The sequence below is a fragment of the Sphingobacterium sp. GW821-FHT03E03 genome, assembly GCF_059420745.1.
The window spans coordinates 1-57,671 of record NZ_JBWKUH010000023.1 but is presented as its reverse complement, the minus strand read 5'-3'; the positions used below and the strand labels follow the sequence as shown (position 1 = coordinate 57,671).

The following is a 57,671-nucleotide window of genomic DNA, read 5'->3' as shown; positions in this document are numbered from 1 at the left end:
GGGTTGCAAAAATTCACAAACGGACGGAAAATATACATTACATGGACAAATCAAAGGCATTACCTCAGGGACAATCAAATTACAACGTCTCGATGATGCTACCAGACAGTCGATTACTATAGATAGCACCACGCTACAAAACGGTACATTCCAGCTAACAGGCCCCATTGATCGGCCAGAGATGATGTCTATCAAGATCGAACCTGGCAACTGGTCGGCCACCCTGTTTATCGAATCGGGTGAACTTCAATTCCAGGCAGATACGAGTGGATCTACCCATTATGATTATACCGCTTATGGTGATAGTAAAGGCGCCATCTTACGCAATTTCAGTTTGAGCGGTTCCGAAAACCAGGACATGTTTGATGCATTTGAAAACCATCCCAAAAGCCTTGCCGCCAAAAAGATGTTTGAACAGCTCAACAAGAAATACGAGGCCGCAGGCAAAACTGAAGAAAAAGAGGCCATCCGTGCAGAAATGGAAGCTTTTGGAGATAAACACAAAATCTGGGAACTTCACTGGATCGATAGCATCACTCAGCAGCATCCATCACTCGTAGCAGGAGCCTACCTCTTGCAGCGCTATCAGCTCTTTAATGAATCCATGCCGGTTACGGAACTCGACAAACGTCTTCAAGTGTTTCAATCTCCCGCAAAAGAATCCAAATACATCAAAGATCTTCAAAGCAAAGTGGCCGTAAAAAAAGCGCTGTTGCCCGGTAATCAAGCGCCAGATTTCAAAGCTTTAAAACGTGACAGTAGCAATTTCCAGCTTTCCTCACTACGTGGCAAGTATGTCCTTCTCGATTTCTGGGCCAGTTGGTGCGTACCGTGTCGCCAAGCCATCCCCCATTGGAAGGAAGCCTACAAAACATACCATGATAAGGGCTTAGAAATCGTTGGCGTCACCAATGACAGCCGCTGGCCAGACTGGTTCAAAGCACTCGATCAGGAAAAAATGCCATGAATCCAAGTAGCCGATGATTTCCCTATCAAGAATAGTCCGGCGAGGATCGCAACCCTGTACGACATTCCGAGCTTGCCGACGTATGTTTTATTGGACAAAGAAGGAAAAATTATTATTCATACCACCTCTAAAGAAGAAATGGATGCCCAATTAAAAGCAGCATTCAGCACCTTATAGCTCATACGAGCATATAGACAACAGCAATATGAAAAAGAGCACATTATCATTCCTGTTTTTAGCCCTGGCCAGTCAGGCTTTTGCGCAAAAAACAAATACCGTACTGACAGGCAAGCTAGACAATCTGCCTAAGGACCAATGGATTTATCTTTCCGGATTCGGAAACGGACAGAAGGACTCAGTGCAACAGACTGAAAAAGGCTTTCGGTTTGATCTGGATATCCCTGAAGGTGAAGGTGATTTTTACATTTTTCAGGTAGGCAAAATGAAAGCTTCGGGAGAGATGAACGGCGCCTTTATATTCTTAGAAAAAGGCAAGCTTAATATTAGCAGCAAAACCCCAATGCTCAAAGATGCAAAATATAGTGGCGGCAAACTCGCAGATTATTACAACCTATTCGAGCAACGCTCCAAAGTAACGGGGTTGGATGCCTTATATGATCAGTTTGGTGAAGCCCGCAAGAACAAGGACCAAGATAAAATCGCCACATTACGAAAAGAGATAGACCACAAAAATGCTGAGCAGGCCACGCTGGACAAGAGCTTTGTATTAAAACATAAAAACAGTCCCGCAATCGTATATCCGATGTTTTTTACTCTGCGCAATGGTGACGATCTTGCTTCACTGGATGAGCTGTTACAACAGGCTAGTCCACAAGCTAGAAATAATGCCCCGATCAAAGCTATCGAACATAGCATCAAAACCGATAAACTGACTGGTATTGGCCGCACAGCACTGCCTTTCACACAAGCCGATACCTTAGGAAACAAAGTTTCTCTAGCTGATTTCAAGGGTAAATATGTCCTAGTTGATTTCTGGGCCAGCTGGTGTGTACCCTGCCGTATGGAAAATCCCAATGTAGTCAGTGCCTTCCAGCAATACAAAAACAAAAACTTCACCGTATTGGGTATTTCATTCGACTACCCCGGACAGCAAAAACGTTGGTTGGATGCAATTCATAGTGATCATCTAAACTGGCCCCAACTTTCTGACCTCAAAGGCTGGAAAAATGAAGTCGGCGTGCTTTATGATATCAAATCCATCCCCTCTAACCTTCTGATTGATCCGAATGGTGTGATCATCGCCAAAAATCTTCGCGGAGAGCATTTGGACAAGAAATTAGCAGAGCTCCTGGGGGCGCCCGCCATGGACAAAAATACCCTCGTCATTAAGGGAGAAATCGAAAATCCAGCAAAAGCATCTTGGTTCCATATACATTATACCGATGCTACAGGGAAGAAAGTTGTTGACAGTACCCAGATTTTCAATGGTGTATTCAGTTATCTTGGCAAAATACAAGGCCCCACACACGCCACAGGCTATTTTAGCGATGGAAAAAGCGGCGCGCCACAGTCCTACGAACAATACCTGCAGTTTTATATTGAACCAGGTGTTTTACAGATCAGCGGTGATGCTAGTTCTCCACAGGAGATAGTCCTATCTGGTTTAAAAACTCAGGATGAATTCAATAGCTACAACAGCTTGATTAAAGCCGAAATCGTTGCCTTAAAACCACTCAACGCGTCGTACAATAATAAAAACAACGAATACATCGCCTTGAAAAAACAAGGAGCTTCGGAGGAAGTTCTCAACGCTAAACTTGATGAACTTGAAAAAATCAAAGAAGACATGTCCCCTATGCAGCAAGCAATACGCGACAAACAGTTTTCCTATATCAAACAGCATCCTAATTCAGTTATTTCCGCGGCACAACTTCGCTTTTTCGTTAGCAGTATAGACCTAGCAGAACTTCAAAGCATTTACGAGCAGATGGGACCTGAAATCAGAAACTCAGCCAATGGTCAGGAACTGGCGGAGGAAATTACGAAATTAAAATCAGGTTCACCGGGAAGCACAGCCACGGATTTCGCAGGAATAGATATCAACGGTAAGCCACTTAAACTTTCCGAATACCGTGGTAAGTATGTGTTACTGGATTTTTGGGCGAGCTGGTGTGTGCCTTGTCGTAAGGGCAACCCGCACCTCTTGCAACTCTACAGCAAATACAAAAAGAAAGGCTTTGAAATTATCGGTGTCTCAGATGACGATTCTAATCCCAAAGCTTGGAAAAAAGCGGTCGATCAAGACAAGATTGGTGTATGGAAGCATGTCTTACGTGGCTTAAAGACAAGTCCTCAAGGTGATTTTGATAAATCAGAAGACCGCTCAGAAGCCTATGGCATCCATACATTGCCAACCAAGATCCTCATTGATCCGAATGGTGTTATCGTGGGTCGTTACGGTGGCGGTGGTGGTAGTGATGACGATCTAGACGCTAAACTGAAGACTGTCTTCAAATTTTAAGAAAAAGAGCCGTATCGGATAGTTAAGGCTTGATACGGCTCCTTTTTGAGTTTAAATTTCCAAAACACAATTAATGCCCTTCGACATCAAATAACAATACCAAAATCTAGTTCTCATGGATTCGATAATTGTAGGACAGTTTTAGTCTTCCCAATCTGCATATAAATAGGCCAACTATCACTTTTCGAATGCGTGTTCTACACTAGTCAAATACAGTAATACATCATTTTTGATCTCATTCTCATCTTCGCTTTCGTCACTGTGAGTATGCCGTTCGTCAAATGAACAGAAAAGCAAATCCGTTGGATGGTTTTATCATATCTTGAAGCCCAAAACCATCGTGACCAGAACTATTAATGATCTAGCCTATTTCTCCTTAAATGATGGCTATCAAATCTCCTGTTTTTTTATTATTTTTACCACTATCGAAACCCAATTTACTAGTATGAAAAGGAGGTATGCATTATTATACATTTCGTTGATTATTTTGTGCTGCCTTAAGCCATTGCCAAAATCCATTGCCGCTACGGTACAAAGCGCAGCTGTGCCAGCTGATTCAGTGAAAGACAATTATGTATCGCGGATGCAGGATTTTTTCAGCAAGTCCGCCAAGCAGAGTGTCATCGACTTCGAACAGGATCGTGCATCAGTAAGGCGAAATCAGGTTTTCGAACAGATAAAAACGATATCACGACATGCCGGATCTTTTCTAAAAAAAGGATTTGATACCGCAGCAGTCCGTACAGAATTAAAGGAAATTATTCGGTGGCATCAGCTGTCAAAAGATGGCGTATTCAACAACCAGGGATCTGCCCATTCTTCCAGAAATTTAACAACCACTTTTAATATTCTAAATACCCTCACAACCGAAGTATCAACCTACAAAAAACGAGTAGACAATTATCAGGACCAATTGATCAATTACCGTTTACAAATAGACTCAATCACAACAGATAAATCCCTCTTTGTCGTTTCGGAAGATTCCGTACAACTGAGTCAATACTTGGGCAGGTTACACGTTTTATCAAAAGAGATATCGCCAGTGAGCAAGCAGCTTACAAAAAATATCAGTATTATCCAGACACTCCAGAATGAACTGAATCTCGAACTGATGGCTTTGGAAAATGATACGGAGGAAATACGCTACTATCAACAACAGATTGCCGAAAAAACCTTTGATAAGGAGTTTGCACCACTCTGGGAAGAGAGCGTTTACAATAGGCCGATACAAGAGATTCTCCATTTGTCTGTTATCAAGGCGAAGCTTGCACTCATCTACTATTTAAAGGGCAACTGGGCGAGGCTTCTGTTTTTAATCGCTGCAGTGATAATGGTTGTTTATTATCTATTTTCATTGAAAAATAGTTTAAAAAATCAGGGACAGATGCTAGCGGAATCAGCCATGCTCTTAGCGCAACCTCTCATTTCAGGAACGGTCATTGCGCTGAGTGTTGTACAGTTTCTGTTTGTCAATCCACCTTTTGTATTTTCAACAATCTTTATCATTACCCAGGCGATACTCATTAGCATTATACTTCGTAAACATATTTCCAGTTACTGGATGACAATCTGGCTCGGCTTATTGGGTTTATATATTTTAGCTGTCCTAGATAATATGGTTCTACAAGCCTCACGATCGGAACGATGGTGTATGATACTTATTGCATTATCGACTCTTTTACTCGGTTTGTTTTCGTTAATAAACAGATCTCGTCATGCGGAACTCCGGGAGCGCTGGATCCTGTTTCCGATCGGATTGATGACAGTAATGGAACTGTTATCACTTGGACTTAACCTCGCCGGTAGTTTTAATATTGCCAAAGTACTACTGATTGCGGGCCTATTGAATGTAGTGGTGACAATTATCTTTCTATGGGTCTTACGTCTGGTTAATGAGGGACTTACTTATGCCTCCTCAATCTATAAAAAGCAAGAGAGAAAGCTCTTTTATATCAACTACGACCGTGTTGGCAAACGGGCACCTTTATTTTTCTACCTGATCCTTATTTTAGGCTGGTTTGTGCTATTTGGGCGCAATTTTTACGAATTCAGGTTGTTGTCAGAACCTATACACGATTTCTTTTACAACACGCACAAGTTGGGCAGCTACAGTTTCACGGTCATCAACATTGTGGTTTTTGTCCTGATCATGGCTTGTGCAACCATACTTTCCAAGATTGTCTCTTTTTTTGCTTCCGGTCCACAGCCTCACCACAACGAACGTGAGGGATCACAATTTCATATTGGAAGCTGGTTACTGCTGATTCGTATTACAATTATTTTCACGGGCTTTTTTCTTGCTTTTGCTGCCGCAGGTATTCCTATTCAGCAGATTACCCTGATCATTGGAGCATTAGGTGTAGGTATAGGTTTTGGTCTACAGACACTTGTCAATAATCTGGTCAGTGGTTTAATTATCGCCTTTGAAAAACCCGTCAATGTAGATGATATGATAGAGGTTGGTGGGCAATCCGGTCGTGTCAAATCCATCGGATTTCGGAGTAGTGTTATCATGACCACAGAGGGGGCAAACCTAATTATACCCAATGGAGACCTACTTGGTTCGCGCGTCACCAACTGGAGCCAGGGAACAGCCCGCAAACGCCTGAGCAGCCATATAGAAGTCAAATATGGGACCGATTTAGAAAAAGTAAAAAGTTTGCTATTAGCAATTACAGAAAAGAATGAGCAGATTCTTAGCTTCCCAACACCTATTGTACAGTTCGCATCTGTCTCCGCACAATCTGTTGCACTAGACCTTTTTTTCTGGGTCAAGACAAACAAAGATACAGGTCAGATTAAAAGTGATGTCATGGTAACCATCAACAATATATTTCGACAAGAAAATATTGCACTGGCTTTGCCGGCCCAAGAGCTGATCGTAAACAAGCAACAGCCAAACGACCAGATTGATTAATTTCAACAGGCGATGTGTATGTACGCTTCCGTACAAAAAACGTCCGACATCGAACAGTTTAGAACCTTAAATAAAAAATAAAACACTACATATCAGTAAATTAAAAAATTGGCAGACGAATTGGTGGAAATAACTTAAACTGATCAATATGCTTAAAAATTATCTCAAAATAGCCTTTCGTAATCTTCAGAAGAATAAAGGGTTTACAGCAATCAATATTGTGGGTTTAGCTATCGGAATGGCGGCAGCAATCTTGATCATGCTTTGGGTAAGAAGTGAATTTACCTATGATAGATTTTATTCAAAAACTGATCAGATATATGCTGTAGGAATAAAAGATGTTTTGGGTGGTGAGATCGTAAAACATTTTTATACCCCAAAACCAATGGCTGCTGCATTAAAAACTGATTTTCCGGAAATAAACAATGTAGCCAGGGTCAATAAGGGGACCGGTTTTTTATTAACACGAGGAGAAATTAAATTATCAAAAGAACAGGGCGTTTTTGTTGACAGTACTTTCCTGAAAATATTTGACTATAAAGTCCTAGCTGGAAATCCGGTTGAAGCGCTGAAAAAACCTAATCAGATTGTTCTGACCAAATCAATCGCAGATCGATTATTTGGTCAGAAGGACCCGCTGAACCAAACCATCAAATTGGACAGTACACAGATTTCCACTGTATCTGCAATCATTGAAGACATACCCGACAATTCCTTTATGAAGGGGACGACTTATCTTGTTCCATGGACATTGATGGAAAAAATAGGGTATTCAGATGATTACTGGGGAAATAATTCCATTCAGACCTATATTGAATTGGATCAAAATGTTAACATTGATCAGTTTCAGAAAAATATAAAAGGTTTCTTACAAAAACATACTGAAAATAAAGCCGAGAATTTTATTGAGCCTATTGCGGATAAATGGCTTTACAGTAATTACACCGAAATGGGTAAGCCGACATCCGGTAGAATCGGAATGGTGCGATCCTTTATCGCTATTGCCTGCTTTATATTGATAATCGCCTGTATCAATTTTATGAATTTAAGTACAGCACAAAGTGAAAAAAGAGCGAAAGAAGTTGGCGTAAGAAAAGTAGTGGGTGCAAATAAAGGTCTATTGATTTATCAGTTCTTAATCGAATCCATTCTCATTGCCTGTATCGCGGGTATATTAGCGCTGCTGATAACGATGCTGGCACTGCCCTACTTTGGTCATTTAATTTCAAGAACATTGGCTATGCCCTATACAGATATCCCTTTTTGGTCTGTTTTTATAGTCTTTATCCTCTTTACTGGCATTCTTTCAGGCAGTTATCCTGCCTTTTATCTATCCTCTTTTATACCGGTAAAAGTATTAAAAGGCAAGTTGTTGCACGCCCAGCGGAATTTCAATCCTAGGAAAGTACTGGTCATTGTCCAGTTTTGTATTGCCATTATCCTCATCGTTACAACAATAGCCATTCAAAAACAAATAAAACATGCTCAGAATAGAGAAATTGGCTATAACAAAGATAAATTGATCAATATTATAGATCAGGGAAAGATCGGTAAAAACAAATTGCTGATAAAAAATGCTTTAATTTCCTCCGGTATTGCTTCAAATGTTTCACGAACGTCTTCCCCTTTAACAGAAAACTGGAGCAACAACTCCATGAACTGGGATGGTAAACCAAAAGATAACAACACCATGTTTACACGAATTGGGGTAGACGACAATTTAGTCAATACTGCTGGATTGAAATTGATCGCCGGGCGCGACTTTGACCTGACCACATTTCCTACGGATTCTTCCGCCATGATAATTAACGAATCGGCTGCCAAGGTATTTAATTTTGATGATCCGATCGGAAAGACAATAGTTGATGGAAGGGATTGGCATATCATCGGTGTCATCAAAGATTTTGTTCAAGAATCACCATTTAATCCCGTCACACCGCTGGTTATCCAAGGAGCTTTTGCAGGCACTACAATAACCAATATTCGACTCAATGACCATATTGAAACACAGGATGCATTGGCTCGAATTGAGAAAATATTTAAGGAATATAACCCCGAATACCCCTTCGAGTACGCTTTTGTTGATGCGAATTATACAAAAAAATTTAAAGATTTCAATCAATTAGGTAAACTTTCCAGCCTTTTTGCACTACTGACAATTTTTATCTCATGCCTGGGATTATACGGTTTGACAGCATATATGGCGGAGACCAGAACCAAAGAGATCGGAGTCCGGAAAGTTCTTGGCGCGTCTATCATTTCGATCACAAAGATGCTGTCGCAAGAATTTCTTCTCATGGTGTTGTTATCATGCCTTATAGCATTTCCGATCGCCTATTATATTTCCGACGACATGCTCAGTTCTTATACCTATCGCATTCAGATTACCTGGGACATTTTTCTGATTGCAGGATCAGGTACCTTCGTACTCACCCTGTTAACTGTCAGCTATCAATCGATCAAAGCTGCCATGGTCAATCCAGTGAAGAGCCTGAAGGACGAATAGCAGAGTTGACATCACCGTTTTTACTTTCGTCACCGCGAGTATACCGTTCGTCAAAGACTTTTCTGTATCGCCGCTGGCCTTCGTTTTTTTGTACATATCAAAACAATAAAAATGAACAGAAAAGCAATTTTATCATGCGTTGTACTCTTCGCGATGATGTTAAGTAAAATGGTATTTGCCCAAGAGCAACCTCTTATTCAGATTGGTATCAAAGGTGGAAGCAGTATCAACAAGCTCAACACCGAGCTTGCAGACCTGGACGACAAATATGCAATGGGTCTCCACGTCGGTGGTATGGCACGTGTCAACCTCGGAAGAGCATACATTCAGGGCGAGGCACTTTTCAGCAAACGTAAAGCAGCGCTCAAACCACAGGGACAGACTACATCCAAGCTCAAATGGAATGCAATCGATATTCCCGTGATGGTTGGTTATAAAATCTACCAGCAGCAGGATATGAACTTTCGTCTATTTGCCGGTGCAGTATATAACTATACCCTGAATGACAATTTATCCCCCTTGAAGGCTATCAAAGAAGGCGTCAAACATTTTGATAAGTCCAATGTACAGTTTACAGGCGGTCTTGGGGTCGACATCCAAAAATTCAGTATCGATGTCCGCTATGAGCGTGGTTTTTCAGACTTGTCTAATTCTTTTAAATCCAAGCCACAGGCATTTTCCATTGGCGTAGGTTACTTCATATTCTAATACAACCCTTAACGCTAAAACCTTTGAAGGCAATCCTGTATTCGCCTTCAAAGGTTTTTGTGATATATTTGACTATTTTTGTCCCATGTTTCTCAAAAAAAATTACCTCCATCGGCACCTGTTTCTCACGCTCTTCTGGCTTGTCCTCTGGTTTGCCGTCTGGATACAAGTGAAGCAGGATATGGACGCCATCAGCGCGCTGATCCATAGTTCATCGGTCATGATCTGTTCCATTAGCATCTCGCAACTCCTAAGTGACAGTATCTTACCCAAAGCCATTAAGACACAAAAAATGAAACCCTTTGTTTTCAAAGCCATCTTTTTCGTTCTTATTTTGGCACTGCTGATTGGTGCGGTAGATGCGTACTTTATTATCCATAGCCAGGCGCTGTCGGAGGAGAGTCGCGCAACACTTTTGTTTGTGCAGAGCTATAAAGCTATTCCCTCCTCCGTACTGATCAATGGTACGGCCTGTGGTATCCGATTTTACCAGGAACATGCCAATATTCAGCGAGAACATAGCCAGTTGCAGCAGAACTTTCTGGAAAGCCAGCTCAAAATTTTACAGGATCAGGTCAATCCACACTTTATGTTCAATGTATTGAACCACATCCATATCCTAATGAAAAAGAATGTGGATATGGCCGATTTTTTACTATTAAAATTCTCAGATATCCTGCGCTACCAACTCTACGAATGCAACCAACCATTTGTACTGCTGAGCCGTGAGCTGCAGTATTTACAGAATTTTATCACGATTGAACAGATGCGCTGGGGAGATGAGCTGGAGGTTGAATGCACCTGGTCACAGTCAACAGAAGATCTACATATTGCACCGCTGATGCTCATATGTTTTGTGGAAAATGCCTTCAAACATGTGGATCGACTTCCGAATCAAAAAGGCAAAATCAGCGTCAGCAGCACTGAAAAAGACGGTTATTTCCAATTTCATATCAGAAATAGTTATCATCCCTATCCCCTGCAGACATCAACAAGACACTCTGGCATTGGGCTGGAAAATGTCAAAAAGAGGTTGGAGCTGCAGTATGAAAATCAGTACACCTTAACCATTGACAAACAAGACGACAGTTTTTGCGTCGACCTAACAATCAATCTTAACTGCTAAACGACTATGGAACAAACAAAGATGAAATGTATCATCGTGGACGATGAACCCCTGCTACGGCAGCATATTGCTGAGATGACCGAACAGGTTGATTTTCTCGAACTCGTCGCAACTTTTCCTTCAGCCCTAGCGGCAGCCTCCAGATTGCAACAAGGCGATATTGACCTTATCTTTTTGGATATCAATATGCCTTATCTCAATGGTATTGATTTTTTGGAATCACTCGAAAATCCTCCCCTGTGTATATTCATTACAGCCTATTCGGAGTATGCCCTGGAAGGATTCCGTCTTCAGGCGGTGGATTATCTCCTGAAACCTATTGTATTCCAGCGTTTTTTTCAGGCAGCAACAAAAGCCTTTCAGCAATTTGTAAAACGCAATAAATCGACACAGGAACCCGTTGCCAATGATACAATGCTTTTTGTCCGACAGGGTGATGCATTCGTCAAAATCTCCTGGACAGATATCCTTTATGCCGAAAGCATGCAGAATTATACCAAGCTCCATTTTAAAGAACGGACCCTCACCATCCATCAGACCATGCTTGCATTGGAAGAAGCTTTACCGGGTAGCCATTTTTTCCGTATCCACAAATCCTATCTGGTCAATGTCAATCATATCGATATCATCTCGGGTGGAAGAGTATACATTAGGGAACAGGAATTGCCCATCTCCCGCACAAAAAGAGAGGAGCTTCTCCAAAACGTAGTTTTTAAGAAGCTCCTGAGTCGTTAATAGGGCATATTCCATTTAAATCCTATCGAAGTATAGAAGGTTGGTGAAAATCGGGGATCGGCCTGCTTCTTATCCTTAAAGAAACTCTTTAAGGACCTATCGTTTTCAACATACATCCGGGCGAGTGTACTTCCCCCCGTTAGTTGCAATTTAAGATTCTTACCGAGGTTGAATTGGGGCTGAAGACCTGCGGTTAACAACATAAATCCACCGAGTGTAGACTTCCCGTTCTTTTCCCGTTCAGCCGTCATACCATCCAGATTGACTACCGCACGGAGATCCATGAACTTGTTGACCTGATAAGCAGCGGCAAGCCCCTGCGGGAAATTCACATTGAACTTGACCTTGCCATTGGTCTTCCAATCAAAATACAGTCCCGGCAGGACCATGGGCACACCAAAACTATTGCTCAATACTGGCCCGAAGCCGAAGGCAAGATTCGGTTTAAACCGTTTGATGAAAAGAACTCCCCCCTGCCCCAGCACATCTTTACCATTGACTTTGACCAGATCCGAATAGATACCGACCGAAGCAAAAGTCAGTAGAGACCAGTTTTTCTTTAAAGAAGTCAAGTATTGCAATCCGATTTCGGCATTCAACATTTCAGTCGGAAAAAGCTGCTGTTCATAATCGCGGTTTTGCATCTTTGCGTAGGCAGCCCCCATTTTCCATGACCAGCGTTTGATATTGCCCAAAGAATCAACTTTAGTCGACAAAGGTATTTCAAGATTGAATTGTATCCTTTTAAAATCACTTTTAGAGCCAGTCTTTACACTGTCTTCTGGTCGGATATAGTTTGACAGCGGAACATAATCGGCAATAACCTGTCCAGATACAGCATTTTGGGCATGTGCTGTCAGCGTCGCTAAGCTGCTGAACAAGATGGCACATAAAACTTGTTTCTTCATGTTTTTTCTGCAAAGGAAGCCCTTGATTCTCGAAAGCAGTAAACATTTTGACGTACCGCTGCTTTCCATTGACCAAATGCAAAGCTATTGCGATCTCAAAAAACGCAGAAGCCTTTTTCGGATCGTAAAAGGTTTCTCACGGATTGTAAATAGGTCTATTTTCTTCTTTATCAAATTAATAATTTTGGTGGTCAATGGTCTATTGGTACTGTCTATCCAGATTTAGAATTGATAACTATCCATTTTAGAGGATGAACTGTTCTCCCCCTTTACGCATTAACAGGGAGACCACCAGTGTATAGATTGCGCTTTACCATCTTTAAAGTACATTCTGATATGGCCATCCACAATCCCTTCATTGTCTTCACGCAATCTGATTACCCACAATTTTCCTGCTTTATCCATCCCCTGTCGTTCATTGACAGCTGTAGGGAAAAGCTGTTGTATGTCTTCTATCGTCGTGCTGGCATCTATCCGGATCCCATTGTAGCTCATAAAATTCCCATTTAAAAACCAGAATTCTTCTACTGCGACACTATCGCCGCTGGTTTCAAAACGTGAACCATTTTTGTACAGGTATTTGTCATCCGGAGCTTCAGTATCAAAAATAGTGAAACAGGGGGCTTCATCCTTCAGCAATTGAATACTATCGGGCCGTCCGAAAACTTTTTCAAATTCATTTCGGGTAAAAAACCTATCCAGCTTACCGTTAAACTTGATATCCTTGACCAACATCACATCTCTTAATGCATATCCACTGCCCGGCTTGAAAACCATTGCTGAGGAACGGCATAACTTGGAAAGATCATCTTCTTGCGCAATACGCTTATCATACCGCAAGGTTACGGGATGATCAGGGTCGTTTGTTATATCCAAAAGTTGTCCGGTTTTCTGATGAAATTCCAACCAGCCCACGGCATGTTCTACCAATCTTTTTTCTGAAGAGGTTTCCGAAATATCATTAATGACATACAACTTGATCGTCAGCTTTTCAGGGCCTAGGTAAGCTACTTGGGCATGAACAAGCGTATCGCCAAATTGACTAAATGCGACTGCATTACTTGACTTAACCAACTTTTTTACGAGTTGCTCGCAAGAAATAGCATTATTTTTCGGAACGATAATTTTCGCATCAACAGTATCGGTTTTCTGCTGTGCCTTGTTGGTAGACTGTCCCTGGCATGAGAAAAGGACTAGTGCGAAAAAGACTACTATTCTTGACATATCATTTATTTAGTTTCGGAGAGAGTCTCTATTTCCCTGCGGATCTTTATTTATCTTTGGCAGTACGCTTAAAAATTCTTGTTTCGACAGTTCCGGTTTTCATCCTATTTCCCATTTCGTCCCAGATGATCTGTTTTGCCCTTAAATTCAATTTACCTTTTATGACTTCCATTTCCAACTCGTCATTAAGCCCCTGCTTGGCTGGTATAAACAAGACCTCTCCTTTTACTTGGGCCCGAAAAGTTCTTGGAGGAGCTTCACCGCTGCCAATGTCTTTAAAACTTGCATAATCCTTGCCCAGCTCAAATTTTATGATCACTGTATTGGTTTGAAACTTGGTCTTATACTCCCAGTTACCGGTAAAAGCAGATTTTATACGATTAGGTATTTCCATGGTCTGCGCACCTGAATGCCCCATGAAGAGGATGAATATGATCAATAAAATAAGTCTCATCTATCGTTAATGGCTAATTTAAATTTGTTTATGCAGGCATTTTCAGCATAAGATCAATCCTCAAGCGGATTTCGGTTTATGTATAATTTTATCGTATAACACCATTTTGGCGCTCTAATCAAAGTACCCTTAACAAATTTTTTGCTAAAAAGTGTACAAAGCAAATTATCGAATATCAATCACACCAAACCCCATTCCATACATTTACGTACAAAAAAGATACAACAAATTTTGCGTGATAGCAAAAATTTACCATGATCAAAAAACGGACAATACATAGTTCCGCACTTTTTATCAATTTAAAAAAGCGAAAGATACAGCACTGACAGCCACCTTGAGGAAGCAAACGAGGTATAAGATTTTCTAAAATAAACAAATAGAACAAGTTCTATTTGTTTATTTAAAATTATCATCGTAATATTGCAATATAATATTAAACAACATGGGACTTACAAAGACAGAAATTTTCGCTGATGAACAGAATAAACTTGCAACAGCATTTAAGGTTTTAGGACACCCCGCACGTATAGCTATCCTTCAATATATCATTGACAAGAAAGCATGCATCTGCAATGATCTGGTTGATGAACTGGGACTTGCCCAAGCAACCATTTCCCAACACCTTAAGGAATTAAAAAATACAGGAATAATACAGGGGACAATCGAGGGAAAATCTGTTTGCTACTGCATTAATGAAACAGTCTGGAAACAAATGCAACAGGAGTTCAACGCATTTTTCAATCAGGACGTAAACATTTCAAGTTGCTGTAAGTAACTTTTTTTAAGAATATATATCGTAATATTGCAATATATAGTTTTTAATAAATAATAAAATCAATCCTTTATGAAATTATCAGAAATCAAAGAAATTTTAGCAACATTGGATCATGTTGACTTTCAGCTGGAAAATGGCACATTTGTTCCTGAACACTTCCATGTCACCGAAGTAGGTCAGATCACAAAAAATTTCATTGACTGTGGTGGTGTTATCCGTCAGGAGAAAGTGGTCAACTTCCAGCTCTGGAATGCGAATGATTATGAGCACCGTCTAAAACCAGGCAAACTATTACATATCATCAATTTGTCTGAAGATAAATTGGGTATCGAAGATGGGGAAATTGAAGTGGAATACCAGAGCGGTACGATCGGCAAATACGATCTTGACTTTAATGGTAAGACCTTTGTCCTGAAAAACAAGACCACAGCCTGCCTTGCCCAGGACGCTTGCGGCATACCATCCGAAAAGCTGAAAATAAATCTTTCTGCGTTGCCAGTTAGCGGATCCTCTTGCTGTACGCCGGGCTCAGGCTGTTGTTAATCACTTAAAATTCACCGCAGCAATGTATCAAAAAATAAAAGAAATAATCAGCACGATTACCAGCAGACAACACCTGTCTGAGGAGCGTAGATCGGCATTGAATCCCTTGATTCAATTTATTCAAGACAAGGTTGATCGCGGACAGCCGGTCAACCTCAATTTTATCTGTACCCACAATTCCCGTAGAAGCCATTTATCTCAGCTTTGGGCGCAGGTGGCGGCATCCTTCCATCATACCCCAGTGGTCAACTGCTACTCAGGGGGTACGGAAGAGACCGCATTATTTCCTAAAATCGCAGAAACATTGGTTTCACAGGGATTTGATATTTTTAAGATCGCTGATACGGACAACCCAATCTATGCAATAAAATATGGCGACAACGACCCGCCGGTTATCGGCTTTTCAAAAAAATATGATAGCCCATTCAACCCTATCTCTGAGTTTGCTGCAATCATGACCTGCTCGCAGGCAGATGGCGGATGCCCTTTTATTCCGGGTGCTGAAAAAAGGATACCGATTACTTTTGAAGATCCCAAGATTTCAGATGGCACACCCGAACAAACAGCAGTGTATGCAGAACGTAGTTTAGAAATTGCAGCCGAAATGTGCTATGTATTTTCAAATATTAAGATCTAACCCATGCAATCGAAGTTAAAATTTCTTGACCGTTACCTCACCTTATGGATATTCCTGGCAATGGTTCTCGGTATTTCTTTGGGCAATTTTTTTCCCGCTTCTGCACTATGGATCAATAGCTATAGCAGTGGCACAACAAATATACCGCTTGCTGTCGGACTGATTCTCATGATGTACCCACCATTGGCCAAGGTACGTTATGAGCAGGTTGGAAAGGTTTTCCGAAACCTAAAAATTCTCGGCACTTCTTTGGTCCTCAACTGGATAATAGGACCGGTTTTAATGTTTGTATTGGCACTTTTATTTCTGAACGGATATCCTGAATATATGGCCGGATTGATCCTAATCGGACTTGCTCGCTGTATTGCAATGGTTGTCGTATGGAATGAACTCGCAAATGGTAATAGAGAGTATGCAGCAGGATTAATTGCGTTGAACAGTATCTTCCAGGTCTTACTCTATAGTTTATATGCCTACGTTTTTATTACTGTATTACCTCCAATTTTTGGTGTGACAGGACTTTCCGTGAATATTTCCATTGCTGAAATTGCAAAAAGCGTCGCTATTTACCTAGGAATACCCTTCCTCGCCGGAGTTTTGAGCAGATATGGACTGATCGCCTTAAAAAGTGAAAATTGGTTTCAGAACCGTTTTATACCCTTGATCTCCCCGATTACTTTGATAGCGTTGCTCTTTACCATTGTAGTGATGTTCAGTCTCAAAGGCGAAATGATCTTACAGTTGCCTATGGATGTATTACGTATAGCGGTCCCTTTGGTGATCTATTTTGCGCTGATGTTCATGATCAGTTTTTTTGCTGGCAAACGAGTCGGTGCCGATTACTCACAAAGTACAGCCATTGCATTTACGGCTGCAGGCAATAATTTCGAATTGGCCATTGCGGTCGCAATTGGCGTATTCGGCATCAATAGCGGGCAGGCTTTTGTCGGAGTGATAGGTCCACTGGTCGAGGTACCCGCACTGATAGCACTGGTCAACCTTGCATTTTGGTTCCGAAAAAAATACTTTGTAAAAGAGCTTTCTGCTTAAGTATAGACTTATAAGAAATCCGAGGCCATGTTTTTTGACATGGCTTTTTTGTTTAGGATATTCCCCTTCTTATCTATCCATTCAGCCACCCCCTTACACTCTAGAAATCAAAAGAAAACGATTCGGACAGTAGACCAATGCTTCAAATACGATCCTACTGCCGAATCTGAGGTTGCCGCCTCTTACTATTGTTCTCGCCTATTGGTTTTTCCTAAATTCCTCGGGGCTCTGCCCTTTCTTGGCTTTAAAAAATGTAATAAAATAAGGCACATTGTCAAAGCCTAGTTCAATGGCTATTTCCCTAACCGTTTTAAACGTATGATACAGCAGATGTTCTGCCTCTAATATGATCCGATTTCGGATCAGTGTACCACAATTTGCAGCTCTCTTTTCGCGGCAAATGCGGTTGAGATGATTGACTGACATATTCAGTCTTTCGGCATAAAAAGACGGGAATCGCTTCTCTCTATAATTTTCGTCTACCAAAGTCTCGAAAGTCATTATCCGTTCCTCCTTTTCGTCCATCCGCACAGCGCCGATATTTTTTGTAATCCGGTGCCCCAACAGCTGTAGCAAACTATCCAGGTGGTTGTGTAGCAACTCTCGTGAGTCCAATTTTGCTGTATGATATTCATTCTGCATCAGCTCCATCAGGTGGCGACATCTTTCGATGTCTTCACTGGTCAATACAAAGCCGTTCATCCCGTTACATTTTAAATAGTTAAAGTAGTGTGTCCTTTCCATATTGTAGCGCTGCATAAAAAAGGACTCCGTAAAAAGGACAATACTTCCTTCGACAGGTATATTATGCAGGAAGCTACAGACACAATCGGCGCTGATGCTCAGAATATCATGCCTGCCCATGGCATACATTCTTTTATCTGCCACCATCGTCAGGCCACCACTCTTAATCAGCAACACACTATAGTATGAATGCGCGTGCAATGTCTTTTGTTGAGCTTTGGCATGTAAATATTCGGCGATAGGCATAATAACAATCCTATTGGAAGCCGAATCAATATTTTCTAGTCTTAAAAAATCTAGTTTTTCTTTTCGTATTACCATGATCTTATTCTTTTTCTTCAATAAAAAATTTAAAGGGAATGGTTATGCGATTGGAGGTTTAAAAATCCGGTCAAAGATCCCCTGACACAAGGGATTGCCTTCCGTTAGCGGATGGGTTATTCTTAAAATTCGGGTAAAGGGTTGCTGCTGGGTCAGCTCATAAACAAGCTGCACAAACAGCGGTATCTCAGCACTTTTCACTTTGATCAGCACATCGCTGGCATCTTGTTGTTCCACTGTTTTCTCACTCAGGTAGCAGAAGCCCTTACAAGTAGCCGCAGGTTTATACCGATAGACACATAGCTGCTGCTCGATATAATCCCGATTGCATTCAAAGCCAATAAATACCCACAACAGATTGGTCGCCTGTAGGCAAAGTGCCCAGGCCATCAACAGACAGAACAGTCCTTTCAGCTTGTAGGATTTCATCAATATAGATTATTTCTTTATTTCGTTGTGCTATTCCGTTCGCGAAGGTACTCCAAAATTGCGCGTGCATCTTCCTGTTGCAACCCCAGACTGATCATGGGTGACGCAAACTCCTTGCTCAATGATTTTGCATCAGGATCTTTTTCAAGCATTGTTGCCGGATCGAGCATCATATTCATGATCCATTCCGGTGTACGGCGTTTGACAACCCCATCTAATGACGGACCTACCAAGGTGCGATCAAAACCATGACACATGGCACATTTGGAGACAAATAGCTCTACCCCCTTATTGGCAAGCTGCGCATCAAAGGGTTTGTGCTCAAAAGATGCAACAGGACCTACCCCTTTTGTTCCATCGGTTTTATAGTCCAAGATCTCGGTTGCTGGAGATGGCGCCACCGGCACAGCAGCTTTGTCCGTTGATACCTTTTTCTTATCCCCGTTATCCGCACAGGCAAGCAGAACGATAAAGCCAAAACAGGAAAGGATTATTGTGATTCTATTTTTCATTACTCTCTTTTCTAATTATTTAAAACAGTATACAGTATTCCCATGTGCTACCCTTCGATCAATAGGATATTCGATCGCCATCAATAAGCCTTATTCAGCCAGATCAATAGCGCCAAAGGGACTTCTTTCTTAGACGAAGAATATTCCAACCGTTTTATAAATCACATAGCAGCATGAGTACAGTTATTCTTCTAAGGAAAACACATACAGATTGGACCGTTTACATAAAACGCCAATTTTTGCATCCAATAAATTCGTTAAAAAGGTATTAAACGAGTGGAGGGTGGAAAATAGAAAAGATGGGGCGGTAAGCATAATCTTCTTTGAGTTCTGCAAAGGCAAGTTTAATATAAGCTCCCTCAAATGAAGAACTGTCAAAGGTAAAATTCAGGCTGTTGTTGATAAAAACAACATCGATGATGCGTGTCTCGAGTTTCTTCTGCTCTTTTTCTTCATGTTCACGCATCTTTTTCATCAAGATACATTGCCCTCTACAGGAAAGAGCCTTTTCGTTAAAACGGTTGATACATTCATTTTTGGCAATATAGTCTCTATTGAGTTCAAAAACAGTCCATACCCATACCGTAGAGAAACTCTGGAGGAGCATCAATGGCAGTAAGATCCATATGAATTGTTTCGCTTTCATGAATTGACAGTATAGCAAATATAATAATTGTTGTCATTGAAGGTACAATAATTTTGGAAGTAACAAAAAACTACTAGTCTATAGTATTTAAAGAGAGGAAATAAATGCATTCTTCAGGGCAAGTGCTTTCGAACTTGAATTGTGAACATACAATTAGGTAAAGGAGCCTTATACACATACCATCAGGCATGCCAAGTTTATCAAGCACACATACCGATGTATGGTATGCAATTGCGATCTATTTTCCTGCAGATTTTTTACTCCAGCTGACCGACGAACATCAGACCATCCAAGCGATGCAGCATTTTATCCGTAAAGCCCAACGTGGCCTCCGTTTTTATGGTGAAACTAAAGATAAGGCGCATACGCTGATGGAAAGCCTCAGTGAGAAAGAGGGATTTTCAAAGATTATTGAATTTCTTAAACTTATCCAATTGCTACAGGAACAATAGCCTATCATTTTGAAAATTACCCTCTCAAAATGATAGGCATCTATTCAATCAATGACGGCATCAAGTAAAACACAACAAACTAAACAACAACATATTACAAATAAAAACCTATTACTGGAGTAAATTTTGATTTAAAATAAAACTAATATAAATCAGAAATGAACAGATTGAATGTAAAATGGAAACAGGAAGTGGAACCGCCATCATTTCCAAAGTGGCTTAAATCCTATCACCTCCTGCTATGCGCCGTTATCGTAGTAGTCGCTTTTGGCGCAGTTTTAAAACATTTTGGTGCAAAAAGAATGGATAACAATAACCATTACAGTTCAAACAAGCTCAATATAACAAGATACCCTGATTAGGTGATTTTATAATATTCTCAGCGATCAAGCAAGCTATTGAATCTCAAAATTCACAAATACACAGACTAACTTAAAGCTAAGCGACAACATGTTCAAGCGATCAACAAATTGGACATGTTGGGACTGCTATGCTTTTATTTACAGGAAATTATATCACGTGAAAGTACTTATCATCGACGACGAAGACAAGTTGAGGAACTTGTTATCAAAAATTATTAGCTTCGAAGGCTTTGAGGTCTTTCAGGCCTCCAGTATTAAATCGGGCTTAAAGCAATTGGAATTGGAAGAGATAGATGTCATCGTATGTGACGTCAAACTCCCCGATGGGAATGGCGTAGAGACAGCCAAGATTATAAAAAGTAAGCATCCCGCTGTTGAAATTATTCTTTTGACTGCTTTTGGGAATATTCCTGACAGTGTCGATGCCATCAAAAACGGAGCCTTTGACTATATCACCAAAGGGAACGACAACGACAGGATAATTCCGCTGTTGTACAAAGCTGGTGAAAAGGCCGTGCTCAATAAAAAAGTTCAAAAACTCGAAAAGCAGCTCGGTGAAAAACATTCTTTTGATAAGATCATCGGACAGTCTAAATCCATCATTAAGGCAATTGATCTCGCCAAAAGAGTCGCTACTTCCGAGACCACTGTATTACTGACCGGAGAAACCGGAACCGGAAAAGAGGTTTTTGCTCAGGCAATACATCTGGCCAGCTTACGTGCAAATCACAATTTTGTGGCAATCAATTGCTCAGCATTCAGCAAAGAGCTCCTTGAAAACGAGCTTTTCGGACATAAAGCCGGCGCTTTTACAGGTGCAACCAAAGATCAGAAAGGGCTCTTTGAAGAAGCGCACAAAGGAACAATCTTCTTGGATGAGATCGGTGAAATGGAAATAGAGCTACAGGCAAAAATATTACGTGTACTGGAAACAGGTGAATTCCTGCGTGTAGGGGATAACAAACCCACCAAAGTAGATGCCCGCATCATTGCAGCCACAAATCGCAATTTAGAAAATGAAATTGAACTCGGTAATTTTAGGAATGACCTCTTTTATCGCCTGTCGGTCTTTGCAATACCACTTCCCTCCTTGCGCGAAAGACCCAAAGACATTCGATTATTGGCAGAACACTTTGTCAGTTGGTTTTCTATAAAGTCTAATCGACGCACATTAAAATTAACAGACGAATATCTCAACGCATTAGAGAGAAACGCCTGGAAAGGCAATATCCGTGAACTGAAAAACGTGATCGAACGAAGCGTGATATTAGCAGACGATGAGATCCTCACCTTAGATACCCTGCCAATAGACCTGCAACAAGACAACAAAGACACAGCGATGATGTCAACATTTTCGATGGCCAATGTAGAAAAAACACATATCCTGAAAATACTGAACTACACCCACGGCAACAAAACAGAAACGGCGAGACTCCTAGAAATAGGCTTAGCGACACTCTACCGAAAGATAGATCACTATAAGATATCTTAAGAAATGGGTAAATTTACGCCCAGCGAAGTCTAAACCGATAACATACACCACTACTGTCTGCGGCAGTAATTTGATCGCTCTACACATCCACTTTTTATGTAAAAAACAATAACCTATCATTTTGATAATCCACCTTATCAAAATGATAGGTTATTTGTCTTTAACGCATAAGGAAATAAATCTCAACAAACTAATAAACAACTAATTACATCTAGCTAAAAACTATTGGAATACATTTTGGCATATCGGATATAAAATAAATAAAAATGAGCAAGACAGATGTTAAATGGGAACAGGAACAAGAGCCACTATCGTTCCCTAAATGGTTAAAATCTTATCACTTATTGTTCTTTGCAACGCTTGTGGTATTGATTTTTGGAGCAATGATAAAACATTTTAGTACAGTCTAATCAATAACAAAATGATAACACTAATATTAACGCTGGCGGGAGTAGCCTGCTTCGGTCTATTCATTAAGTCAATTGACTTTTTTGATAAAATCTAGTAAGAATGAATAAAATAAATGAACAATCCGCAAGTCAATATCTTGCCGATCATTATGGGGAAATCAAAGAAGAAATCAAGGACCTGTCATCCCGAAGGAATTTCGCAGGGATATTTCAGGCCATTGTGAACCATATCAATTACTTGCTTTCTAATGGCCAGATCGAAAAAATCGGCATTCGATTAAAATATATCGGATGGCTTTATAGAAGGGGGAACGAACAGGTCCGCAATATCATCGAAAATCTTTTTGTACGTTCTTTTCGGGGCATGAAAAGAAGATGCACATCCGAAGAATGGATCTATATGTATCAACAGATTCCTAAAAATCTTAAACAAATTTATTTGTTGCAAAGCAACAGCTATATCACTCAAAAATCTTTTATATGACAGCACTATTTGTGGTAGCTATTGGTGTATTTATTTACATCTGCTACGTACTGCTAAAACCAGAGAAATTTTAAATCACTATAACAGATGAAAGAGGACAAAAAGGTTAAAATCTTATGTAGATAAAAGGGCCACGGGCTTTCATCAGGTAGTTTGTAGAGAAATTAAATAATATTAACAGAAATGAATACAGAAATTTTAGGAATAATCGTAATGTTTGTCATAACAGTATTGCTTGCAATACCATTAGGCAAGTACATTGCAAAAGTCTATGGAGGCGAAAAAACACTACTTGACCCCATATTTAATCCCATAGAGCGGATCTTTTATAAAGTCAGCGATATCAATCCACAGACGGAAATGAACTGGAAACAACAAATGGTTGCGATGGTCAGTATCAATATGATCTGGTTTTTATTGGGGATGCTCATTTTAATGACACAGGGCAGTCTGCCATTGAACCCCGACAATAATCCGAGTATGTCGGCGGATCTCGCATTCAATACCGTCATTTCATTTGTCGTTAACTGTAACCTCCAACACTATTCAGGTGAGACCGGAATCAGTTATTTGGGACAATATTGGCTGATGTTCCTACAATTTGTAAGCGCTGGTATCGGTATGGCGGCAGCTGTACTTGTATTCAGGGCTTTCCGGGATCGTACGGCAAGTACTTTGGGAAATTTTTACAACTATTTTGTAAAATCATGTACACGTATTTTATTGCCGCTTTCATTGGTTGTGGCTATTATCCTTGCCTTTGAAGGTACACCAATGACCTTTGAAGGAAAAGACACCATTACAACGTTGCAAGGTGATACTGTCGCAGTATCAAGAGGCCCTGCTGCAGCCTTTATAGCCATTAAACATATTGGAACAAATGGTGGTGGATTTTATGGTGCAAACTCTGTCCACCCATTTGAAAATCCTTCCTATCTCTCCAATATGGTCGAGATGGTCGCGCAGATGATTATCCCCATAGCCATGATTTTTGCGCTGGGTATCTTTATCAAGCGGCGGAAGCTCTCCTGGATGATATTTGGTGTCATGACGATCGGCTTCCTTTTGCTTGTTATTCCGAATATTATGATGGAGGCCAAAGGTAATCCCGCGATTGCAGCGATGGGAGTCGATAATTCTCTCGGAGCAATGGAAGGTAAAGAAGTCCGCTTTGGAGCGCCCGCATCCGGTTTTTGGAGTATCGTGACCACGGTAATTTCGACAGGTTCGATTAATGCCATGCACGATAGTACCATGCCCCTGTCTGGTATGAATGAATTACTTGCCATGATGATCAATGCCTTCTATGGCGGCTGTGGCGTAGGTATCCTGAACTTCTTTATTTTCATCATCCTCGCTGTGTTTATCAGTGGACTGATGGTTGGTCGGACACCCGAGTTTTTAGGTAAAAAAGTGGAGGCCAGAGAAATGAAAATCGCTATGATTATCGCACTGCTGCATCCTTTTCTAATTCTGGTAGGAACAGCTTTAGCAGCTGCACTACCGCAATACACCGCAGCAACGCTGAACAATCCCGGATTCCACGGCTTTAGTGAAATGCTTTACGAATACACGTCATCGGCGGCAAATAATGGTAGCGGATTTGAAGGATTGGGAGACAACACTATATGGTGGAACGTCAGTACAGGTTTCGTACTCATTCTGTCCCGCTTCTTACCGATTATAGGCCCAGTTGCCATCGCTGGTTTATTGGCTGAAAAGAAATTTATTCCTGAGGGAGATGGAACACTGAAAACAGATACAGCAACTTTCGGACTTATGGTATTTGCTGTCATAGCCATTGTAGCTGCACTATCCTTTTTCCCAGCATTGGCATTAGGTCCTATTGCGGAGTACTTCTCACTTTATTAAACATTGATTAAAGAAATTAGAAATGAACAAAAATACATCACTGTTTCAAAAAGACATGGTACAGGAAGCACTGAAACAGTCTTTTGTGAAACTAAACCCGAAAACAATGTTCCGCAATCCGGTTATGTTTACTGTATGGATCGGAACTGTGGTCATGCTGATCGTCAGTTTATGGACCTTGGCAGGAGCACAAGGACAGGGAAGTTTTGGTTACAACTTTGCCGTATTTGTCATATTATTACTCACACTGTTGTTTGCCAACTTTGCTGAGGCCATTGCCGAAGCAAGGGGAAAAGCGCAGGCGGATAGCCTGCGCAAAACAAGAGAAGAAACTCCAGCCAAACTTAAAAACGGCCAGACGATCTCTTCTGCTCAATTAAAAAAAGGCGATATTTTCGTCTGTGAAGCCGGCGATATTATCCCCTCAGACGGTGAAATCGTAGAAGGACTTGCTACAATTGATGAAAGTGCCATCACCGGTGAATCTGCCCCCGTCATTCGGGAGGCTGGTGGAGACAAAAGCTCTGTAACCGGTGGAACCAAAGTGCTTTCCGACAAAATAGTCGTGCAGGTAACCACACAACCGGGTGAAAGCTTCCTCGATAAAATGATCGCCTTGGTAGAAGGTGCCTCAAGACAAAAAACACCAAATGAAATTGCCCTGACCATCTTACTGGCAGGCTTTACATTGGTATTTATTATCGTCTGTGTGACATTAAAACCATTTGCGGATCATGCCAATGTTGGTATCACCATTGCATCCTTTATCTCCCTATTTGTCTGTCTCATCCCAACGACGATTGGAGGATTGCTTTCAGCAATCGGTATCGCCGGAATGGACAGAGCCCTACGCGCAAATGTCATTACCAAAAGTGGTAAGGCCGTCGAAACAGCAGGTGATATTGATGTATTGTTGTTGGACAAAACAGGAACAATAACCATTGGTAACCGCAAGGCTACTCACTTTCACCCCGCACATGGTATTGATGAGAAGAAACTAATAAAAGCAGCTGTATTGAGCTCTATGGCTGATGAAACGCCCGAAGGTAAATCTATTATAGAACTTGCTGGTATTAATCCGCTGAGCTATGAAGTGAAGAACCCCGCATTCATCAAGTTTACAGCTGAGACACGAAGTTCAGGTATAGACTATGAAAACATACGTATCCGAAAAGGTGCAACTGATGCGATTAAAAATCTTGTTACAGGAGCTGGCAATAGATTCCCAGAAGAAGTCGAAGAAAGTGTTAAGGCGATTTCCCAAAATGGAGGAACACCCCTAGTAGTTTCTGAAAATGACATCGCCCTAGGCGTAATCGAGCTACAGGATATTATCAAACCCGGTATCCACGAAAGGTTTGAACGTCTTCGCAAAATGGGGATCAAAACAGTGATGGTAACAGGTGACAATCCCTTGACAGCAAAGTTTATTGCTGATAAAGCCGGTGTGGATGATTTTATCGCCGAAGCCAAACCAGAGGACAAAATGAACTACATCAAAAAAGAACAATCCGAAGGCCGCTTAGTGGCTATGATGGGTGACGGAACAAATGATGCTCCAGCTTTGGCCCAGGCCGATGTGGGCGTTGCCATGAATTCGGGTACGCAGGCAGCAAAAGAAGCTGGAAATATGGTTGATCTAGACAATGACCCGACAAAACTGATCGAAGTGGTTGAAATTGGGAAACAATTATTGATGACCAGAGGTACATTAACGACCTTTAGTATTGCCAATGATGTTGCTAAATATTTTGCGATTATTCCGGCCCTATTTATCACCGCTATTCCAGCGCTACAGGGACTCAATATCATGAAATTGCACAGCCCAGAGAGCGCTATTCTATCTGCCGTTATTTTCAATGCCATTATTATTCCAATGCTGATTCCATTGGCACTTAAAGGTGTTGCCTATAAACCAATTGGAGCAAGTGCCTTATTGCGCCGAAACCTACTCATATTTGGATTAGGTGGGATTGCAGTTCCTTTTCTAGGTATTAAGGTGATTGATATGTTCGTCGCCATTTTCTTTTAATCCGTAAAATAAATCAAGAGGGATGAAATCTCACAGAACATGTTTCTTTCTGATTTTACCCTCATAAATATAACTGAAATGAAAAAACACATTTTACCCGCAATAAAGCTGACCATCATTATGATTCTGTTCTTTACAGTGATCTATCCATTAGCTGTCTGGGGAATGGCCCAGTTTTCCTCCAACGCGGGAAAGGGAAAAATCATTGAGCATAATGGTAAAAAGTACTATTCAAATATTGGTCAGGCCTTCACAGCCGACAAGTACTTTTGGTCGAGACCGTCTGCCGTAAATTATAATGCTGCCGGTTCGGGAGCGAGTAACAAAGGACCTTCAAATGAAGAATACCTCAGTCAGGTACAGGCACGTATCGATACTTTTTTGGTACACAACCCCGGCATCAAGAAATCCGAAATACCCGTCGATCTGATTACGGCAAGCGGAAGTGGATTAGATCCGAACTTCTCAATTCAAGCAGCCAAAGTTCAGGTCAAACGTATCGCAACGATACGAGGTATTGAAGAACAGAAAATAAATCAATTGATCGAGGACAATGCCGAAAAACCTTTGTGGGGAATTTTCGGCCCTCAAAAAATCAATGTTTTAAAACTAAACATCGCCTTGGATAAGGTGGCGAGCAGATAAAAAACTCCAACCATGAAACTATCAGGCTTTGTTTAGCCGCTATTTCGGCTAAGCAGGGCGGATAGATTAATAATTCCCCTTGGCAATTTGTTTAAGGGGAATTTGTAAGTTTATAAAAGTTATCACATGTTATGGATGAAAGAAAAAGTGCAGAACATTTTTTAAATCTGATTCAGAAATCCCGAAGAGGTAAATTCAAACTCTATATCGGGATGAGTGCCGGAGTTGGTAAGACCTTCCGTATGCTTCAGGAAGCACATGCACTTTTACAGAGTGGTATCGATGTCAGGATCGGCTATATCGAAACCCATCAGCGCATCGAAACCCATGCGTTGCTGGCTGGTCTACCCATTATCCCAAGGAGAACCTTATTTTACAAAGGCAAGGAGCTTGAAGAAATGGATGTACAGGCCATTGTTAATCTTAGGCCCGAAGTGGTTATCGTTGATGAACTGGCACATACAAATATAGAAGGCAGCAAAAACGAAAAAAGATGGCAGGATGTGATGGATATCCTTGATGCCGGTATCAATGTCATCAGCGCTGTAAACATCCAACATATCGAGAGTCTCAACGATGAAGTCAGAGATATCACAGGTATTGATGTGCAGGAACGGATTCCGGACAGTGTCGTTGCCCAGGCCGATGAAGTTGTCAATATAGACTTAACGGCAGAGGAGCTGATCAATAGGCTGAAAGAAGGTAAGATTTATGAAAGTTCAAAAATAACCGCAGCCCTCAACAATTTCTTTAAAAGTGAACATATTCTGCAGCTGCGCGAACTAGCATTAAAGGAGGTCGCCTCACAGGTGCAAAGGAAGGTCGAAACGGAGGTTGTCCTCAATCGAAATGTTAAAAAAGAACGTTTTCTGGCCTGTATCAGTTCAAACGAACATACGGCCAAAAATGTCATCAGGAAAACTGCCCGTCTAGCCAATTACTATAATAGCAAGTGGTTTGTCATGTATGTACAGGTTCCCAAAGAGAGCGTGGACCGGATCGCCTTGGATAAACAGCGACACCTTATCAATAATTTTAAATTGGCCACCGAACTGGGTGCTGAGATTATTAAGGTAAAGGCCAAGAACGCTACCAAAGCCATTATTAAAGAATGTGAAGAACGTATGATCACGACGGTCTGTATCGGTAAACCACATATCAATCTGATTAAGATCATCCTTGCAACCGATACATTCAATGCTTTATTGAATAAATTGTCCCAGGAAAATATTGATCTCGTAATATTGTCATAAAATGAAAATTAAAGCAAAATTAACATTTGGAGTAGGGCTCCTATTTATATTGATCGTAGCCTTAGCTGTTATTAGCGGATGGTATGTTAATCAGCTCAAAAGAGACACGAATAATATACTTGTTGCCAATTACAACACCTTGCTCTATTCCCGGAATATGCTCCTGGCGCTGGAAGATATCAGTAAGGATGCAGCGGCAATTGATACGTTTCAAAATAATTTGACGCTACAGATGGGAAATGTGACTGAAATCGGCGAGATCGAAAGGACAAACCTAATTGTCAAGCACTTCAATTCGCTTAAAAATAAACCCGACGATGCACAACTAAGCTCATCCATCCGAAAAGACATCACCGAATTAATGCGGCTTAATATGGATGCGATCAGCAGAAAAAGTAACATTGCAGATGAAACCGCCCGTAGAGCGATACTGATCATCTCATTTACAGGAGCATTATGTTTTCTGATCGCAGTCATATTATTGGTCAACCTTCCGTCCAATATTGCCAATCCTATACGAGAGCTAACCGAAAGCATCAAGGAGATTGCCAGCCAAAATTATTCAAAACGCGTCAATTTCGGCGGACACAGCGAATTTGGAGATCTGGCGCGATCATTTAATACCATGGCCGAGAAGCTGGAAGAATATTCGGACAGCAAATTAGAAAAGATCCTAAAAGGGAAAAAGAGGATCGAAACCTTGATCGACAATATGCATGATCCTGTTATTGGGATAGACGAAAATAAAAAGGTCCTGTTTGCCAACGATGAAGCCTTGAATATCTCAGGACTGCGGAAAGAAGATTTCATTGGAAAAGCTGTACAGGATATCGCCGTAACCAATGACCTGATCCGGGATATTATAAAAGATATCTTTCTACCAGCGCCAAAAAGCAACAAAGCAGAACAGTTAAAGATCTATGCAGATGGTAAAGAAAGTTATTTTGAGAAGGAAGTAATCGACATCAATATCGTTCCGACAGGCGAAACAGATATTAAATTTATCGGCCAGGTAATCCTATTGCGTAATATTACCCCCTTTAAAGAGCTTGATCTCGCGAAAACAAATTTTATGGGAACAGTATCTCATGAATTTAAAACGCCAATTTCATCCATTCAGATGGGCGTACAACTATTAGAGAATGAAAAAGTAGGGGTTTTAAATGGCGAGCAAAAAGACTTGATCAATGGGATAAAAGACGATACAGATAGACTACTGAAAATAACGGGAGAGCTGCTCAATATAACACAGGTCGAAAGCGGCTCCATACAAATCAATCTGCTGCCATCGGAGATCAAGCCCATTATCGACTATGCTGTCAACGCGAATAAATCTGCAGCCGACAATAAAAACATACAGATAGCAATTGAAATGGACGAGAACGCCTCGACAGCGGTGACCGACAGTGAAAAATCGGCTTGGGTGCTGACCAATTTAATTTCCAATGCCATACGTTATTCGTATGAAAATTCGAAGATATCCATCAAAACGGAACGGGAGAATAATCAGGTCAGGTTTTCGGTCTCGGATACCGGACAAGGAATACAGCCCCAATATCTAAAAAAGATTTTTGAACGGTATTTCCGTATTCCCGGTACCAAAAAAGAAGGTACTGGTTTAGGCCTGAGTATCAGTAAAGAATTCATTGAGGCACAGGGCGGAGGAATCTGGGTCGAAAGTGAATACGGTGCCGGAAGTACCTTTTATTTTACACTTAATATGGATAATAAAGCGGTGTAATCAGATGTCCTATATTTCGTCTAATTTGTGCTAGTTAGCAAAAAAAGAAAAGACTCTAGATTTCAATGCAAATTTTAACTTAATTTGCAGGAAAAACTAAATTATGTCTGGACATAACACCGCAGAATTCCATAAGAGGATCACTCTCGCCGGCTCACTGATTGCAATAGGGATTGTTTTCGGTGATATCGGTACTTCACCGCTTTATACACTCAATGCTGTCTTTCATCATCGGGTGATTACAGAAGCAATAGCGCTTGGCAGTTTAAGTTGTATCTTTTGGACACTTGTTTTTCAGACAACGATCAAGTATGTCCTTATTACCTTGCAGGCTAACAACAAAGGTGAAGGTGGTATTTTCTCTCTTTATGCCTTAGTCAGACGTTACAGCGGTAAATGGCTTGTTTTTATAGCTATGGCAGGAGGCGCCTTTTTGATGGCTGACGGTATTATTACGCCGCCAATGTCGGTTGCTTCGGCTGTTGAAGGTGTACAAGCCGTTGTTCCTGGTTTTAATACCGTTCCCATTATTGTTGGGATCTTGATCCTACTATTCGTTTTTCAGCAGTTCGGCACTGATAAAATCGGGAAGATATTTGGCCCCTTGATGATTATATGGTTTGGCTTTATTGCTGTAATAGGCATCCTATCTATTGGAGATAATTGGAATGTCTTTAAAGCGCTGAATCCATATTACGCTTATCAAATGCTGGTCAATGAGCCCAAAGGATTTTGGTTATTGGGCAGTATTTTCCTTTGTACGACTGGTGCCGAGGCACTGTATAGCGATATGGGACACTGTGGGCGGAACAACATCCGGATTACCTGGGTATTTATAAAAATTGCGCTTATACTTTGCTATGCAGGACAGACAACATGGTTACTCAACCATGTTGGTGAAGAAGTGGGCAGTCTCAGTCCTTTTTATCATATTGTTCCGAAATCCATATTTTGGTTTGCATTAGGGATTGCAACATTGGCGACCATTATTGCCTCTCAAGCCTTGATCAGTGGCTGTTTTACGTTGATCAATGAAGCGATTAGACTCAATATCTGGCCCAAACATCTTGTACTATTCCCAAGCGATGTAAAAGGCCAATTGTATATCCCTGCAATCAACTGGTTTCTGATGTGTGGCTGCGTTGGGATGGTTTTATATTTTAAACAAAGTACAAGAATGGAAGCCGCATTTGGTCTAAGTGTTACCCTCACCATGCTGATGAGCACAATTTTGATCAATGCCTATCTGCGTATCAAACGTGTACCATTTATCTTTAATATATTGATCACCTTCATCTTTTTGGCGATAGAACTAAGCTTTTTGTCTGCCAATCTGCTTAAAGTGAAAGAAGGTGGCTGGATAACTCTGCTATTGGGCTTTTCGCTCTTTACCGTGATGTACGTCTGGTGGAGAGGCCGGCAGATCAAATCCAATATTCAGTCCTTTGTCAAACTATCGGAACACCTACCCTTGCTGACTAAATTGAGTACTGACGAAAAACTTCCAAAATATGCAACCAATCTCGTGTATTTGACGACTTCAAATTCTGAAAAAAAGATCGAAAAAACAATTATGGATTCGATCCTAAAATTCGGTCTTCCAAAACGTGCTGACATTTATTGGTTTGTACATGTCAATATTCTAGATGAGCCCTATTTACAACGGTATTCAGTCGAAACTGTCATCCGAAACGATGTCTATTACATCCAATTTGATCTGGGGTTCCGTGAAGATCCCCGGATTGGCTATTACTTTAAACAGGTCATCAATGATATGATCGAAAAGAATGAAGTAGATGTCGAAGATTCGCTGGAACAGGCTTATCAACAGAACAAAATTGGGGATTTTAAATTTATGATTATGGACAGTTTTCTTTCCTATGATAACCGAATGCCGTTCTGGAAAAATTTCGTTATGAAGGGATACTACAACTTACGTTATTTCTCCGTAAAAGACTATATCAATTTTGGACTGGACAGGAGCAATATTGAAACAGAGAAATATCCGCTAGTAATCGTACCATTTGCCGAAAATAAGTTAGAGCGAAAGGCATAACCATCAACAGCGGTTTTAGCGGAAACTACACTACTACTACTGTAAGGATCTCTGTTATTTTTTAATAAACAAGGGTGTCCAAAATCACAATGCCCCCAAAAAGCTAAACACTTTTTGGGGGCAGCTTTTCAGATCAGTACGCTGATTCTTCTAGAAGTGTTATCCCCGTTAAGTTTGCTTCATTATTCTTCAGAAAAGCATAAGTCAGTCTGTCAACCTTGCAATCGGAGAACTCTACTTTTTTAAATTTGCTATTGTATTTAAAAAAGGTATTCAAGATTGTGGCTCCCTGAAATTTAACTTTATAAAAACCACAGCCCTCAAAATGACAGTCTTCGATTATACCTTCAAAAATAACATCACTGATCCCCGTATTTTTAAATGAAGTATGTTTCAACACTGCATTGGTCATTTCATTGCTCTCAAAACAGCCAGTATCAAATCTGGCACCGGTAAAATCTGCATCAGAGAAATTACACTTTCCGATATTGCTCCTCGAAAAATCAGCATCTATAAAGGAGCAACGGTTAAACTGATTCTTTAGCAGGTTGGAAGATTGTATTTTACTGTTTGTGAGGTCTGAAGATGAGAAATCACATAATTCAATATTGTTCTTGCCAAGTATCAACCCCGATAGATCTGCGTTTGTAAACTTGCAATTTTTGATATTGGAAGAGCTGAACTGTTCTTTCAGATTCTTTAAACCCGAGAAATCAGCATTTTCCCAGTTGCCTTTCGACATATCCCAGCTACGGCCAACCTGATTTTCGGATTTCGATACCGGCTCAGTCAGGTAAATCTGCTGATCGGTGGGCTCCCGATCCGTATGGTCAATCTGATCCCTATGAAAACTTTCGGAAAAGTAATTGAGGTCTACAGTAAGTATTTCAGCAAGCCTGTTCAATGTCATGATATCTGGCATCGATTCACCCCGCTCCCATTTACCTACCGCTTGTGGACTGATCGAAACCTGCTGAGCAAGTTCGGCCTGTGAAAGATTTGTTTTCTTTCTTGCTTCGGCTATTTTATTGCCGATTGATTTAGAATTTAGCATCATGTCTTTATATTTTTTTGATACTACAAAGTTATTTTGCAGGCCAGTATAGCGGCGAATAAACAACGCTACCATTAGTTGTATTTACACTACTTTTAGTTGTATTCAACAATACTTGGTTGTATTTCCCTATTTTAATAAAATATAGGCGTTATTTTTTGATGACACTACACGCAGCATAGCATTGAAGGTTTATATAATCCGTCGGCGTTTGAACCATAAATAGATGATTATCGAAATAATCGCCATTACTCCAAGCGTGATAAAATAGCCGAAGCGCCACTTCAATTCGGGCATATTTTCAAAGTTCATTCCATAAATTCCTGCTAAAAACGTCAATGGTAAAAAGAATGCTGAAAAAATAGTCAGCAATTTCATGACATCGTTGCTTTTTTGGGCATTGACAGAATGGTAGGTGGTCAATAAATTGTTGGCATTTTCGATGACTTCATCATAACTGAGTATCAGATTCAATAATTTGTCTTTTATATCCTGCAAAGCAGTCTTATTATTCTCCGCCACTTCAATTTGGTGGGTTACGTTCTGAAAAATCTGTAAAAGTTTCTTTGTAATCCGGGTCTGTGCTTTCAGGAAATATAGATCTTTTAAAGACACCCGCGCATAATCTTTGAGAAATATTGTTTGTTCTATTTCAATGATCTTTTCGTCCAGTGTATCTAATGGCGTTTGGTAAGTTTCGACCATTTTATAAATCAAATAGACGAGTAGTTCTTCCGAGGTTTCATATTTTTGCTTTACGGTGTCTAAGAAAGCAAATTGGCTACGGTGTATTGTAATAAGCTTGTGTCCATTGTAGAAAAAGGCTATTTTATTTGATAATTCATTGATTGTCGTTGCCCCCTTTTCAATGGTGGATGTAAATGCCCTCAATATCAAAAAATTATAATTGGGTTGACTTTCAAACTTGGGCAGATGCCCTGGTTCCAGGCTATCCTTTATCTGAAAATAGTCTAGTTGATACTCCTCAGCAATTTTGTTCAGACTTTCTTTGTCTGGTTGACAGATATCTATCCAAACGAAATTATCAAATTGGGTTCTATGTTGGTCAATAGTTTTCATCGAATTTTTTATTTTCTTCTACTTTAAAAGCTGATCTTAAATGCACATCTATCTTCCCAGCTAAGTGGCTGTTCACCCTTACATTCCTTTTCGAAATTAATAATATTTCAATGGATTAGTTTGCTCGGCTAAGAATTTTTTTTGAGATGATGAACATCTTATACGTCAACTTATATATATAAAAAACCTCCCTTCCGTTGTATAAAGGAAAGAAGGTTTTTGGCGAGGTCAAGCGATAGATAACGATTTACCAATATATAAATCCGCTCAATCAGAATAAAGTATGATCAATGGATGGTCGGACTACTATAAGATCTTCGGGTCTTTTCTATATTAAAATTTTGTACTGCACTGGGGTCAAAAAGCATGGCTGTGCAGTAACAGTTTTTGAATCCCTTTTTCTCTAGATCTGGGTAGTTGATGCAGTTCTGGCATTTGTTCCAAAAGGAAGGATCCTGAGTAATTTCCGAAAAGCTGACCGGAAATAAATCCAGTTTTGAATTGATCTTCATAGTAGCCAGCGAAGTCGTAATGCCAAAGATCTTTGCCTTGGGATATTTTAGTTTCGAAAGTTCGAAGATCTGTCTTTTCATAAGTGTTGCGATGCCCCTACGTCGCCAAGATGGCGAGACGATAAGACCGCAATGCGAAATAAATTTCTCCTCGCTGTAGGCTTCCAGGTAAATGTAGCCAACCCATTCCCCCGTTTGAGTCAATGCGATGACCGCATTACCGTCAAGGATCTTGTTGCATATCGACTGCGGGGTCCGTGTCCCTATTCCTGTACCTCGTGCTTTTGCTGATGAAGCCGTTTCCGCTGAAATCTCCATCGCATATTTTAGGTCCGCTGCTGTCGCTGTTCGTACGATTATACGATCTGTTTCCATAACATTTATTTTATTTGTCAAAACCTGTCTCCCATGCATCAGGAAGTTCTTCTAATATTTGTATATACCCGGCCAATCCATTTGCTATTTTTATTTTAGGCTGATGCCAAAAAGTATTCCATAACACACAAAAGAGCTGTATAACTCTGAATACAAGCAATATGAAGCAACACATTCAAAAAAATAACGAGCAAAGTCTTTCATTTTGATAGCGAAAATTTCCATTATGAGAAGGAAATAAATGCTTCAAACCTCTAATCAACATGCATCGGGCTATTTCTGCATAGCAGCGTCTCCCTATCTATCCCTTAGTTCAAGGTTGATCGGGCCATAGCGAATAATAAACTAACAGCCGCGGATAATGCATCACCTTACACGGATAATAAATAACCCTATAACGAATTAAAACCGTCTATTATTTTTACCGCAGTACAATAAAGGCATGCCTCAAAAACATGCGATGGTTTAACACAATTAAATAACAAAAACAATGAAAAAATTAATGATGAGTCTGGTAGCCCTAGCAGTGCTTTCAACTGCTGCCTCGGCTAAAACAACTGAAAATGCATCACACAAAAATGCAACGGCTAAAACATCTACTTATCGCCTTCCAAAAACAAATACCATGGTGAAGGTTACTGAAGAAGTAACAGAAATGCAGAACGGACTTACGCGCTGTGTTTTTGTCTTGACTTTTTTAAGTTCTGATGATCTACACGTGGTAGGTACACACACATCCGAGACCTATACCAATGGTGGCTGTGGAGATTTCTTCAGAGCTTGCAGACAATGGTGGGGAGTATAATCCCAATAAGCCAGTGTTCATACCTACTATGAGTTTTTTTAAGGTTTAATCAGTGTTATAAAACACGAATTGAAGCGGGGTTTAGCCCCGCTTTTACCAAACTAAATAACATGCATAAATATTATATATTCTTTCTGTTTCTGTTCCTTTCGGGATCTTCTTTTGCACAGCGGCTTCATGCGGTCTATGAATATATGCCCTCGCCTATGGCGACTTTTCAGGAACAGGTCTATTATGACGGAACGATGAAGATAGCCGTTCGTGATTCGCTACCCAAACGCAACCAAGATATCAACAAGGATATCGACGGTGAGGTCGCGCCGACATTTTCGATGACCATTGGCTCAGGCAAGCTTTACAACAAGATCGTGATACAGCAAAACAATTCTTCACAACAATTGGAGACCCGTTCTATCGAAGGCGTTAATTACTTAGTGACCGACCAATTCCCGTCTCTGGTCTGGAATACCAACTATACTGATGTCGATACCTTGGGTAAATACGTGTGTCACAAAGCAACAGCACCTTATCGTGGCACTACGCTGGTTGCTTATTATACCAATGATATTCCCGTACCCGTAGGACCATCAAAATTTGGTGGATTACCAGGACTTATCGTGATGCTTTACAACGAAAGTGCCAATCCCAACTACTGGTATTTGAAGGAGGTAAATTATCCTTATGCAGGCAATACCCCCATCAATAATACGTACATTCAGTCTTTGCCGAAACTAACGCTAGAAGAATTTGTCAAGAAAAATGACCGTATTACCGAAGAGCAAATGCGCATTTTATATAGTAAAATACCTGTAGTTGAAGGTGTGAACGTAGAAGGAAAAAAAGTCCGTGGTAGTGTGGAGCAAGTATATGAATGGGAACATTAATAAGCTAGTGCTGACCCTGATCGGGTTTTGTCTACTAAGTATAGCTGCTCAGGCCCAAATTACAATCCACGGAACAGTCAACTCCAATGGAAAGGTATTGGGCGGTGTGCGGATTGAATTACAACGTGACGTTGATGCCAAAATGCTGGCCTATACATTTAGCGATGGCGAAGGGAAATACCATTTGCAAACAGTGCAAAGCGGAAAGTTCACCTTGTTGTACAAAGCACTCAGCTTCGCGCCAGTTTCCCTGCCCCTAACAGCAACACAGACTGATACCCTGATTGATGTGCAGTTGGTTGCTGGGGGTGTGAAGCGATTACAGGAAGTGATTGTCCATTCCAAACAGTCCTACCGTCGTAGTAGAGACACCATCGAACTGACGGTGAAATCCTTTTTGCAGGGTGATGAACGCACAGTGGAAGATCTGCTCCGAAAGATTCCCGGTATCAATGTAGGTACGGATGGCAGCATCAAAATAGGTGATAAGGAAGTGGAGAAAGTGATGGTAGAAGGAGACGATTTTTTTGAAAAGGGGTACCGTCTGCTGACACAGAATATGTCGGTACAGCCCCTGGAAAAAATTCAGGTGCTGCAGCGCTTTTCCAACAACAAACAATTGAAAGGCATCGAAAACTCAAACAAAGTTGCCCTAAACTTACAATTGAAGGAAGATAGCAAAGCGCAGTGGCTAGGTTCGGTGGATGCACAGGGCGTTCCTATAGGCCCAAAATATTATCAGGCCAATGCCAACCTCATGAATTTTGGAAAGAAAAACAAATACTATTTATTGGGCAGCGCCAATAACAATGGGGTCGATGCCGTTAGCAGCATCAATCACCTGATCCAGTCTGGTTCGGCCGATGAGCCCGGACAAATAGGTGTAGGAATATCCACCCCGAGCTTGATCGACAATACCCCGAGCTTACCCGGTTTTGACTATAAAAGAACAAACTTCAACAATGACAAATTACTGTCTCTCAACACCATTCTAAACCCAGCTCCACAGTTTAAAATCAAATGGCTGGGCTTCGCAAATCCGACAAAAAAATCATTCTACCGCAATACAGTACAGAACTATCATTTAGAGGATATTCAATTTACCAATACCGAAGATTATCAGTTCACCCGCAAGATTGATAATTATTTCACCAAATTAGAATTGCAGTTCGAACCCAATGCGCACACGACACTGAGCTATAGTGGTACACTCGGCTCTCTAGGGAAAAAAGATATAGGTGCCCTCCTCTTTAATGGTGACCAAAGCCAAGAGCTGACCAAAAGCAAAGGCTACCTGACCAACCACAACCTCAGCTATAGCCACAAGTTTTCAGAGCGGGAGGCCTTGGTCAGTTCCATCCGTTGGATAAAGCAGCAATCGCCTATAAACTACAGTATCGATCGATACTATTACAAAGATCTTTTTGGGAAAGAGGATATAACTGGGGTAAAACAGCATATCGAAAATAACCTGGACTATCTTGGCGCCACCATGCACTATCTAAACCGAAAGAAAAACGGTGATTTTTTTGAGCTCGCCCTGACCACTGCCTATCAACAGCAACAACTGATTAGCCAATTCATACTGCAGGATGATCAAAGAAAGGCTGGGGAAAGCGAGATCTATCCTGAGGAATTTTCCAATCAGATGGATTTTGCAGTGTTCCAGACCAATCTTATTTCCAAATATACTTTTAAACGAAGCAAATGGGAATGGACACCCCGTCTGCAAGTTGGTATTGTTCAAAATAGACTAACAGATTTTGGAAAACGCAGCCACAAAAATAACCTGCAGCTTGCTCCCAGTCTATTGGGTAAATGGGCCGTGCATTACAAAGGGAGGCTGGAAACTGAGCTCTATTTTCAGCAGCAGAATGCCTCACTCACTGAACTCGTCCCTAACTATTACAGCACAGGAGTTCGAAATTTTATAAAGGGAATGGCTAATATAGCTACTTTAAGCAGTTCGGGGGCTACCCTAACATACACCTATGGTAGTATGACGGATCGTTTTTTTGCCAACCTCAATATCGGGCATCAGATTTTATTTGATTATGTTGGTATGGAGAGTAGTCTGGATCCCAATTTCAATCTCGCGCAACAACTATTGCTCAAAAACAAAAAAAGCGTCTTTTATAAAACAGACTTGAATTACTACCTGAAAGTCCTCAGCGGAAATTTTCGGCTGGATCTAGGCGCAAATAGCGCAGATTACGAAACGGTCGTGACCGGATTGGGCAACCGACAAATCCATACAGACACTTACGATTATGGATTATCGTTCAGAAGTACATGGAAATCTCGATTAAATATCTATACCGGATATACGATACAGTCTATCACCTATCGCTCAGAAAGTAAGAATACCTTAAAAAATAGCCGTGGATTCCTGAATATATTTTTGAACATGGGTAAAAACATACAGTGCAATCTAAAGAATGAGTCCTATCGCTTTGGCAGTTTCCTTGCTCAAGATTCCAAGACCTATTATTTTTCGGATTTCTCCCTATCTTATGAGCTTCGACAACACCGGACAAGATTTAGTATGACTACAAAAAATATCTTCAATACCCGCTTTTTCAGAAATACTGAACTGACCGACCTTTACAACAGCAGTACTGAATATAAACTGTTGCCCGGTTATATTAGCTTTGGGATAGATTATAGCTTCTAAAATTTTTATTGGGAAGCTATGATCATTTGCATCTTATTTTCGTACCAAATTATATTGTTCTCCTGAAACTGTTTCTACCATTTCACCACGAATCTGACACTTGTTTTCAGAATAAGTTTTAAGCCTTTCATCAGAGTTTCTCAGGTTCTATTTTGTACATTTTCTTTCGGCTATCACTTCCAGTTCGTTTACAAAGCTGGCTTCTGTTGAAAAGATTTCAACAGTTTATTCTCCATTTGAATACATTTTACTGCTGGAACATGTAGCGTACTAAAACGAATAATAGGCTACTAACTACGAATACTGAATGACCAGCAACAAATAATAAATAACGATATAGACAAATAAACAAACCCCTACTTTTACCTCTATAAAGAGCATGCCTCAGATGCATGTAATCGTATAACAAAAAAAATAAAAACAATGAAAAAATTAACGATGAGTCTGGTAGCGCTAGCTGTGCTATCAACTGCTGCCTCGGCTAAAACCATGGAAAATGCTTCCAACAAAAATGCAACTGTCAAATCATCTACTTACCGTCTTCCCAAAACCAACACCACGGTGAAGGTTACCGAAGAGGTAACGGAAATGCAGAACGGACTTACACGCTGTGTTTTTGTCTTGAGCTTTTATGATTATGATACTGCACAATTGGTAGGTACGCACACTTCGGAGACCTATACAAATGGCGGTTGCGGATCGTTCTTCAGAGCCTGTAGGGCGTTTTGGGGTGTTTAATACCGATAAATCTATATCCATACCTACTATCGAATAGGTTTTTAAGATTTAATCAGTGTTATAAAAGCTTGAATTGAAGCGGAGTTTTAGCCTCCGCTTTTTTTTAAACTGTGTACATATAAATAGATACTGTATCTCAGGCGAGAAAATCGTTCTCCTCCTATTCAACAATTATGCTAAAGATTGTTCGAGTATGCGAGAAATTTTTAATGACAGGACCTTAGACGGTATATATTTTTCCGCTTCCAATGCATTGAGTGTCTGCCTACTCACACCGACCAAATGTGCCAGTTGTGCTTTACAATAATTCTTCATCAACCGTATAACCCTAAGGAAACAATTAGTCCTAGTCAGGAACTTGTGTTTGAACAGAAGTATCTGCGAGTTCACGCATCCAATTATTGAAATCCGCCTCCGAAAGTATGTCAAATTTTTTACGCAATCGGTTCTTGCGGACCTGTACCGCCCGGATTGTGACATAGGTATACTCTGAAATATTTTTTGTCGAAAAGTTAAGAAAGGCCATAGCGCAAAACTCCAATTCTGTCGTTCTAATTTTCGGGTCGAGAGATTTCAACGCCTGTATAAACTCCGGATATAATTCGGTAAATAGGGTCTGCTTATTAACATCTTAAGTATTGTTTTTTAGTTAGTTAAGTGCTACCTTAGTTCAACAAGTGCAAAGGATTATGGTAAATACCCGAAAAAAGCGTGCATCATCTCCCGAATATTGCAGTCCTGATCAATTAGTGATACCAGGATTCGAAACTCCTTTTTCACGTAGCTTAGATCCGAGTAACCGCTGGGTTCTATTAGCTGGAAGGATTCCATGGGATGCCTTAAGTAATATTTATCTGAAATCATTTCCCCAGAAATATACAGGTCGTCCAGCATTAGGCCCGCGAGTAGTCATCGGTTCCATCATTATTAAGCACCTGTGTAATCTTGATGATCGAGAAACAGTTGCTCAAATATCGGAGAACATGTACATGCAGTACTTTCTAGGCTATTCAAGTTTTAGCAATGAAGAACCTTTTGATGCGTCCTTGTTCGTAGAATTTCGCAAACGGTTGGGCAAAGAAGAGTTAGTCAAGATAAATGAACTGATTGTCCGCTTGAATACGCAAAATCCGAAGAAGGATATTTCAAATAATGCCGATGATAAGAACAATTCTGAAGATCCGCCAACACATGGAGGTAATATGATCGTTGATGCTACTGCCTGTCCTCAGGATATTACCTATCCGACGGATCTAGGGGTATTAAATGATTGTAGGGAAAAATCAGAAGAATTGATGGACATTGTGTTTGCATATTCCGCTCTGAAATGTAAACCAAGAAATTATCGACAGAAAGCCCGTAGAGATTATCTCCGTACAGCCCAGAAAAAGAACAAAAGTCGTAAAGAGATCCACATCGCTTTAGGGAAGCAGCTACGGTATTTGAAGCGAAACTTATCCAGTATTGAATTCTTGTTGGATAATTGTGAAAGTATTCCATTTTCTCCATCTCAGTACAAATACTGGTTAGTTATTCAGCATGCCTACTCCCAACAACTGCATATGTACCAGACTCGGGTACACAGTGTCGAAGATAGGATTGTCAGTATCCATCAGCCTCATGTTCGTCCTATTGTACGAGGCAAATCTACAGCAAAAGTAGAATTTGGAGCAAAGATCAATGTCAGCTTGGTAAATGGTTTTGCATTCTTAGATGATCTGGAATGGGATGCTTACAATGAGGGCACACGTTTAGAATCAAGTGTAGAAAAATATCGAAATCGCTTTGGTTATTATCCGCAAAAGGTACTAGCAGATAAGATCTACTGCAATCGTGACAATCGAAAATATCTGAAAGAGTTAGGTATCAGCTTGGTTGCAAAACCTTTGGGCAGACCTTCGGCACAGGCAACGCAGAATCGTGTAAGCCCTGGCGAACGTAATCCAATTGAGGGTAAGTTTGGTCAGGGAAAGACAGCATATGGTCTGAACCGCATTATGGCTAGATTATCAGCAACCAGCGAATCTTGGATTGCAAGCATTATTCTAGTGCTAAACTTAGTCAAATTGACCGAGCTAGCACAACTATGGATATTATCCTTAATAAATTCGATAATCCATAACAATAAAATCAAAATATTTAGGGTTTGCTGACTTTATCAGCAGACCCTAAATACAAGAATTAATAAAGAAAGAAAAACTATCGGAATTAATATATTTATATATGTCATAAATTTTCACCCTCTTAAAAAACTAACTCTATTTTTTGTTTTGGTATCATTTTATAAAATTACATCACAAGTTTCAACGCTAATCATCCCAACTGTGGGCGTCATTTCTAACCATAGCCAATTAAAATACTCAATCACCTGCCGGGCAGGGATCATTGGTCTGTCAGCAGTGGTATGTCCATCGGCAACTACAGTAATAGAATAGTCCTTCGTCAAAGCCGATTTTATTGTAGCATCCACACAAAAATCTGTGGCACATCCGGTAAAGACCAATTCCGTCACGCCGCTGCTGGTCAATAACGTTTGAAGTTCTGTTTGATAAAACGAATCATTTGCTGTTTTAGAGACAAATATATCTGCGGGCCCTCTGATCAGCTCTGGTAATAACGACCAATCTTCTGTCCCGGGCAGAAAACAGTTTTCCTTTGTCCCATCATGCTGTATAAAAATGACCAGATCCCCGTTCTTTCTGAACGCCTCAGAAAGTCTGTTTATCCGATCAATAACAGCAAAGGTATCATACCGCAGCTCATAGGGTCTAAAACTCCCCAATTGCATATCTATTATTAGTAAGGCTCTCATGGTGAACTAACTTCAAAATAATTTCATGAATAAAGATAGCAAATGTCCGTTATCAAACATTAACTGTTCGATAGCGGACATCGCAAAGGAACATAAAAAACTCATTAAAAACGACTTGAAGAAATGGCAAATGTATTGTTATCCCCTAAGCAAAATATCAATATGATAAAGATCCGCTTACAGCAAAAAGACAGTAATAACCCGTGGTGCATTTAAGCAATTCGAGTTTTTAAGTTGTTGATATTTCTATTGTTTAGTTTATTAATCCATTGTATAACAGTCAGTTCCATTATTTTAGATAGTATTCTGTTCTTAAAGCCATCAAAGGATTTCGCATAATTTCTTCTAATCATAAATTGATCGCACAATTGTGAAAATAGGGTTTCGATGCGCTTTCTTGATTTTCTAAAAATATAAGCCTGTGGTTTATATTCATGCTGATTTTTCCGCATAGGCACTTCCAAATTAATCCGATTGTAGGAGAATAAGTCTCTTTGATAATCAACACTCAGATAGCCCTTGTCGCCTAATATCGTACAATCTCGATATAGGTGCTTTATATCTTTCAGATAGTGAATATCATGTACAGATGCCTGTGTTAAATCAAAATCAGTAAAAATCCCATCAGTACTGCATACAGCATGTAATTTATAACCATAATAAGCACTGTTTTGAGAGCCACAGTAACCTCTATCGGGGCTCGTAAAGTAGTTTTCCCTGCAAACTGTACTTCTGGAACTTCTGCTTAATTTGCATATTTCCAACGGCATACTATCTACAATGTAATAATCACTAACAGATATTTTGCAGGCTATCTTTTTTCTTAAAGAATCCCGATAAGTAAACAAGTTGCGCTTTCTACGATTGTAAACACTACGCTCTATCCTTGATGATAAATTATAAGGTAACTTTCTGAATAAGTCTCGTTCTGAGTCAATACCCATAAATTCTGAAGTTAAGTCTATGCAGATTAACTCAAGATCTGACAATTTGGGTTTGCGAATTTGATTCAAAAAATTCATTTTACTTTCTATTTTTACCAGAGTCTGTAATATTTTTTCATAATTTGCAGTGAAGCTGTTCATATTTAATCGTTTGTTAGACAATTAAATTTAGGTATTTACTTCATAATGAGCAGCTTATATTTTTTTCCTAAATGCACCACGGGTGTTAGATTATCGTTTTACCTAAAAATATCTATACCAATCAAAGTATTTTCTATACCAAATAAAAAAAGCTTAGATTGGCCATATGAGCAGAAAGTCGAATTAGTTTTTTCCAAACCTAGAAAACCGATAGATAATCCGAAGATTTAATCATTCAATGGAAGCTTTCGGGACGAGTGCTTAAACGCACATTGGTTCCTTTCATTGGAAGATGCCAAGGAAAAAATTGAAGTCTGGAGGGAAGAGTACAATACCTGCAGACCTCACAGCTGTTTGGGGGATTTGACACCTGAAATGTTTATCGAAAAACAGGTCAAAACAGCGGGATTTTCAACTTTAGAATAGTCCAAAAAAATAGGAGGAGCTCACTTTGAATGCAATCAAGAGAATATCTATTGGAGCTTAGGTTAGTGGAGGAATTGTTGAGACAACCTCTGTAAAAGTTCCTAATCCTCAAGAGAAAACGATGGACCATCCCATCAATCGGCGATTGATGCGGTAGAAAAAAGTTGGAAGTGCAAGGTTTTATTGTTATAAGAAGAAAAAGAATGAACTCCGCTTATTAGAATTGATTTTTATCCTGATGTCTATTGGGGAAATATTCAAATTTTGTACATTTACCATTATAAATTTTTACGCGTAATTTTAACTGAATCAATTGTAAAAAGAATAACGAATGAAATTTCCCTTAATACTATATTTATTATTTCCTTTAATCCTGTTTGGACAAAATAATATTCAGACCCTAATCGACCATGAGTACGAAAAAGGGCATTTTAATGGAAGTATTTTATATATTGATGGAAAACAAAAGCAAAAAATTAATAAAGGATTTGCTAATATTCAGTTTGATGTAGAAATCAATGATAAAACCCGATTTCCAATAGCATCCATTAGCAAACTTTTCACATCACTTGCTATTGTACAGCTTCAAGAAAAAGGGTTAATCGATTTCAGAGACACGCTGGCAAAATTTTTCCCTGAACTTCCCGAAAATTGCAAAAACATATCAATCCGGGATTTATTAGCTCACTATTCCGGATTAGAAAACGAACCCATAAAAGCCGTGGTTAGTAAATATTCTATCGATGATTACATAAGGAAATTTGTAAGAAAATCATCAAACGATACTGTAAAATTCAATTATAACAATGTTGACTTTATATTACTTTCTAAAGTAATCGGAATTATCACAAAAAAAGAATTTTCAAAAGCAATCGAAGATTTAATTATAATACCTTTAAAATTGAAAAATACAGGATTTGTAAGTGAAAATAAAATTATTAAGCATTTAGCGTATGGTTATCATAATTATTCATTTGGGGAAGGACAAAAAAATAAACCTCTTTTCAATGACAGAAGATATATATCCAATTATTTCGGCGCGGGCGGAATTTATTCCACTACCGAAGATTTATTTACACTCTTACTTGCCATTAGAAACAATACGCTGATTTCTGAGAATTCAAAAAACAATTTTCTTCTGAAACCGCAAACTGACGATAATGTTAGGTGGCTTTCTGGAAAACCTACATTTGGGTTTTACTACGATGATAAAGCAAATGTCTATCGAAGAAGTGGTAGTATTGAAGGATTTAATTCCGAAATCATGGTTAATAAAAACTTCGATAAAATCTTAATAATACTTTGCAACACAGACACCGCCGACTTACAAAATTTGGCAAATAGAATATATTTAAAAAAGCTAGAGTAGCTATTCCTGTTGAAATTAGGATGTAATTACATAATTTACTTCACAGTAGGCAATCGTTCAGTAGGTGAACATTTAAAATCGTACTCTCGTCTTTTTATATTTTTTATTTTACAACTAACTTTTACCGATAGATTCAAGGATTACTATTACTCTTTCGTGTTGGTAAAGAGTTGGTTTACCGACTTCCGAAAGCTACAAAATACAAAATTCTGTGTCGTGTCAAATGGTGTCCGATGGTTTACGCTATGGCAATTGATCTTATTAAAATAATCCTTGAACTGATTTGTTAAACTTATTTCGGAATACTGTTTGATCTCAATGCCGCTGCATTTTTTGGGGCCTTGCTCAGAAAATGTGCCTATAACTAAAATGCCATCTGGACTTATATTTTCTTTTACTTTCGCTAGATAACCTGCAATATCATCTTCGCTTGTTAAAAAATGAAAAGCTGCACGGTCATGCCAGAAATCATAGCTTTCTGTAGGTGCAAAATGAGTAATATCCTCGACGATCCACTTTACCTTATCAGCTTTATCGCCTAGCCGTTGTCGTGCTCTGTCAATAGCTTTTTCGGAAATATCCAAGACTGTAATATCTTCATATCCCAAATCTAATAGATAATCTACCAGCAAGCTATCGCCACCACCAACGTCAATAATTTTTGCAGAGACAGGTACATTAAGAGCACTTAAATAATCCAAGGATGTTTGCGGTGTTTGCTGATACCAGCTTGTCTCTTTAAGCTCTTTGGTCCGGTAAATATTTTCCCAGTGATTTTTACGATTGAATCTTTCCATACATGTTTTTATGTTTATGATCAGGCTTAATTATGCCAAATCTTCCACGGTTTCAAGATTAGAATATTGCCAAAAATTACCACAATGACAGTTATTCAGTACATCAACAGGAACATCAACAATTTAAAAATTAGCATTATTTAAAATGACAACGGGTGATATCGTATATTACTTAATAGAATCCTAATCATGCTCCTCTAACTCAAACAATACCTCAATAGGCTGTTCGAGCACATGCGATATTTTTAGTGATAGTACAGTGGACGGTATATATTTTTCAGCCTCCAATGCATTGATGGTCTGTCTGCTTACATGAACCAAGTCCGCCAATTGTGCTTGAGAATAATTTTTCATCAACCGATGTATCCTTATCTTATTCTTCATGTGCAATCCCCCTGTTCATCTGCCAAATGTTAACTCTGAAAATAGCGATATACATTAACAACAAGAGATGTCCAAAGAAAAACGAAAAACTTGCAAATGTCATTCCATAGACAAAAATGGTTACTATTATGCCGAAAACCATCATTAGGATAACAGACCAAGACCAACTATATAGTCGTATGGAATTAATCATTTCATCCTCAGTTTTCATTTTGCAAAACGCTATACATGATAGCCCCATTAGCAAAAACACTAAAATTAATGTCAATAATATATCTACTTCTTTTACTTGAAATAAAACCGGCGGACTCATCGGACTATCGTTAATAAAAACAAAAGTTTTTAAGAATAATCCGCCTTTTGTCGATCGATCCCGCATCACGTCGTTAAGATAAAGAACAATACTGGTAGCGATTAAAAGTAAACCGATCCATCGGAAATACCTTGGTAACAATGGAATTACTTTCATATAATATTATCTAAGTTATAAAAACAAATGTAAAACAAATTTTACATAATGACAAGTATTTTTTACATTTAAAAAGTATATGGGAAGGCGGATCACTTTCATTCAATTGCACCATAAAATTGAATACGTATTTAATTTATAAAGAAAACAGATACGATTACATTTTTGCATCTGAATTTTGTTTTTGCTTAGCCTTCGATTTACCAAGGTCTAGCTTAACAACGAATGGCCGATTGGTTGTTAGATCTTGGGGAAGAATAATATCGTGATAAGAATTTCTATCGCTATCAAAACCAATATCACTACGTTTAAATGACAGCTCCAGCCCATTCGTTAAACTTTTAAATTAAACGAAATAAATGATTAATATCTGTAATTAAAGAGACAATCGATTGTGCAATTCACGAAAACGCTATCGTGTTAACATTACAATAAGATCTGTATTACAGGTGCTTAAAGAAATGTATTGAATAGAAAATATTTATATTTACAAGCCCCCCAACTTTCCTTAGTCATAAACTCACCAAATACAAATACAAGCGCTTCGTTATCATTCCCAAAAAGAGCGACTGATCTTATCCAATTTACTTTCTGAACATGACCATCCTGACCTGTTGGTCGTCTGATCTGCGTTCCCAATACACAATTTTGTGCTGGCGGCGCGGCATACATGCCCGCCAGATATTGTTCACAAAATTGATATACTATTGTATTGGACATCCTGACAAAAGATGATCTCCAGCTGTTCAAAACGGAAATGCTGGCAGAGATCAGGGAAATGCTGAAAGAAAAAGGAAACGAAAAAAGAAAAAAAGGGGACAGAAGAGATAATGGCAATTCCTATTTGATCTATCCATAACCATATTAAAATGAATGGTCCGGCAGGAAACCTCAACTGTCATCTGACCCAGCAAATTTACCCACGATGGTACAAAGGGCAAGGGTATAATAAACGCTCCACGCACAGAATTTCCTTCGCAAGCGCCCTTGACCCAATTGCACCATCTTGCCTTTTGGTGGCTTACGCATTGACAATGCAAGAATATATGCCAATATTTTCCAAGTTATATAACTCAAAAGTGACTGCACAAAAAAAGCGCTGATTAACAGGTGGCCTTCGCCATAAAGCTCAGACTGAATTTTTTACGTTATTTTCCCATTTTCAACTGTTAATTTGAAAATTTATACAATTGTCCAGTATTTGAGTAGCGTGACAAGTATCAAATATGACGCTTGGGCAATCATTTTTAATAGTTATATGGTCATGGTATTTGAAGAATTTCAATGATCCTCCTTTAGAGAAATATCATTTAATGCAGGCCTTGATAATCTTCCCGATGAGAGATGGAAAGAGACCGAAGGTTTTGAAACTATGCTGTTTCAGATACAACACAAGTAAAGATCCAAAAAGGCCATTCATGATCAGAAGAGATTCGATCATTTGGTATTCTTAAACCTAAAACGACCAACGGTCTAATACGGGGGTATGAGTCACAGCTTTGGAATTGAAAATAATTACAAAACTAATTATTCTCTCTGGTTATTTATTTATCGATGAAGAATTTATACCGGACGTTATACGAAATACTCAATGAATATGTACACGAAGTTAGTTCTTAAGACTTCGAAAAATTGGTAAAAAGTAGATGTGATAAATTTCATCGTTAATTATTTTTTTATATATTTAGATAAGACACCGTGCGAATGAATGCATTAGTAAAAAAAATCAGAATACTTAGACACCAAAAAGGGTGGACCCAAGAGGATGTTGCAAAGCGATTGGATATCTCAATCCCGGCGTTTTCAAAAATTGAAACTGGAATTACAGATTTGAATCTGTCTCGCCTAAATCAAATTTCAAAATTATTCAATTTGACAGTTGTACAGCTATTATCTACTTCCGACTCAGAAGAGGATAAAGAGTATGTCAATGAAGTTAATGCCCTGTCGAAAAAGTTGCAACAACGCGATAGCGAAGTCATCGAACTTCAGAAAAAGGTCATCGATCTTTACGAGCAGTTGTACCAAAATAGTGGGCTTTAAAATTGTTACTTAACGGCGACTATCCACATGATTATTTTTTTTATAAGTAAGGGGACTGCTCATATAGATACTCCGTCTTTCAGCGCCACGATTAACCTGTATTTCGTGCGTCGCCTTCCCTTCTGACTTTGAGGGCGCTATCTACTACCGTGCTAGCATCTAGGATTGCTTCGGTCTCTACGATGATTATGCTTTTCTAGCTATTTGTTCATCGTCCTGAACAACTTTTTATAAACTCCTTTGTTTGTCAGTTCTTAAAAAACGTGAATTCGGCTTAAGCAGCAAGAAATAATTGGTTATCATGCTTTTCAAACTGAATATTTAATGATGTTTTTTTGGAAAAAAGGCATATGCAGCCAACGCTCCCAAGATATTCAACAAGAAGTTGTTGAGAGATCTATGTCTTGTATGCTGTATCTTACAGATATTCTTAAGTTCATCATTTACACATTCAATAATCGCTCTTTTTCTCAGCATAATTTTGTCCGTTTGGCGCAGGTTCCTGTCATCGACATTCCTCTTTGTGAGATAAAACGAAAGGATTTCGCCTTTATCATTGATGATCAGGTGCAGTTTAAAGCCATAAAACCAACTAATGGAACACTGTCCACATTCTGCAGTTTCCTTAAAGACTCTGTGCTGATTAATCCTCCTACGAATTCACTTACCGAACTTTTTGTTCTCAAATTAACTTGTCTTTCATCATTGGCCCGATTTCTTAACAGAAATCACGGGCTTTAACAAATATTTCAATAACTTTACCTCTAAGCACAAGGCTTGATTTTAAATTGTATTAAATTGGCTTTCAAATAATTACATAAAATAATCAAACCTTTTTTTATACCTCGGAAAATTTCCCGTTATCCCGAACTCACGTTAAATTAATAATTGAAGTTGAATATATAGACAAATATGTTGATATCCGTTTCATCGGAACACACGAGGAATACGATAAAATCAACATAACCCCTGTCCATGACAACAACGCTGCCCCTGGGGAAAGAAAAGCTGTTAGCTTTTTTACTTTCATGCACATTACCATCGGTAATCTCCATGAAAACAGGCAGGCAGCCATCATAGTCAAGTACGGTATGCAATTTGGCTGCACCCTTATTGCTCCGGAATTTAGCCCGGTCAAATATCGACAGGCATAAGGGGATCACGCTGGCATCCATTAGGTATACCTTTCGCTTCAATGCCTTGAGTTCTTTACGATGGTTGGGATTTTTGTTCCAAAGATTGTCCAAAAGAGCGAAATAAAGATCCTTGAACAGCTTATGGTCGCGATGTTCATTCATATAGGAGGTGCTCGATTTGCTGGGAGCACGGGAAATACCCATATGGTTCATGTTGCCCGTGGTACTGCGAAGACCGTTACTGATGCCCCGGACCGAATCACTGGACGATAGATGGCAAAAAAGCATGCTCACTAGATGTGTCCAGCTGTTAAGACCTTTCTGATGCTGTCGCTATTGTATTTAGATACAAGTTTTTTAAAAATATCCCAATCTATCATGGATAGAAGCTGATTGAAAACGTTTATATTTACCATTGCACCGGTGGCGTATTTGTGTTTTCAATATAATATTTTTTGAATTCGAAATGCGCCACTTTTTTTTATGCGTTGGTTTAATCGTTTTGGACGCTAGTAATGAATTTAATATCCATTTGTTTGTTACAATAGAATAAAAAAGATATTGTTTTAAGACAAAAATTAAAACATCCACAAGTTAAAACATTTTTTTTAGAAATTATCTGTTTTACCCCAAACACAATCGTTTGTCTTATTTACTATAACGTTTTCGTGTAATTTAAACAATATGATTATTCTTCATACACTATGTTTTAGAAATGCAATTAGCTGTAAATAAATTGATTACATAATTCTACTTACCTTAAATATTTACACAGTTATCTAAATTATATAAAATTAAGCCGTAATCAATAGTTGTATTTTGATATATAATTAAGATTTGCATTATTTAGACAAAAAATTTCATATTTATAGCAACATCAATGAACGGTTAGAATTTTTTCTAGGTATCTACCCATTCAATAGGTAGAATAAATTAAACTGATAAAAAATCTGAATATTATGAATTTAAATATGCCTAAAAATGTGGGAAGACGTCTATTCTTTACAGATCTACCTTTTAACTTCTTGTAGGTATGGTTTTGTCACTATCTAATGTTCGTTTTAACAAATTCGAGATTTATTAACAAAATAATACAATTAAAAGATGGTATTTCTATTTAGTAAGGAAAAAGTTCATTACACAATGTTTATAGTGTTAATTTTTGGTCTATATTCTACTTCCCATGCGCAAAAGAATTATGCACGACCAAAAATAAAACCTGAAAAAACCATTGAAGTAAAGTATGGTCCAATTGTTCAGCAACACCGCAAAAATGCTGCTATGGAGGCTTTTGTCATAAAAATAGCTCTAGGAAAAACATCGGACGTAGCTAAAAATAAGGGAAGTGCAAAGATGTAGTTCGAATTTAAAAAGTGAACCTTAAAATAAAACAATTAGTAACCAGTATGAACATTATGAAAAAAATAAATTTCAAAACGAGAATATTATTTTTTCCACTCAGGTTGGAAATATGGCAATTTTTTGTGTCTTTGATTTCAGGCTTTTATTTGCTTTCCTGTCAACAGCACCTATTCCTCAATAGTACCTTTGCAACGGCAGTCCTTACAGGCAGCTTGTTTGATGCTTCAAAACCCAATTTTTTAGGTGAATCGTCAGTAGCGAACAAGATTCAACAAATAGGCGCAGCTACAATTCGCCCGAAAAGCAATACTTCCTGATGGGTTCTATGTCTGCACTAACTCAATAAAATTACAATTTATCTCAAGAATTATCCTGACTGACTTGACAAAATTGACATACAGAACTGACGAGGCTTCGGGAACAATAAAATTACTCATGATTAAATTATGTGTTTTATGAATTTTAAAAATTTAATTTGCACCTCTTCCGGTGGAATAAGCCTAAAATACATTAGAAGGTCGATCATTGGCAATTTAATTGCTTTATGTATTTTGCTTTTCGCTTTTCTTTCAAGTTGTAAGAAAGAGTATATCAATGTAGTTAAGCGTTACGAGCTTACTACAGACACGGCATTTATACAACTTCCCTCTGGTGCATCGGCAAAACGTATAATCTTGAAAAAGAACTTTGATGATAGTCTTCAAGTGACTTTATCGGAAGGCAGCGAAAAATGGCTATCCTTCAAGCTTCAGGATTCGGTTATTCTGCTTACCAGTATAGACAATGAAACCGAAGGTCAAAGGAATGCCGTAATAACGATCGAAGGGAAATACCAAAGGCGCGATCTTGTTGTGAAACAAGGTGTTGCAGATCTCAATGAATCAGCCGAAAATCTTCTGACGGTGTTTAAAGACCTATCTCTAAGCGAAATCAAAGAAGGGGTGAATAGAGAGGACGTCCAAAAATTGACAAGTCTGTTTTATAAGAGACTCGCTTTGGGCATTCTTGACGGAACATACAACTCGGCATATAGGGTTAAGGTGTATCGCCCTTTTGAAAATCCCAAAATTGCCTCCGATCGTAATAAGACTGCTAAATATAGTTTACTGGATAATCCCACTGGTATTTTTGTGAAAGATCCCTTTGATGAGATTATCCTGTTCGTTGGCAATATCAAGAACCGGAACATACAATTGCATATTCGAAATTTTGACAAAAGCGGTAGTCAAACGGAAACGCATACACTTAAAGAAGGAATCAATATTTTTTATCCCTCGCAGCGAGGTCTTATGTATATCTTTAATCATATTGATGAATCAATCCCTTTGACTTTATCTACCGCCCAAGATAAGACCAATGCAGATGCAGGGTCTGTTCGGATAAACATTTATTCCGGAGAAATAAATGGGGTGTTCGATTTGAATGTCCACGATCAGTCAGACTGGGAAGAAACCTTGTCAAGATATGCCAAATATAGAGAAATAGATGTATTAGGTATACAATCACATATTATCTGGCCCGTTAGTGGTTACAGACAGTATAGGCCAGATATTGTTAAACAGACCAAACTTTTTGATGACCTGGTTGGTCAGCAAAAAGACTTTTCGGGGCTATATAAATATAATAAGGCTCCGGGAAATCGGATGCTATTCCGGGTTGATTATAATACTGACGCAGCATGGGCTAACGATTTTGAAACTGGCTATAATGCGGGAATTTCAGATAGGATCTGCTCCGAAGAAGGTTTCAAAAGTGGTATGTGGGTATTTGGGCATGAGGCTGGCCATGTCAATCAGTTACGTCCTAACATTAGATGGGATGGAACAGTGGAAGTCACCAATAATTTGTTTGCATTGTACAATGAAAAGATACTATACGGTGATTCCAAAAGACTCGTAGATCCGCCAACTAAAGATGGATATACTGCTGCATTTCAAAAAATCATCGCTGTACGAAATTATTGGTTTTTACCGGAGGAACCGAAAAACCATATTCCAAAAGCAGCAATGTTTTGGCAGCTTTACCTATATATAGTCGAAATTGAAGGCCAGAAAGACTTCTATAAAGATCTATTCGAATATTTCAGGACACATGATCTACCCTCGAAAGATTTCGGCGAATATTATGAAGGTGCATTACAAATGGATTTCGTAAGACAGGTTTGTAAGACAAGTAAAATTAACTTGTTGGATTTTTTTGAGAAGTGGGGTATGCTTAAGCCCACAATAAAATATTTGGGTAAGTCAAAAATACTGCTAAGCCAAAATATGGTTGACGATCTAAAAGAAGAAATTGAGCTCTTAAATCTGAGAAAGCCGGTAATTGATGTCGCTACAGTGACGGACGAAAATTATAAAACATTTATTAAGTGATGAAAACAAAACATATTTTACTCGTATTTATAGTGGGTGTTATACTTTTTCAGGGATGTGAAAAGGAAAAACATAACTTAATCGACTCCAAAGAGATTCAAAGTATTGCCATTAGAGGGATAAAAAACCTTATCGGTATAAAAACGGACAGTATTTTTCAACTGAAAGTTGACGCCTATCCCATAAATAATGCTATGAAAGAAATTATTCCCATAACTTATATCTCAAGTAATGAAAGGATATTCACTGTCGATGAAGATGGTTTGCTTCGGGGAATTACACCCGGTGAAGCTAATTTGACAATCAAATTAGAAGACAATCCAAATATCTTAGCCCGGTACCTGGTTCGTGTCGCCGACGAAATTGTCGTTGTAAGAGAAATTGCTCTGAACGATCAGGCGATCAATTTTGTCTTACCATTACAAGAGGAAACAACAGTAAACTACGGTTTTTCAATATATAACCTTTTCGAGGTATTACCCAATAATGCTTCCAATAAATCAGTAGATCTAGTTAGTTCTGATACGAATGTGATAAAAATAGATACTGTTTCAGGCCAGTTAATTGGAACAGCTATTGGTACTTCAGATATTACGATCAAATCCAAGGATGGCAGTTCTGTGTCGAGCGTAGTAAAAGTGGAAGTACGTAAAATGAGTTATCCACCTACGAATAGAACAAATTGGACAGTTACTACATCACACAACCTTCCAAAAGACGATGCCATTCAAAACTCGAGCAAGAGCTTAATCGATGGAAATCTTAAAACTGCCCTATCTCTGGTGAAGGCTGGCAAGAAATACAATGATATTGGTGTGGATAAGAATGCTGAAGTTTTCTTTGTAATAGATATGAAACAAGCGAATTCCTTCGACTTTATCAGGATAGACCATAGAAAAGGCGTGGGTGAGGGACTTCGACCTTATGTTTACGATTTATATGGTACAAACGAAATTGGAGGATTGTATGAGAATTTCGCGACCATAAATGCATTACCTAAACAGGACACTTTTATAATGAATTTCAATTCTGTAAAGTATAGATTCCTAAAGGTTGTTTTAGTGGATGATAAAGGCTCATCTGGAGGAAATACCATGCAAATCGCGGAGTTTAGTCTAGGACAACGAAAATAGCACAAAGTTAGTGTGATGGGCTCAAAAAGAACTTTGTTAATTTTATTAGTGTTTTTATTTTTTACACTAAGTATCATTTTCTTGAGATTCTAGGCGGTTGCTGATAATAATGCATTGATTAAATTAAATGTATTATTATCAGCAACTAACTAATTCCCCCTTTACGCTGTTCATGTTTAAAATATGCTATTTCTATCAATCTTGAAGACATCCTGGCCACCAAAATCGGGAAACAACTAATTTACTCGGGATGTGAACTGGTTGCTATTGCTGCTCGATTTAGCAGTCAACGATAGCAGAATGATGAAATCTAATTGTCTATAAGCAATAGAAACTCTCGCTTATAGAACACTGAATAATTACTGGTAATCAGTCTAAACATCGGAGATATTAAACTCGGTCATCGCTTTATACAAATCGATAGAAGAACTTTTCCCAAATTTATAACGCTCACTGATACTCCATTACTCCCTGAGAAACGATTTGTAAACGTTCCCTTTTGATCTTTTCTTTTTCATAATGGAGGCTCTATTGATTTAACCTTGCACTCTTGACGGTAAACCTTGTCCTAGAACCATCAAATATTGAAATGAAAAGTGAGAGGCTCCCTGTAAGTGTCCTATTTTGGTTAAACTGATTCCAAAAAGGTATGGTATTCTCGGTCAATAAATTCTGACGCTGTGAAGAATAGTTAGTTCCATAACTTCCACTTAATGTAATCGTCGGGAAGTAGGTACTACGCAACAGCTTTATTTGTATTTCCCCGATTTCTATTTGTTTATCTAAAACTTTTAGATATGGATCAGAACGTAAATTATAGATAGGCAACACAGAATTGGCCAACAGTTCTTTAGGTGCCAGTACTTCCACTTCTTCAGATAAATCCATCTCCAAAAGTTGCTTCAACTTCATTAAAGAAAGATCGAATGCATTTTTTGCCGTAACTACATTCAGTTTATCATTGGCATATTTTGCTTTTGCCTGCGAATAATCTATCAGTGTACGCTTACCTATATCCACTAAAGTTTTCTCCTGCTGGAGCTGCTGTTCTGAGAACTTCAATTGACTTTTTCCGGCCTCCCAAAGATCGTGATTAACAAGTACCTGAGTGAAAATAGCTAATAATTGAAGTTCTAATTCGCGTATCAATCTTTTATTGTCTAATGCCGCAAGTTCGAGTTTTAATTGCTCTATCTTAATTCCATTTTGCTTTTGCCCGCCTTGATAGAGAATAACACTCGTACCCAAATTACCCATTGCATAGCTTGACCATTGGTTACCGGTAATAAGTTTACCGGAAATCTGGTCAAATAACATCCCCATCGTATGATGATTATTGGCATTAAAAAACAGATTTGGATACATTCCTCCTTTAGCAATTTCAACACTATTTTTAGCAATTTGCTCTCTTAGTTCACCTTGCTTCAAAGCTAGATTATTCGCAGGCAACTGCATTGCGTCTGCCAAGTTTATTTTCCTTTGCCCAAAAACGGAAAGACAAAAACATCCGAATAGAAAGACAAGAAATATAATCAACGTTATACTGAACAGCAAAACGGGATAGACTGATTCAAAAAATGATTATTGAGTTGAGGAAACAACTGGAGTGGTTAGAACATCTAATTACATGTTAATAAAACAAATGATTACTTTTTCATTAAAAAGTCGTTAAATCATC

Annotated in this window: 53 protein-coding genes and 4 pseudogenes (1 of these 57 running past the window's edge); 36 read left to right on the top strand and 21 right to left on the bottom strand. The window is 39.1% G+C overall.

The features are described from left to right. The 7 genes from AC07UV_RS20210 to AC07UV_RS20180 form a co-directional block, all read left to right on the top strand. Positions 1-967, top strand: the 3' portion of a protein-coding gene (locus AC07UV_RS20210) for a redoxin domain-containing protein (RefSeq protein ID WP_495185061.1). It extends 44 nt beyond the left edge of the window; only the last 967 of its 1,011 coding nucleotides appear in the window; the start codon falls outside the window, past its left edge; it ends in the stop codon at positions 965-967. Positions 968-1,172: 205 nt separating this feature from the next. After that, positions 1,173-3,449, top strand: a complete 2,277-nt coding sequence (locus AC07UV_RS20205; protein WP_495185060.1) for a redoxin domain-containing protein — start codon at positions 1,173-1,175, stop codon at positions 3,447-3,449. Between the two features lie 445 nt (positions 3,450-3,894). Then, the gene (locus AC07UV_RS20200; protein WP_495185059.1) at positions 3,895-6,366 is read left to right on the top strand and encodes a mechanosensitive ion channel family protein; all 2,472 of its coding nucleotides are present in this window, start codon (positions 3,895-3,897) and stop codon (positions 6,364-6,366) included. A 148-nt stretch (positions 6,367-6,514) separates the two neighbouring features. Next, positions 6,515-8,872, top strand: a complete 2,358-nt coding sequence (locus AC07UV_RS20195) for an ABC transporter permease (RefSeq protein WP_495185058.1) — start codon at positions 6,515-6,517, stop codon at positions 8,870-8,872. 111 nt (positions 8,873-8,983) lie between these two features. Then, complete coding sequence (locus AC07UV_RS20190) at positions 8,984-9,580, top strand: porin family protein (RefSeq protein WP_282255711.1); 597 nt, start codon at positions 8,984-8,986, stop codon at positions 9,578-9,580. Between the two features lie 85 nt (positions 9,581-9,665). Then, positions 9,666-10,706, top strand: a complete 1,041-nt coding sequence (locus tag AC07UV_RS20185; protein ID WP_495185057.1) for a sensor histidine kinase — start codon at positions 9,666-9,668, stop codon at positions 10,704-10,706. Between the two features lie 6 nt (positions 10,707-10,712). Next, entirely contained in the window at positions 10,713-11,441 is a 729-nt protein-coding gene (locus AC07UV_RS20180) for a LytR/AlgR family response regulator transcription factor (RefSeq protein WP_282255713.1), read from the top strand. Here the strand turns inward: AC07UV_RS20180 and AC07UV_RS20175 are convergent. Further along, positions 11,438-12,349, bottom strand: coding sequence for a DUF6268 family outer membrane beta-barrel protein (locus AC07UV_RS20175; RefSeq protein ID WP_282255714.1), 912 nt, complete (start codon positions 12,347-12,349; stop codon positions 11,438-11,440). The genes AC07UV_RS20180 and AC07UV_RS20175 overlap by 4 nt on opposite strands. Between AC07UV_RS20175 and AC07UV_RS20170 the strand changes: the two genes are divergently transcribed. Beyond that, a complete protein-coding gene (locus tag AC07UV_RS20170; protein WP_495185056.1) occupies positions 12,348-12,575 on the top strand; it encodes a hypothetical protein in 228 nt (75 codons plus the stop codon). The genes AC07UV_RS20175 and AC07UV_RS20170 overlap by 2 nt on opposite strands. A gap of 50 nt (positions 12,576-12,625) precedes the next feature. Here the strand turns inward: AC07UV_RS20170 and AC07UV_RS20165 are convergent, their stop codons facing one another. Both AC07UV_RS20165 and AC07UV_RS20160 read right to left on the bottom strand, forming a co-directional pair. Next, positions 12,626-13,573 carry a hypothetical protein gene (locus AC07UV_RS20165; protein ID WP_495185055.1) on the bottom strand — a complete coding sequence of 316 codons (948 nt, stop codon included), beginning with the start codon at positions 13,571-13,573 and terminating at the stop codon, positions 12,626-12,628. A gap of 46 nt (positions 13,574-13,619) precedes the next feature. Next, positions 13,620-14,027, bottom strand: a complete 408-nt coding sequence (locus AC07UV_RS20160) for a hypothetical protein (RefSeq protein ID WP_282255718.1) — start codon at positions 14,025-14,027, stop codon at positions 13,620-13,622. A 442-nt stretch (positions 14,028-14,469) separates the two neighbouring features. On the opposite strand from AC07UV_RS20160, the gene AC07UV_RS20155 reads away from it, so the two are divergent. The 4 genes from AC07UV_RS20155 (at position 14,470) to arsB (ending at position 17,032) form a co-directional block, all read left to right on the top strand. Next, a complete protein-coding gene (locus AC07UV_RS20155) occupies positions 14,470-14,802 on the top strand; it encodes an ArsR/SmtB family transcription factor (RefSeq protein ID WP_495185054.1) in 333 nt (110 codons plus the stop codon). Positions 14,803-14,871: 69 nt separating this feature from the next. Next, positions 14,872-15,345 carry a DUF6428 family protein gene (locus AC07UV_RS20150; RefSeq protein ID WP_495185053.1) on the top strand — a complete coding sequence of 158 codons (474 nt, stop codon included), beginning with the start codon at positions 14,872-14,874 and terminating at the stop codon, positions 15,343-15,345. A gap of 22 nt (positions 15,346-15,367) precedes the next feature. Beyond that, positions 15,368-15,982: a protein-tyrosine-phosphatase gene (locus tag AC07UV_RS20145; RefSeq protein ID WP_495185052.1), complete on the top strand. Its 615-nt coding sequence runs from the start codon at positions 15,368-15,370 to the stop codon at positions 15,980-15,982. Between the two features lie 3 nt (positions 15,983-15,985). Continuing rightward, complete coding sequence (gene arsB, locus AC07UV_RS20140; RefSeq protein WP_282255722.1) at positions 15,986-17,032, top strand: ACR3 family arsenite efflux transporter; 1,047 nt, start codon at positions 15,986-15,988, stop codon at positions 17,030-17,032. Positions 17,033-17,230: 198 nt separating this feature from the next. Here the strand turns inward: arsB and AC07UV_RS20135 are convergent, their stop codons facing one another. The 4 genes from AC07UV_RS20135 to AC07UV_RS20120 all read right to left on the bottom strand — a co-directional run bounded on the left by AC07UV_RS20135 (position 17,231) and on the right by AC07UV_RS20120 (position 19,684). Continuing rightward, on the bottom strand, positions 17,231-18,097 hold the full coding sequence (locus AC07UV_RS20135) for an AraC family transcriptional regulator (protein ID WP_495185051.1): 867 nt from the start codon (positions 18,095-18,097) through the stop codon (positions 17,231-17,233). A 42-nt stretch (positions 18,098-18,139) separates the two neighbouring features. Beyond that, positions 18,140-18,526, bottom strand: a complete 387-nt coding sequence (locus tag AC07UV_RS20130; protein WP_495185050.1) for a hypothetical protein — start codon at positions 18,524-18,526, stop codon at positions 18,140-18,142. A gap of 17 nt (positions 18,527-18,543) precedes the next feature. Then, positions 18,544-19,038 (bottom strand): c-type cytochrome, encoded by a 495-nt coding sequence (locus tag AC07UV_RS20125; RefSeq protein ID WP_495185049.1) that lies wholly within the window; start codon positions 19,036-19,038, stop codon positions 18,544-18,546. Positions 19,039-19,306: 268 nt separating this feature from the next. Next, the gene (locus AC07UV_RS20120) at positions 19,307-19,684 is read right to left on the bottom strand and encodes a hypothetical protein (protein WP_495185048.1); all 378 of its coding nucleotides are present in this window, start codon (positions 19,682-19,684) and stop codon (positions 19,307-19,309) included. Between the two features lie 188 nt (positions 19,685-19,872). Here AC07UV_RS20120 and AC07UV_RS20115 point away from each other — a divergent pair, with 188 nt between their 5' ends. From AC07UV_RS20115 to AC07UV_RS20060, 12 genes are all read left to right on the top strand, one after another. After that, a complete protein-coding gene (locus tag AC07UV_RS20115) occupies positions 19,873-20,136 on the top strand; it encodes a hypothetical protein (protein ID WP_495185047.1) in 264 nt (87 codons plus the stop codon). Between the two features lie 158 nt (positions 20,137-20,294). Beyond that, complete coding sequence (locus tag AC07UV_RS20110) at positions 20,295-20,498, top strand: hypothetical protein (RefSeq protein WP_282255727.1); 204 nt, start codon at positions 20,295-20,297, stop codon at positions 20,496-20,498. Between the two features lie 157 nt (positions 20,499-20,655). Next, the gene (locus tag AC07UV_RS20105) at positions 20,656-21,990 is read left to right on the top strand and encodes a sigma-54-dependent transcriptional regulator (RefSeq protein WP_282255728.1); all 1,335 of its coding nucleotides are present in this window, start codon (positions 20,656-20,658) and stop codon (positions 21,988-21,990) included. A gap of 266 nt (positions 21,991-22,256) precedes the next feature. After that, entirely contained in the window at positions 22,257-22,400 is a 144-nt protein-coding gene (locus AC07UV_RS20100) for a hypothetical protein (protein WP_282255730.1), read from the top strand. 100 nt (positions 22,401-22,500) lie between these two features. After that, positions 22,501-22,884, top strand: a complete 384-nt coding sequence (locus AC07UV_RS20095) for a DUF7674 family protein (RefSeq protein WP_495185046.1) — start codon at positions 22,501-22,503, stop codon at positions 22,882-22,884. Further along, complete coding sequence (gene kdpF / locus AC07UV_RS20090) at positions 22,881-22,958, top strand: K(+)-transporting ATPase subunit F (RefSeq protein ID WP_077436998.1); 78 nt, start codon at positions 22,881-22,883, stop codon at positions 22,956-22,958. Before AC07UV_RS20095 ends, kdpF begins: the two co-directional genes overlap by 4 nt. 109 nt (positions 22,959-23,067) lie before the next feature. Beyond that, positions 23,068-24,756: a potassium-transporting ATPase subunit KdpA gene (kdpA, locus tag AC07UV_RS20085; RefSeq protein ID WP_495185045.1), complete on the top strand. Its 1,689-nt coding sequence runs from the start codon at positions 23,068-23,070 to the stop codon at positions 24,754-24,756. 22 nt (positions 24,757-24,778) lie between these two features. Continuing rightward, positions 24,779-26,788, top strand: coding sequence for a potassium-transporting ATPase subunit KdpB (gene kdpB / locus AC07UV_RS20080; RefSeq protein ID WP_495185044.1), 2,010 nt, complete (start codon positions 24,779-24,781; stop codon positions 26,786-26,788). A gap of 78 nt (positions 26,789-26,866) precedes the next feature. Beyond that, positions 26,867-27,433, top strand: coding sequence for a K(+)-transporting ATPase subunit C (locus AC07UV_RS20075; protein WP_282255735.1), 567 nt, complete (start codon positions 26,867-26,869; stop codon positions 27,431-27,433). Positions 27,434-27,564: 131 nt separating this feature from the next. Then, entirely contained in the window at positions 27,565-28,686 is a 1,122-nt protein-coding gene (locus AC07UV_RS20070) for a sensor protein KdpD (protein WP_495185043.1), read from the top strand. Position 28,687: 1 nt separating this feature from the next. Further along, positions 28,688-30,427 (top strand): sensor histidine kinase, encoded by a 1,740-nt coding sequence (locus AC07UV_RS20065; RefSeq protein ID WP_282255737.1) that lies wholly within the window; start codon positions 28,688-28,690, stop codon positions 30,425-30,427. A 103-nt stretch (positions 30,428-30,530) separates the two neighbouring features. Next, entirely contained in the window at positions 30,531-32,483 is a 1,953-nt protein-coding gene (locus AC07UV_RS20060; protein WP_495185042.1) for a KUP/HAK/KT family potassium transporter, read from the top strand. A 133-nt stretch (positions 32,484-32,616) separates the two neighbouring features. Here AC07UV_RS20060 and AC07UV_RS20055 read toward each other — a convergent pair whose 3' ends face one another. From AC07UV_RS20055 to AC07UV_RS20045, 3 genes are all read right to left on the bottom strand, one after another. Further along, complete coding sequence (locus AC07UV_RS20055) at positions 32,617-33,540, bottom strand: pentapeptide repeat-containing protein (protein ID WP_495185041.1); 924 nt, start codon at positions 33,538-33,540, stop codon at positions 32,617-32,619. 189 nt (positions 33,541-33,729) lie between these two features. Beyond that, positions 33,730-34,617, bottom strand: coding sequence for a CorA family divalent cation transporter (locus AC07UV_RS20050; RefSeq protein ID WP_346084822.1), 888 nt, complete (start codon positions 34,615-34,617; stop codon positions 33,730-33,732). Between the two features lie 287 nt (positions 34,618-34,904). Next, a complete protein-coding gene (locus AC07UV_RS20045; protein ID WP_495185040.1) occupies positions 34,905-35,504 on the bottom strand; it encodes a GNAT family N-acetyltransferase in 600 nt (199 codons plus the stop codon). 502 nt (positions 35,505-36,006) lie between these two features. Between AC07UV_RS20045 and AC07UV_RS20040 the strand changes: the two genes are divergently transcribed. The 4 genes from AC07UV_RS20040 (at position 36,007) to AC07UV_RS20025 (ending at position 40,605) form a co-directional block, all read left to right on the top strand. After that, on the top strand, positions 36,007-36,309 hold the full coding sequence (locus tag AC07UV_RS20040) for a hypothetical protein (RefSeq protein ID WP_223578091.1): 303 nt from the start codon (positions 36,007-36,009) through the stop codon (positions 36,307-36,309). A gap of 110 nt (positions 36,310-36,419) precedes the next feature. Then, positions 36,420-37,193: a GLPGLI family protein gene (locus tag AC07UV_RS20035; RefSeq protein WP_495185039.1), complete on the top strand. Its 774-nt coding sequence runs from the start codon at positions 36,420-36,422 to the stop codon at positions 37,191-37,193. After that, complete coding sequence (locus AC07UV_RS20030; RefSeq protein WP_495185038.1) at positions 37,177-39,867, top strand: peptidase associated/transthyretin-like domain-containing protein; 2,691 nt, start codon at positions 37,177-37,179, stop codon at positions 39,865-39,867. The genes AC07UV_RS20035 and AC07UV_RS20030 overlap by 17 nt, the downstream gene beginning before the upstream one ends. A gap of 423 nt (positions 39,868-40,290) precedes the next feature. Further along, positions 40,291-40,605: a hypothetical protein gene (locus AC07UV_RS20025; protein WP_495185037.1), complete on the top strand. Its 315-nt coding sequence runs from the start codon at positions 40,291-40,293 to the stop codon at positions 40,603-40,605. A gap of 171 nt (positions 40,606-40,776) precedes the next feature. Here AC07UV_RS20025 and AC07UV_RS20020 read toward each other — a convergent pair whose 3' ends face one another. Together AC07UV_RS20020 and AC07UV_RS20015 are read right to left on the bottom strand one after the other, a co-directional pair. Then, the gene (locus AC07UV_RS20020; RefSeq protein WP_495185036.1) at positions 40,777-40,995 is read right to left on the bottom strand and encodes a helix-turn-helix transcriptional regulator; all 219 of its coding nucleotides are present in this window, start codon (positions 40,993-40,995) and stop codon (positions 40,777-40,779) included. Then, complete coding sequence (locus AC07UV_RS20015; RefSeq protein ID WP_495185035.1) at positions 40,952-41,131, bottom strand: hypothetical protein; 180 nt, start codon at positions 41,129-41,131, stop codon at positions 40,952-40,954. The genes AC07UV_RS20020 and AC07UV_RS20015 overlap by 44 nt, the downstream gene beginning before the upstream one ends. Before the next feature lie 163 nt (positions 41,132-41,294). Between AC07UV_RS20015 and AC07UV_RS20010 the strand changes: the two genes are divergently transcribed. Beyond that, positions 41,295-42,758 (top strand): IS5 family transposase, encoded by a 1,464-nt coding sequence (locus AC07UV_RS20010; protein ID WP_495185034.1) that lies wholly within the window; start codon positions 41,295-41,297, stop codon positions 42,756-42,758. A 128-nt stretch (positions 42,759-42,886) separates the two neighbouring features. Here AC07UV_RS20010 and AC07UV_RS20005 read toward each other — a convergent pair whose 3' ends face one another. Together AC07UV_RS20005 and AC07UV_RS20000 are read right to left on the bottom strand one after the other, a co-directional pair. Then, a complete protein-coding gene (locus tag AC07UV_RS20005) occupies positions 42,887-43,417 on the bottom strand; it encodes a cysteine hydrolase family protein (protein WP_495185033.1) in 531 nt (176 codons plus the stop codon). A gap of 212 nt (positions 43,418-43,629) precedes the next feature. Further along, on the bottom strand, positions 43,630-44,502 hold the full coding sequence (locus AC07UV_RS20000; protein ID WP_495185032.1) for an IS982 family transposase: 873 nt from the start codon (positions 44,500-44,502) through the stop codon (positions 43,630-43,632). Positions 44,503-44,649: 147 nt separating this feature from the next. Between AC07UV_RS20000 and AC07UV_RS19995 the strand changes: the two are divergent. Further along, a pseudogene (locus tag AC07UV_RS19995) lies at positions 44,650-44,928 on the top strand (integrase core domain-containing protein); the annotation flags it as partial. Positions 44,929-45,259: 331 nt separating this feature from the next. After that, a complete protein-coding gene (locus AC07UV_RS19990; RefSeq protein ID WP_495185031.1) occupies positions 45,260-46,297 on the top strand; it encodes a serine hydrolase domain-containing protein in 1,038 nt (345 codons plus the stop codon). A gap of 146 nt (positions 46,298-46,443) precedes the next feature. On the opposite strand, the gene AC07UV_RS19985 is transcribed toward AC07UV_RS19990, so the two are convergent. Further along, a complete protein-coding gene (locus AC07UV_RS19985; protein WP_495185030.1) occupies positions 46,444-47,094 on the bottom strand; it encodes a class I SAM-dependent methyltransferase in 651 nt (216 codons plus the stop codon). Between the two features lie 13 nt (positions 47,095-47,107). Here AC07UV_RS19985 and AC07UV_RS19980 point away from each other — a divergent pair. Then, a pseudogene (locus AC07UV_RS19980) lies at positions 47,108-47,238 on the top strand (IS982 family transposase); the annotation flags it as partial. A 39-nt stretch (positions 47,239-47,277) separates the two neighbouring features. Here the strand turns inward: AC07UV_RS19980 and AC07UV_RS19975 are convergent. The 3 genes from AC07UV_RS19975 to AC07UV_RS19965 all read right to left on the bottom strand — a co-directional run bounded on the left by AC07UV_RS19975 (position 47,278) and on the right by AC07UV_RS19965 (position 48,667). Beyond that, positions 47,278-47,478 (bottom strand): helix-turn-helix transcriptional regulator, encoded by a 201-nt coding sequence (locus AC07UV_RS19975; RefSeq protein WP_495185029.1) that lies wholly within the window; start codon positions 47,476-47,478, stop codon positions 47,278-47,280. Continuing rightward, a complete protein-coding gene (locus AC07UV_RS19970) occupies positions 47,468-47,947 on the bottom strand; it encodes a hypothetical protein (RefSeq protein ID WP_495185028.1) in 480 nt (159 codons plus the stop codon). Before AC07UV_RS19970 ends, AC07UV_RS19975 begins: the two co-directional genes overlap by 11 nt. 453 nt (positions 47,948-48,400) lie before the next feature. Then, positions 48,401-48,667, bottom strand: coding sequence for a hypothetical protein (locus AC07UV_RS19965; protein WP_495185027.1), 267 nt, complete (start codon positions 48,665-48,667; stop codon positions 48,401-48,403). A gap of 984 nt (positions 48,668-49,651) precedes the next feature. On the opposite strand from AC07UV_RS19965, the gene AC07UV_RS19960 reads away from it, so the two are divergent. Further along, complete coding sequence (locus tag AC07UV_RS19960; RefSeq protein WP_495185026.1) at positions 49,652-49,990, top strand: helix-turn-helix domain-containing protein; 339 nt, start codon at positions 49,652-49,654, stop codon at positions 49,988-49,990. 274 nt (positions 49,991-50,264) lie between these two features. Here the strand turns inward: AC07UV_RS19960 and AC07UV_RS19955 are convergent. Together AC07UV_RS19955 and AC07UV_RS19950 are read right to left on the bottom strand one after the other, a co-directional pair. Next, a pseudogene (locus tag AC07UV_RS19955) lies at positions 50,265-50,644 on the bottom strand (transposase); the annotation flags it as partial. Positions 50,645-50,964: 320 nt separating this feature from the next. Continuing rightward, a pseudogene (locus tag AC07UV_RS19950) lies at positions 50,965-51,506 on the bottom strand (DUF4372 domain-containing protein); the annotation flags it as partial. Between the two features lie 763 nt (positions 51,507-52,269). Here AC07UV_RS19950 and AC07UV_RS19945 point away from each other — a divergent pair. From AC07UV_RS19945 to AC07UV_RS19935, 3 genes are all read left to right on the top strand, one after another. Further along, positions 52,270-52,485 (top strand): hypothetical protein, encoded by a 216-nt coding sequence (locus AC07UV_RS19945; RefSeq protein WP_495185025.1) that lies wholly within the window; start codon positions 52,270-52,272, stop codon positions 52,483-52,485. 458 nt (positions 52,486-52,943) lie between these two features. Next, entirely contained in the window at positions 52,944-54,860 is a 1,917-nt protein-coding gene (locus AC07UV_RS19940; RefSeq protein ID WP_495185024.1) for a M60 family metallopeptidase, read from the top strand. Then, positions 54,860-55,993 (top strand): hypothetical protein, encoded by a 1,134-nt coding sequence (locus tag AC07UV_RS19935; RefSeq protein ID WP_495185023.1) that lies wholly within the window; start codon positions 54,860-54,862, stop codon positions 55,991-55,993. The genes AC07UV_RS19940 and AC07UV_RS19935 overlap by 1 nt, the downstream gene beginning before the upstream one ends. A 528-nt stretch (positions 55,994-56,521) precedes the next feature. Here the strand turns inward: AC07UV_RS19935 and AC07UV_RS19930 are convergent. Continuing rightward, positions 56,522-57,460, bottom strand: coding sequence for a TolC family protein (locus AC07UV_RS19930; protein WP_495185022.1), 939 nt, complete (start codon positions 57,458-57,460; stop codon positions 56,522-56,524). Between the last annotated feature and the right edge of the window lie 211 nt (positions 57,461-57,671).

Coding starts and splice junctions, on each gene's coding strand:
- AC07UV_RS20205 (WP_495185060.1), top strand. CDS start 1,173: ATGAAAAAGAGCACATTATCATTCCTGTTTTTAGCCCTGGCCAGTCAG.
- AC07UV_RS20200 (WP_495185059.1), top strand. CDS start 3,895: ATGAAAAGGAGGTATGCATTATTATACATTTCGTTGATTATTTTGTGC.
- AC07UV_RS20195 (WP_495185058.1), top strand. CDS start 6,515: ATGCTTAAAAATTATCTCAAAATAGCCTTTCGTAATCTTCAGAAGAAT.
- AC07UV_RS20190 (WP_282255711.1), top strand. CDS start 8,984: ATGAACAGAAAAGCAATTTTATCATGCGTTGTACTCTTCGCGATGATG.
- AC07UV_RS20185 (WP_495185057.1), top strand. CDS start 9,666: ATGTTTCTCAAAAAAAATTACCTCCATCGGCACCTGTTTCTCACGCTC.
- AC07UV_RS20180 (WP_282255713.1), top strand. CDS start 10,713: ATGGAACAAACAAAGATGAAATGTATCATCGTGGACGATGAACCCCTG.
- AC07UV_RS20170 (WP_495185056.1), top strand. CDS start 12,348: ATGTTTTTTCTGCAAAGGAAGCCCTTGATTCTCGAAAGCAGTAAACAT.
- AC07UV_RS20175 (WP_282255714.1), bottom strand. CDS start 12,349: ATGAAGAAACAAGTTTTATGTGCCATCTTGTTCAGCAGCTTAGCGACG.
- AC07UV_RS20165 (WP_495185055.1), bottom strand. CDS start 13,573: ATGTCAAGAATAGTAGTCTTTTTCGCACTAGTCCTTTTCTCATGCCAG.
- AC07UV_RS20160 (WP_282255718.1), bottom strand. CDS start 14,027: ATGAGACTTATTTTATTGATCATATTCATCCTCTTCATGGGGCATTCA.
- AC07UV_RS20155 (WP_495185054.1), top strand. CDS start 14,470: ATGGGACTTACAAAGACAGAAATTTTCGCTGATGAACAGAATAAACTT.
- AC07UV_RS20150 (WP_495185053.1), top strand. CDS start 14,872: ATGAAATTATCAGAAATCAAAGAAATTTTAGCAACATTGGATCATGTT.
- AC07UV_RS20145 (WP_495185052.1), top strand. CDS start 15,368: ATGTATCAAAAAATAAAAGAAATAATCAGCACGATTACCAGCAGACAA.
- arsB (WP_282255722.1), top strand. CDS start 15,986: ATGCAATCGAAGTTAAAATTTCTTGACCGTTACCTCACCTTATGGATA.
- AC07UV_RS20135 (WP_495185051.1), bottom strand. CDS start 18,097: ATGGTAATACGAAAAGAAAAACTAGATTTTTTAAGACTAGAAAATATT.
- AC07UV_RS20130 (WP_495185050.1), bottom strand. CDS start 18,526: ATGAAATCCTACAAGCTGAAAGGACTGTTCTGTCTGTTGATGGCCTGG.
- AC07UV_RS20125 (WP_495185049.1), bottom strand. CDS start 19,038: ATGAAAAATAGAATCACAATAATCCTTTCCTGTTTTGGCTTTATCGTT.
- AC07UV_RS20120 (WP_495185048.1), bottom strand. CDS start 19,684: ATGAAAGCGAAACAATTCATATGGATCTTACTGCCATTGATGCTCCTC.
- AC07UV_RS20115 (WP_495185047.1), top strand. CDS start 19,873: ATGCCAAGTTTATCAAGCACACATACCGATGTATGGTATGCAATTGCG.
- AC07UV_RS20110 (WP_282255727.1), top strand. CDS start 20,295: ATGAACAGATTGAATGTAAAATGGAAACAGGAAGTGGAACCGCCATCA.
- AC07UV_RS20100 (WP_282255730.1), top strand. CDS start 22,257: ATGAGCAAGACAGATGTTAAATGGGAACAGGAACAAGAGCCACTATCG.
- AC07UV_RS20095 (WP_495185046.1), top strand. CDS start 22,501: ATGAATAAAATAAATGAACAATCCGCAAGTCAATATCTTGCCGATCAT.
- kdpF (WP_077436998.1), top strand. CDS start 22,881: ATGACAGCACTATTTGTGGTAGCTATTGGTGTATTTATTTACATCTGC.
- kdpA (WP_495185045.1), top strand. CDS start 23,068: ATGAATACAGAAATTTTAGGAATAATCGTAATGTTTGTCATAACAGTA.
- kdpB (WP_495185044.1), top strand. CDS start 24,779: ATGAACAAAAATACATCACTGTTTCAAAAAGACATGGTACAGGAAGCA.
- AC07UV_RS20075 (WP_282255735.1), top strand. CDS start 26,867: ATGAAAAAACACATTTTACCCGCAATAAAGCTGACCATCATTATGATT.
- AC07UV_RS20070 (WP_495185043.1), top strand. CDS start 27,565: ATGGATGAAAGAAAAAGTGCAGAACATTTTTTAAATCTGATTCAGAAA.
- AC07UV_RS20065 (WP_282255737.1), top strand. CDS start 28,688: ATGAAAATTAAAGCAAAATTAACATTTGGAGTAGGGCTCCTATTTATA.
- AC07UV_RS20060 (WP_495185042.1), top strand. CDS start 30,531: ATGTCTGGACATAACACCGCAGAATTCCATAAGAGGATCACTCTCGCC.
- AC07UV_RS20055 (WP_495185041.1), bottom strand. CDS start 33,540: ATGATGCTAAATTCTAAATCAATCGGCAATAAAATAGCCGAAGCAAGA.
- AC07UV_RS20050 (WP_346084822.1), bottom strand. CDS start 34,617: ATGAAAACTATTGACCAACATAGAACCCAATTTGATAATTTCGTTTGG.
- AC07UV_RS20045 (WP_495185040.1), bottom strand. CDS start 35,504: ATGGAAACAGATCGTATAATCGTACGAACAGCGACAGCAGCGGACCTA.
- AC07UV_RS20040 (WP_223578091.1), top strand. CDS start 36,007: ATGATGAGTCTGGTAGCCCTAGCAGTGCTTTCAACTGCTGCCTCGGCT.
- AC07UV_RS20035 (WP_495185039.1), top strand. CDS start 36,420: ATGCATAAATATTATATATTCTTTCTGTTTCTGTTCCTTTCGGGATCT.
- AC07UV_RS20030 (WP_495185038.1), top strand. CDS start 37,177: ATGAATGGGAACATTAATAAGCTAGTGCTGACCCTGATCGGGTTTTGT.
- AC07UV_RS20025 (WP_495185037.1), top strand. CDS start 40,291: ATGAAAAAATTAACGATGAGTCTGGTAGCGCTAGCTGTGCTATCAACT.
- AC07UV_RS20015 (WP_495185035.1), bottom strand. CDS start 41,131: ATGGCCTTTCTTAACTTTTCGACAAAAAATATTTCAGAGTATACCTAT.
- AC07UV_RS20010 (WP_495185034.1), top strand. CDS start 41,295: ATGGTAAATACCCGAAAAAAGCGTGCATCATCTCCCGAATATTGCAGT.
- AC07UV_RS20005 (WP_495185033.1), bottom strand. CDS start 43,417: ATGAGAGCCTTACTAATAATAGATATGCAATTGGGGAGTTTTAGACCC.
- AC07UV_RS20000 (WP_495185032.1), bottom strand. CDS start 44,502: ATGAACAGCTTCACTGCAAATTATGAAAAAATATTACAGACTCTGGTA.
- AC07UV_RS19990 (WP_495185031.1), top strand. CDS start 45,260: ATGAAATTTCCCTTAATACTATATTTATTATTTCCTTTAATCCTGTTT.
- AC07UV_RS19985 (WP_495185030.1), bottom strand. CDS start 47,094: ATGGAAAGATTCAATCGTAAAAATCACTGGGAAAATATTTACCGGACC.
- AC07UV_RS19975 (WP_495185029.1), bottom strand. CDS start 47,478: ATGAAGAATAAGATAAGGATACATCGGTTGATGAAAAATTATTCTCAA.
- AC07UV_RS19970 (WP_495185028.1), bottom strand. CDS start 47,947: ATGAAAGTAATTCCATTGTTACCAAGGTATTTCCGATGGATCGGTTTA.
- AC07UV_RS19965 (WP_495185027.1), bottom strand. CDS start 48,667: ATGTCCAATACAATAGTATATCAATTTTGTGAACAATATCTGGCGGGC.
- AC07UV_RS19960 (WP_495185026.1), top strand. CDS start 49,652: ATGAATGCATTAGTAAAAAAAATCAGAATACTTAGACACCAAAAAGGG.
- AC07UV_RS19945 (WP_495185025.1), top strand. CDS start 52,270: ATGTTTATAGTGTTAATTTTTGGTCTATATTCTACTTCCCATGCGCAA.
- AC07UV_RS19940 (WP_495185024.1), top strand. CDS start 52,944: ATGAATTTTAAAAATTTAATTTGCACCTCTTCCGGTGGAATAAGCCTA.
- AC07UV_RS19935 (WP_495185023.1), top strand. CDS start 54,860: ATGAAAACAAAACATATTTTACTCGTATTTATAGTGGGTGTTATACTT.